We start from the raw sequence: 57,671 nt of genomic DNA, 5'->3' as shown, positions 1-57,671 counted from the left end.
AACCATCACCACCGGGGCGCATGCCGGTTCCAATGTATTCAAACTGCTGGAAGATGTCGAGGTCCACGGTTTCGTCTCATCTTCATACAGCTACAATTTCAACCGGCCCCTGTCGCAGACCAACTGCGGCGTCGCGCCGCTCACCGCCTGCGTCCGCATCTTCGATCAGGACGACAACAGCTTCAAACTGGACAACACCGAGCTGGTGTTTCTGAAGCAGGCCGATGACAAGGGGGACATCGGGTTTCGTTTCGACCTGACCTTCGGTTTCAGCCTGCCGGAAGGCGCCCAGCGCCTGCGCAGTTCGGCGGTCGCCGGGGGCACGCCGGGATTGTCCACCGCGGATGATGACTTCGACCTCCAGCAGTCCTACGTCACCTGGAACGCGCCTATCGGCAAGGGCCTGAAAGTCGATGTGGGCAAGTTCGTCACCCACGTCGGGGCGGAGGTGTTTGATGGATACGACGGTTACAATACGAACTTTTCGCGCACCTTTGTCTTCGGCTGGGGCATTCCCTTCACGCATACGGGCATCCGCGCTTCCTACGACATCAACGAACAGTGGAGCGTCATGTTCATGATCGCCAACAACTGGGAGGAAGCAGGCACCACCGACAACAACTCCGACAAATCCTTCGGCGCGCAGATCGGCTACGCTCCCTTCGAAAACATCAGCATCCTGTTCAACTACGTGGGCGGCAACCAGGGCACACTGGGCACCGATGCCGGCAACGACAACTGGCGTAACATCTTCGATACGGTTATCGACATCGGCATCACCGACCAACTGGCCGTTCAATTGAACGCGGATTATGGTTCCGAAGAAAACTCCGGGCCCGGTGCCGGCACAGCGGCCTGGTGGGGCGTGGCGGGAATCGTGCGCTACGACTTCAACAGATGGTTTTCGCTCAATGTGCGCTCGGCATGGTTTCGCGATCAGGACGGTTTCCGCCTGGGCGCCGTCAACAACAGCCTGCGCGAGTTCACCATCACCCCGGAATTCCGCATCCTGCAAAATATGGTGGTCCGCTTGGAGTACCGGCACGACGAGTCCAACCTGAGCGTGTTCGAAACCCGGACGGGGACGGGAACCCAGCATCAGGATACAGTGGCTTTCAACACCCTGATTCACTTCTGATGCCGGTTTGAGGCGGTCTCTTAGAACATTCTGGCCCCGGGGCAAACCCGGGGCTTTTTTTGTGTGTCATTTCGGACACTGTGAGGGGAGGACGCGGCAAAGGGCTTTGATCTGCCGGAGGGAACGGATAAAATAAATCAAGACCAACGACTCAGGACCCACCACCCGTTGCTGACCGACACGCAGAACTTCATCGTTTACCTCATGTTTCTCAACGGCCTGTTGTTTCTGGGATTGAACTTCATCGCGCACTCGATGGTGTTCCCCGGAGGCAAAGGGTCAAAACGCATGGGGTATATGCTGATCGTCGCGGTCGTGCTGGCGTTGGTGGTGACCCAGCAATACCGCCTGCTGGTGGCGCTGGAGTTCTCCCCCACCCTGGCCCGGCGGATCATCCTCGGCGGGTTTGCCGTGCCGGTCTTCCTTTTGTCTCTGGTGTATTACCGCATCAAGCGATTCCGTTCCGAAAAAAAACAGGATTGACCCATGCAGATCATCGACTACCGCAGTGACACCCTGACCCACCCCACCGACGCCATGCGCCGTGCGGCGGCGGAAGCCGAGGTGGGCGACGACGTGTTCGACGAAGACCCCACCGTGCACCGCCTGCAGGATATGGCGGCGGAAACAACCGGCAAGGAAGCGGCCTTGTTCGTGCCGAGCGGCACCATGGGCAACCTGGTGAGCCTGCTCACACACTGCCAGCGCGGCGACGAAATCATCCTCGGCCGCCGCAGTCACATTTTCATCAACGAAGTGGGCGGTCCCTCGGCCCTGGGGGGCATCCATCCCCATCCCGTAGCGAATCGGGATGACGGCACACTCGACATGCAGGAGGTGGAGGCGGCGATCCGCAAAGAAGACGTGCATTATCCGCCGACGCGCCTGATCTGCCTGGAAAACACACACAACTACTGCGGCGGCTATCCCCTCACCGCCGAATACATGCAGGAAGTGCGGGCTCTGGCGGACCGTCATGGGCTGAAGGTGCACCTCGACGGAGCCCGGCTGTTCAACGCCGCCGTGGCGCTGGGGGTGAAGGCTTCGGATCTCACCCGCGATGCCGATTCGGTCATGTTCAGCCTGTCCAAGGGCCTCTCAGCACCGGTGGGCTCGCTGATCTGCGGTCCTTCCGACTGGATAGGCCGCGCCCGCAAGTGGCGAAAGATGGTCGGTGGCGGCATGCGGCAGGCCGGGGTCATTGCGGCGGCGGGACTGGAGGCCTTGGTCCACCACCCGGAACGTCTGAATGAGGACCACGAAAATGCAAAAAAACTGGCACTGGGCCTGCATGAGACACCGGGCATTCGGATCGACTGCGACCGGGTCCATACCAACATCCTGTTTTTCCAACTCCAGCATCCCGACATGGGATCCGAGGCCCTGCTGAATTATCTGGATGACAGGGGCGTCCGTATTCTTCATATGGGTGCCGGCTGGTTCCGCGCGGTGACCCACAGGCACATCAGCGGAGACATGGTGGCCGCCACCCTCAAAATCATCCGGGAAGCTTTAAAATAGCCCCGTCCTCAGGAAAGCTTTGACAGGGATGCGGGAACTCTCTAAAATTTAACTTTTGCAACGTTGAAAGGTAAGGAAACCGAATGGACGAAATTCTTGTTTTAGAAAAGAAAGCACTCGATGTGGTGAAGAGCCGTTACCTGCTCTGCATCCTGGTGGCCCAGCGCATCCACCAGTTGGAAAAAGGAGCCCAGCCCACCATTGAGGTGAAAGAGGCGGAATACGACAACCCCAAAAGCTACTACGAACTGTCCTTGCGGGAAATCATCGAAGGCAATATGGATCTGGAACAGATCAGCGCCTGATTCGGACCGCCCTCCCCCCTCCTTTTATCCGCAGGCCCTCCAGTTTCTCCAGTACAGTACCGATCTTGCTTTTGAAATTGTAAAGACAATAAAAAAAGGCCCGCCTTTCGGCGGGCCTTTCTGGTTTTGCGTCGTTAAAGGGAATTAATTGGCTTTCCCTTCAGCGTGCATCTGGCGGGTCCGTTTGGTCATCCGCACCAGCCAAAGCTGGAAGCCGAAGAAAACGGCAGCCATGACAGGCGGCAACCAGATGCGCTCTGCGGGCAGAGGCGGCTCGAGAATGGTGTAAGCCCAAGTCGAAATCGCCATATGCTCGTCATGCTCTTTATCCCGACCTGCCCACTGCATGAAAGAGATCGGAATGAACTCCTTGGTCGGAATCTGAACGTCCGTCTTGTTCGGATTCTCGGTGGTCAGGGAGCGTTTGAACATGATTTTCACTCGGCCCTGATGGTACTTGGCGTTGACAATTTCTACACCACCGGGGGTTTCTTTTTCCTTCACATCCTCGAAACCGTTGCCGACCAACTCGACGACGCTGATGTCAAGATCATAGCCATCGGGGTTGGGTGCATTGGTGGTGGAGTAGTTCTTCGGAAGGAACTTGGCCTTCCAGATGTCAACCGGCTTTTTGGAATCGCCGTAGATGAAGTACGGTTTTTCCGCGCCGAAGAGCTCCTCCAGCTTGCCGGGCCACTGAATGGCCACAGCTTCCGGGAACTCAGGATCGTCGCCCAGAAATCGCTGATGGTACTCAACCAGGTAGTACACAGCCTTCTCTTCAGCACTCCACCGCGACATGACCCACAGGTTGTCTACCATCGGGTCGAAGTTGCGCTTACCACGGGTGATCTGACCAGCCAGAGCAATGTAATGCCATTTCTGGTCGCCCTGATAATCCTCCGCGCGTTTCACGATCCGCGGGTCATGCTCCGGAGCCTGCCACATCGGATCGTTGAAATCCGTAGAGACAGGGCCTTCCGTGTACTTGGAGCCAATGAGGAAGTCGTTGACCGGCTTGTTTGTCAGCGCGTCAATTTTCTTCCGCGGGCACAGAGAGTTGACGAAAGCCGCGAGCTTCCAGCGGTCTTCGACTGCGATCTGATCCTTAAAGTTCGGCATCGGGGTACCATTCAAACCCGTGGACACCGTGCGAACGATGTTGAAAGGATCATAGGGATTGCGGCGGCTACCACGGAAGTTCCAGCACTGCGTCCAGTCGGCGGCCACGATCGGGAATCCCCAGTCGTCTTTCATCGTCGGGTTACCGTCACCGCGGCCTTCACCACCGTGACACTCCCAACATTTGTTCTTCTGGAAGATTTCCTTACCGGCATCGATATCTTCCTGCGGAACACCGATGTAGTAAGGCTCCTTCACGTTCCATGGCATGGTGCCGAAGTTCTGAACAGCGAGTTCTTCGAAATCGCCGCTGAAGTCACGGTCCTGAACCAGCGTTTTAACGAACTGGACAACAGACACGATTTCTTCATTACTGAGAACCTCACCCCAGGCCGGCATAGCCGAACCCGGCAAACCATTTTTAACGGTTTTGATCAGGTTTTCATCCAACGGCAACTCACCCGAGTCCGTGGTTCGGATCTTGAAAGTACCCTGGATGAAGTTACGCGGGCGGGTGAACAACCGGTCCGCCGAGGGACCGTCACCGCCACCTTCCACCCCGTGACACCAGACGCACCGCTTGAAATAAACCTTCTTACCGAGTTCCAGCTTATCCTGCTGGACCGGATCCGGCTTGCGGTACTCCTGAGCAAAAAGGATGGAAGGCACGCTCAGTACGGCCAATGCTACTGCCGCCACCAGCCAGCGCCTAACGATCTTTTTGGAATTGCTCATCATGTTTTCCTCGTTCATGAAAGATATTTAAAACTTAGAATTTTCAATTCATTGAATGAACGGTTACTCACCACCCTTAACCGCGGATTCGTCGTCAAACGTACGTGGATGCCATCCGGTGTACCAGTATTCGAACAGGATGACTTTCCAGATTTCCTCGGTGTTGAGGTGTTCCTCCCAAGGCGGCATCGCCGAGGACCACGGAGTGGATTCGTTCGGCAAACCAGGTCCGCCCTTTGCAACACGCCAGAACAGGAACGATTCGCGCAACATGGCGATGGTTCCCGGGTCGACGAAGTTGGCGGGAGTCGGGTTAAAAACATGGGAGAACATTCCCAAGCCGTTCAATTGGTCACCGTGGCAGTAGTGGCAGTTCTGAAAGAATACCGTACCACCTTCGGTCACATACTTCATGTACTCCTGCTTGTCCGCATCCAGGAACGGGAAACTGTCCTTATAGTTATCCTGTTCATCGATACGGTAAGGGTTGGTCAACCCTTCCAACTGATAGGTTTTGCCATGAACCCGGGTGGTGGCAGGCGGTGCCGGATGGACCGTCCGCAACTCTACCGGCTCCTCAAACTTCGGCAGAAGGCCGTCGTAGGTGGCAAAACCAACAAGCAGGGGCAGTGCCGTGAATGCAATCATCCGGGCAATCTTGAAACCTTTGGTCTCAGCCAGGATGGTGTGAACGATGGGCTGACGAAATTCCGTAAACGTTTTCGGATCCTGAGAGATATACAAGAACGTACCGATCGTCCACAGCATCATGTAGGTGATCAACAACGTCCAGGGGATCGGCGGATACAGAATGAATTTGTAAAAGTACAAACCCGAAAGCCAAACGACACAAGCGTTCATAAACATCGGCGGCTTCAGCTTTAAAATGAGGTTGAAGGCCACAAAGTAAAGCATGAGGATGCCGAACCCGGAGTAGCGGTTCTGGATAAACAAATGGAACCAGCCGGACTCCCCGGATTTAAACCAGGGCAACAGGGCGGTATGGAAAACCGCCCAGCCCACGGCGTATAAAACCAAACCTATTACTACGTTTCTAACACCTTGATTCATTGAAATCCTCCAGGGTTAACCTTCAGGTTCCGTGTTGGCAATAAAGTCCACCAACTTATCGAGAGCCTGGACCGACAGTTTCTGACCGAAATCCTGAGGCATGACGCCATCCGGATACGGCTCGCCGGCTTCCTCATTAAAAACGACATACGCACTCGGGTTGAGGATCGACTCTTTAGTGTACTCATGCGGCGTCTTGGCTTTACCCTTATAGTTCGGGTCCTTCAAACGTTTCGGGGTATTGACCTTTTCGTACAGAGGCGGTCCCAGCTCACCCACCGCTCCCGGAATTCCCGGAATCTTGTGGCAGAGCGGGCAACCCAGCGTATTGATGATCTCTTCGATCGGCTCGTTGCCGGTTACAAAGACAGGCCGTTCCTCATCTTCACCGCCACCGGAACTCTCTTCCTTGGCGGCCTGATCTTCCGGAGAAGGCAGGGGAATGGTGACTTTTGCAAAGTCGCCAGGCGTATCCTTGGACTGCATCCAGGCAACAACCGCGTTCAACTCAATGCGACTCAAGCTGATCGGCGGCTTGTGAATGACCGGCATCGGGCTGACCGTATCGCCCGCTTTACCGAATCCTTCAACCACGTAACAGGAGGGACACATCAGAGACTCACGCAGGTAGTCCTCACCGCTAAGCTCATAAGGGCCACTGCGGCGATACTCCTCGGGAATCTCGTCAGGCTTACCCTTGATAATACCGGAAGCCTGATCCTTCTCACCAATCTTAATGGGCGAGTTCAGGTAACGGTCTTCCTTGATCCGCGTGTGACTTCGTTCCTCAACGCCGAACAAGTTCGGGCAACGGCCCATGTGGTCACCCGGATCGAAGGTGTGACACAGCGGGCACTGGCCCTTACCAATGGCTTTCTGGCCGGCCACCTGCTTCGCACCAAAAACAATGACGCGACCCAGCTCAGTAAACTCCTCCATGGTCATCTCGCCGGTAATAACGGCGCCACCCTTGGGCGGAGGATCACTGCGCTGCTGGGGCAACCAGTTGGTGTAACCCGCCAGCAGAATGGAAACGACCGCGAAAAAATAGCCAGCACGAATCAGAGGCTCGGACTGGCTTTCGATATCTTCGCTTTTAAAGAAATATCCCCAAACAAGGAGCAGGAGCAAAACAACCGGCAACTGTCTGAAGAAGAAGAAAAACATCTGGTCACGCTGAACCAGGCTGTACATGTGCACGGTCATCAAAAAGATGACCAACAAAAATGCGCCAAACACCACACCCCACTTCGTTGCATTCACTTCCTCTCTCACCCGGCAAATCCGGATGACGGAATTGAACACATACAGAGCGAAGATGGTGCACATAATTGTGAGAAAAGACCACAAAATATCGTGCTGCTCTGGAAGCATCCCTTTCTCCTCTCCTCGGCTAATACAAGACTAAAAACTTAAGTTAAATTCCCAAACAAGCCGCCGGCCCGAAGGCCGGCGGCCCGTCAATTCATTACTGTTGCTGCTGAGCAGGTACCGGTACCCCTTCGGGAACCTCTGCCGGCTTCTTCTTGGCAGTGAGTCCACCTACCCAGAAAACAACCACGAACTGCACCCATACAAACAGGGCGTTGAACGTGAGGATCTTACCCGCCTCACCAATGGTCAGGGTGTAGGCATCCACCGAGTTGTCACGCAGAACCTCGGTGACGTGCCAGAACAGCCGGACCGCCGAGCGGATATAACCCATGAGGCCCATCAGCCAGGTAAAGGAGATCGCCATCAAGAGAATGGCGTAGGTGCCCACTTTGGACTGGGTACCCCACTCAATCTCACCGAACGACTCCGCATCCTTGAACATGGAGATGTTGATGGCCGTGCCAACGAACAGAGTCGTCAAGGTGGTAGTTACCTGGGGAACGGAAAGACCTACGCGCTGGTTGGCGGGCAGGAAGTAACCATACACACCGAGGAACACGATGTTGATGGCCGCGCCGATGAAAATGGCGGTCAGCCAGCAGTTCCCGATGGTGGCCCAGGGCACCACGATCCTCTTATTGGACCGTTGATACAACAGAAAACACAGAACCGTACAGGTGATCATCAGGTTCACCGCGGTGTTCTTAGCAGACATTACACCGAAGTGTCCGACAACCGGATGCTGCGCGCCACCCATCGCTTTGAGCTCAGCCGGCGTCATAACGATGGTATGGGGGGTCATCCACGCCGTGAAGCAGAGGATCAACAGCAGAACCATGTACTTGCAATACTTCATGTAGCGATGCGATCCCTTAACGCGGGACATGGAGTTATGCAGGTAGGAGTTCGCACCGAAGAACAGCAGACCGATCATTACAGCCTGGATGATGAACAGCCAAGCCATGATGCCGCCCATCAGGGTGATGCCCATCTGCTGACGGAACGCATACACCTCTTTCATCAGCCAGTACCCTGCGAAAGGCAGCGGGATCAGGCCGAAGATGGCGATGAACATGGCGATGTAACATACCCAGTCGTAATGGGCTTTTTCTTCGGGGGTTTTCGCTTTGAGGTAATGATACGCGGCGTATGCACCAACGATACCACCACCGAACACGATGTTACCCAGGATGCGATGCACGCCGACCGGGTTCCACAGGGTGGAGTGGATGGCGTGCCAGATGTTACCCAGAAAACGTCCCTGCTCGTCGATACCGCCCGGCGCCTGCATGAAGGTCGCCCAGCTGTTCGCCAGGTACATCAGGATGGTGCCGACCAGGTTCAACAGAACCGACAGGGAGACGTGAATCCATTTCAGGAACGGATCCTGACTCATCTTGTCCCAGCCATAGTAGTACACATAAAGAACGCCGGATTCCGCCAGGAACATCAGCGCGTAAACGTGCATGACGGGGCGGAAGATACTGGCCATGTACTTGAAGAATCCCGGGAACAGGGTGATGAAGGAGAACAGCAGAATACCACCCAGAATCGCGGTCCAGGAATAAGCGGTCAGAGAGACCTTCATCAAGTCGTGAGCCAACCGGTCATACTTGGCAGACAGGACCGGATCGCTCTCCTTGGTACGAATACCAATGAACTCGATGAGCATACAAAAAATCGGTACCGCCAACACGAAGCTACCGAAATACAGATGCTGCTGGTTGGCGATCCAAATCAGGATGCGGCTGGGAACGAAAGAATAGCTATCGTAGTCGTTCGGTCCCAACTCAGGAGCAGGAGCACCGCTTACCGGACCTTTGAGCGGATTGCCCTCCCAGTCCTTATAAAATACGTCCTGACTCCACTCAACTTCCGGCGCACCTGAGCCTTCTTCACCGGCAGCTTCTTCGTCAGCCAGAACCTCTTTAGCAAACGCCTCCTCAGCAAAAACCTGCTCAGCAAACGCTTCCTTGGCTTGGGCCTGATCAACAAATACCGCGGGAAGAGCAAACAAGGTGAATGCCAGAACCAGTGCCAGGAACAGCACTTTGGAATTTCTAGCCTCTACGTTGAACATCGTCTAACCTCCTTAAGGAAAGATCCGGTATCCTAAAAGAATTACAATTACTTGAATAAAACTTCTATATTCAAAAACTTCTTCAATTTTCCTTATTTAAGAGCACTCCCACCCCCCGCAACAACGACAGAATCCGCCCACTGCCGAGCGGTTGCAGGATGCTTTTCTGAAACCATTTTCACGATCGCTGACCCCCAAGCGCCCCCCTAAGTGCCTGTTTTCAATAACCTTTATATAATAAGGCCTTAGGGTATCCAAGGGCTCTTGGACATAATAAGACGCCGATTTTTAACATGGCTACCGGGGGTTGTCAAGGAAATTCTAGTTTTTTGTTTTTAAGGGTTTCCGGGGATTAAACGGGTCATGAAATCCGGATTTTCACGGCTCGGGAATGGGCCTCCAGGTTCTCCATTTCGGCCAGCGAACAACAGGCCCGAGCCACCTTCCCCAGTTCTTCCTTATTATAGGAAATCAGGCTGGTGCGCTTGATGAAGTCGTACACGCCCAAAGGTGAAGAAAACCGTGCGGTTCCGCTGGTAGGAAGCACGTGGTTGGGGCCGGCCAGGTAGTCGCCGATGGCTTCCGGCGTGTAATGCCCCAGAAACACGGCGCCTGCGTTGTGGATCCGCTTCACCAGCTCGTGCGGATTGTCCACCGCCAGCTCCAGGTGTTCAGGAGCCACGCGGTTGGCCAGGTCCACCGCCTCGTCCAGGGTGCGGGTGACGATCAGTTGGCACTTGTTGTCCAGCGACGCATCGACGATCCCCTTCCGCTCCAACTCCTCCTTCTGCCGGTTGAGCTCATCGCGGGTGGCCTCGGCCAGCGCCTCAGACGGCGTCACCAGGATCGGCACGGCGTCTTCGTCGTGCTCCGCCTGCGACAGCAGGTCGGCGGCGATGAAATCGGCGCGCGCCGTGTCGTCGGCCAAAACCAGAATCTCGCTCGGTCCGGCGATCATGTCGATATCGACCAACCCGAACACCAGCCGCTTGGCGAGGGCCACATAAATGTTGCCCGGACCGACGATTTTATCGACTCGCGGAATGGTGGCGGTGCCCAGCGCCAGGGCGGCGACGGCCTGCGCCCCGCCCACCTTATAGATTTCGTCCACTCCGGCAATGTCCGCCGCCACCAGGCAGTGCGGGCTCACCTCCCCGCGCGGCGTGGGGCTGACCATGATGACGCGCTTCACCCCGGCCACCCGCGCCGGAATCACGTTCATCAGCACGGAAGATGGATACGACGCCTTGCCGCCCGGCACATACACGCCCACGGTTTCCAGCGGGCGAATCATCTGCCCGAGATACACTTCGCCTTCCTTATACTCCCACGAGTGCTGAACCTGCTTCTGGTGGTAACGCTCGATGTTGTCCGCCGCCAGCTTGAGCGCCTCCAGTTCATCCAACTGAACGGCGTCGTAGGCTTGCTGGATTTCTTCCTCCGTTACGCGCAGGTCCTCCACGCTGTAATCGGTCTGGTCGAACTGGTTGGTGAGCGCGACCACCGCATCGTCGCCTTCTTTTTTCACGCGTTCGATGATGCTGCGCACGGCTTCGTCCTGGGTGGAGAAGTCCACGTCGCAACGGTTCACCAGCCGCTCGATTTCTTCCCGGTAGTCGGGTTCGGAATATTTCAATAGCCTCATACGGCAGATTCCCAGTTCAGGTTCAATTGTTGAAGAAAGCGTAAGGTGTCGGCGTGTTCCTCAAGCCCGGTATGCTGAAGGTATTCCAGATGAGTTTTGAGAAACCGCAGATCCTCGGGGCGATCGACATCATACCACACGGGCAGAAGCAACAACGTGGCGCCGGACTGCTTCACCCGCTCCAGGGTGGCGGTCAGAACATGCTCGGACCCCCACTCGACGTCCTCGAACACATCGGTCACTTTGCGGTGCATGCCGATCAGGTAATAGCCGCCGTCGGTGCACGGTCCCAGCGTCATGTCGCGATCGGTGTCCAATGCCTGCCGGATATACGATACGGGCAGGGTCGGGCTGTCGGAACCGATGATCACCACCGTCTCGTAGCCTTCGGCGAAGCGTTGTTCGAACGCATTGCGCATGCGTTCCCCCAAGTGCCCGCCTTCCTGCTCGAACAGACGCACCCGTCCCGACTTCTCCACCGCGTCAAAAAATCCGGACCGGTGCGATGGGTGGATGCCGACAAACCGGTCCACCCCCTCCACCGCGCACACGTTGCGCACGCTGTCCGCGAGAATGTGACGGTACAGGTGGCAGGCGGTGTCGGCGTCCAGCCAGGGTTGCAGACGGGTTTTCACCTTTCCCGCCTGCGGGTCCTTGGCAAACAAAATGAGCGCCTGCCGACTGGAAACTCCCACTTCTTAAGGCCTTTCGGAACTGACAAAAGAATTGACTCCCTCCAGCAATGCCCATAGACTTGGAAACCGTTGAAACGCAACACGAATTGGACGCGCTGATGGAATTTGAAATCGCGGTATTGTACTGGATCAAGCAGAATTTGCAATTTTCAACATTGGATTCCTGGGTTGTCGTCCTGAACGACAAACGGGTCTATCTGCTTCCCGGTCTGGTGACCGCGGGTTCCTTGATTTATTTCAAAAAAGCAAAAGGCCTGTATTATGTATTGACGGCGGCGGTGACGGTCCTGCTCACCGATTTTCTGGTCCACGAGGTGTTGAAACCCATGTTTGCACGGCCCCGGCCCTGCCACGACTTGGAGTTTTTGAAGCCGCTGATCTACTGCTCAAACTCATATTCTTTTCCCTCGTCGCAGGGGGCCAACCTGTTCGCCTTCGCCACCATCACCGCCTGTTATTTCCGCCGCGCCTCAGTGCCGGTGTTTCTGTTTGCACTGGCCGGATGCTTCAGCAAACTGTACCAGGGAGTGCATTATCCCAGCGACGTGCTGGCGGGGATGGTTGTGGGAACGGTCATGGCTTTTTCCATATACAAAATCGCACCGAAAAACTGGAACCTGGCCTCGGAAGTCCTGCCGCTCAACGGACCGGGCTGGAACATCCGGCGCATCCTTCTGGTCCGGTTGAGTTCTCTGGGAGACGTGGTGCACACCCTGCCTGCGCTCCGCGCCCTGCGCCAGACCTTTCCCGACGCGCACATCACCTGGGTGGTGGAAGAAAAGTTTTCGGCCGTTCTCGACGGCAACCCCGACCTGAATGAGGTGTTGGTGGTGCGCACCCGCGAATGGCGGAAAAACCTCACTCCCGCCACGCTTAAAGAGATGCGGTCGTTTTACCGCGAACTGCGCGGACGCAACTTCGACCTTGCCATCGACATCCAGGGCCTCATCAAGACCGGCGTGCTGACCGCGCTTTCCGGCGCACCGCTCCGCGTCGGCTTCGACCGCACCGACTGCCGCGAGCAGTGGAACGCGCTGTTCACCAATATCAAGGTCCCGGCGGTGGGTCGCACCATTCACGTTGTCGATAAAAACCTGTCTATGATCCGCGCGCTCGGCGCACAGGACCTGCCACAGGAGTTTGTGGTGCGGATTCCCGAAGCGGCACAGAACCAGGCACAGGAATTTTTCGACAAACATCCGGACCTGGGCTCACACCCGGTGGTGGTGCTCCATTCCGGCGTCGGCTACAAAACCAAGCAGTGGGAACTGGAACGATTTGCCCGGCTGGGCGACCGTATTTCCAGCGAGCTCGGGGCCAGCATCCTGCTCACCTGGGGCCCGGGAGAAAAGGATAAGGTGGACCGCCTGTCGTCACACATGACCCAGCCGCACTGGGTGGCGCCGCCCAGCAGTCTGCACCAGAGCATGGCACTGTTCGACCGCGCCAGCCTGTTCGTCGGCGGCGACACCGGCACCCTGCATCTGTGCGTGGCGCTGGGGATTCCCACTGTGTCCTTGTTTGGACCCACCGATCCTGTTTATAATGGACCCTACGGCTCGCCGCACCAGGTGATCGTCAAAAAACTGCATTGCAGTTTCTGCTACAAGCGAACGTGCCCCACCCACAACGAATGCATGGACGGCATAACGGTTGACGAAGTCTTCGAAACGGTGCGCACCTGCCTGAACGGCAGTTCCCATCCGGCCCCACCCCGGACCCAGAACAGAATCAAGGTGGACTGAACCCGGAAAACTCATGGCATTTGATAAAGAATTACTCGATTTTCTCGTCTGCCCCCAGTGCAAGGGGGACCTGCAACTGTCCGCGCCGGAAGACGGCCTGCTCTGCGCAACCTGCAAACTGAAATACCCCATCCGCGACGGCATCCCCATCATGCTGTTGAACGAAGCGGAGGACACAGGCAAGACGGACGACATCCAGCCATCGAACTGACAACCCGCAACAGCAATACCAGAATAAGGAATCTCATGGCACACGTGGAAGAAAACAAAATCGGAATCAAAGGACTGGTGTTCGAAGAGCCCCCGGTGTTCGAGCTGGGCTCCCCCGGGCGCAGAGCGTACTCTCTTCCCACCAGCACCATTCCGGAAGTGGAACTGCAAACCCTTCTGCCGCCAGAGGAACTCCGCGACCCCATCGAGCACCTGCCGGAGTTGTCGGAGCTCGACGTGGTGCGCCACTACACGCGCCTGTCGCAGTGGAATTTCAGCATCGACAGCGCGTTCTATCCGCTCGGCTCGTGCACCATGAAGTACAACCCGAAGATCAACGAGGACATGGCGCGGCTTGCGGGATTCGCGCAGAATCATCCCTACACGCCGGAAGCGCTGTCGCAGGGAAGCCTGCGCCTGCTGCACGAACTCCAGGAGTTTCTGCAGGAAGTCAGCGGCATGGACGCGGTCAGCCTGCAACCCGCCGCCGGCGCGCACGGCGAGATGACCGGCATGCTCACCATCCGCGCCTACCACCAGGCGAAAGGCAACCAGCGGAGCAAGGTGCTGATGCCCGACTCGGCGCACGGCACCAATCCCGCCAGTTGCACATTGTGCGGATACGACGTCGTGCACATCCCCTCCAACGCGGAGGGATTGATCGACATCGACAAACTGCGCAAGCTGATGGACGAGGACACCGCCGCCATCATGCTCACCAATCCCAACACGCTGGGCATGTTCGAAAAAGATATTCTGGAAATCACCGAGATCGTGCACGGCAAGGGCGGCCTGGTCTATTGCGACGGTGCCAACCTCAACGCGTTGATGGGGGTCAGCAAGGTGGCGGACATGGGCGTGGACGTGCTCCACTTCAACCTGCACAAAACCTTCTCCACCCCGCACGGCGGAGGCGGACCGGGAGCCGGACCCGTCGGCGTCAAAAAGATTCTCGAACCGTACCTGCCGGTGCCGCGCATCGTGAACAACAATGGCAACTTCGCGCTCGACTACGACCATCCGGAAAGCGTCGGCAAGGTGCGCGCCTTCTACGGCAACTTCGGCATCCTGCTCCGCGCGTATGTCTATATCCGCACACTCGGACCCGACGGCCTGCGCCAGGCGTGCGAGTCGGCGGTGCTGAACGCCAACTACATCAAGGCCCGGCTCAAGGACACGTACTTCCTGCCCTACCCCGGCCCCAGCCTGCACGAGTGCGTGTTCAACGACAAACACCAGCTCAAGCAGAACGTGAAGACGATGGACATCGCCAAGGCGCTCATCGACAAGGGATTCCACCCGCCCACGGTGTACTTCCCGCTGATCGTCAAGGGTGCGCTGATGGTGGAACCGACGGAGACGGAGTCGAAAGAGACGCTCGACCAGTTCATCCAGGCGATGAAAGAGATCGCAAAGCAGGCGGAGAACGATGCGGAAAGTTTCCACGACGCGCCGTACCTGTCCAAGGTGTCGCGCCCCGACGAAGCCCGCGCCGCGCGCCATCCCAAACTGCGTTGGAAACCTGCGTCCTGAAACAGGACCTCCGGCCTTTCCTGCCCCCAACGCGCTCTTCCGTTTTTAATACCCGCCGTCTGCTATATAATGAAATTGCGCATTCACGCCACCCTTTGAGGAGGTGCTCATGAACGACACCACGCATCTGTCGCAGGTGGTCGAAGACGGCACCGCCGTCCTGACCCTCCACCATCCCCCGGTCAACGCCCTCAGCCAATCGGTGCTCGACGAGTTGGCCTGCCGTATCCAGCACATCGCGGGCGACTTCAACATCTGCACCGTCGTCATCCACAGCGCGCTACCCAAATTCTTTTCCGCCGGGGCGAACATCCGCGAACTCGCCGCCATCCGCAATTCGAAAGAAGGACGCGCCTACGCCGAACGCGGCCAGGCGGTCCTGCACCAGATCGAGCATCTGCCGAAACCGGTCATCGCCGCCATCGACGGCGTCTGCCTGGGCGGCGGACTGGAACTGGCGTTGGCCTGTCCCCTGCGCATCGCCACCACCGCCTCGCGGCTGGGACTGCCGGAGGTGAACCTGGGCCTGCTTCCCGGTTTCGGCGGCACGGTGCGCCTGTCGCGCATCCTGGGGGTGACGCAGGCGATGAACATGATTCTCCTGGCGAAGGAAATCGACGGCGCGGAGGCGTCGCGCCTTGGCATCGTGCACCAGGTGGTGAAACCCGGTGCGGCGCTGGAAACGGCGCTCGATCTGGCACGCCAGATGCAATCGAAAAGCAAGGGATCGGTCAACGCCATCCTCGCCACCCTGCTTCCGCGCGACGACGAGTTGGAAAAACACGCGTTCGAAAAAGAAGCGCGCCTGTTCGGTGCGCGTTTCGATACGGAAGATGCGAAGGAAGGCATCCGCGCGTTCCTGGAAAAACGCGTGCCGAAGTTCACCGGGCGGTGAGGCTCAGCCGATCCACCCTTGCACCACCCACACCATCCAGAACGTCACCAGCACCGCTCCCACCAGATTGAGGAAGAAACCGGCCTTCGCCATTTTGGGAATGGTCACCCAGTCGCTTCCGAACACGATGGCGTTGGGCGGCGTCGCCACCGGCATCATGAAGGCGAACGACGCCGACAGCGTGACCGGGATCATGAGCAGGAGAGGATGGTACGGCATGGCCGACGCGGCCCCGGCGATGACGGGCAGGATCATGGTCGCCGTCGCGGTGTTGGAGGTGAACTCGGTGAGAAACGTGATGCCGAGGCACAAAACGAGAACCAGTCCCCAGAGAGAAAGCACGCCGTTGGTCGCCGCGATGCGCTCACCGATCCACAGGTCGAGCCCGGTTTCGCGGAATCCCGCCGCCAGCGCAAAGCCGCCGCCAAACAACAGCAGGATGCCCCACGGCACCCCCTCCTGCACGGTTTTCCAGTCGAGCGCAAAATACTGGCGCCGCTCGTCCAGCATCATGCCGCCGGGGTAGCCGATGGGCGCGATCAGAAGAATCAGCCCCATCGCCATCGCCACCGTCGCATCATGAAGATAAAACGCCCACGGAAACGCTTCCGACCAGCCGGGGATGCGGAGCGCGCCCACTGCGATCGGCTTGCGAAAAATCCACAGGAAAGCGGTGCAGACAAACACCGTGCCGACGAATTTTTCGGCACGGCTCATGGGTCCGAGCGATTCCAGTTCGCGATCGATGACACCCTTCGTGCCACCCTCCACCCGTAGCTGAAAAACCGACACGCCCGCCGCGAACCGGCACAGGTACAACCACACCAGTGGCAGGAACACGATGACCACCGGCAGGGCGTAGCCCATCCAGCCGGTGAAGGTGATGTCCGGCTCCTCGGGAAAGCTGTTCTTGTAGAACCCGGCAAAGACAATATTGGGCGGCGTGCCGATGAGCGTCCCCACCCCGCCGATGCTTGCTGAATACGCAAGCCCCAGCATCAGCACCAGGCCGAACTGTTTTTTGATGACCTCCGGATCGACAGCGCTACCGTCACGCGCTCGCGTTTGCGCCGCGATCTGTTGCACCACCGCCATGCCGACGGGAAGCATCATCATGGTGGTCGCTGTGTTGGAGATCCACATGGAAAGAAACGCCGTCGCCACCATGAAGCCGAGCACAATGCGGCTGGGACTGCCGCCAATGGCACGGATGATGACCAGCGCGATGCGTTTGTGCAGGTTCCAACGCTCCATGGCCAAGGCGATCATGAACCCGCCGAGGAACAGGAAAACGAGGTGGTTGGCGTAGTGCGGGGCAACGTCCTTGCTGGGCAGGATGCCGATCAGGGGATACAGCACGAGGGGAATGAGCGCCGTGGCCGGGATGGGGATGGCCTCGCCAACCCATAAGACGGCCATGAGGATCGTCACCGCCGCCATTTTCTGCGCGTCGGCGGTGAGTCCAGCCAGGGGCGGGCTGACCACAAGCAGGCCGAACAGGAACAGGCCCCCTGCCATCAACGCCAGCTTTTTGCGGATCAGGAATTTTTCCGTAAACATCGCACACCCAGTGTAACAGGGCGTGCGAATCTCTCAAATCGGATATTTAAATGTATAGATTTTGGAGGGGCCCGATCAGGCGTGCTGTTTGAGGATGTGGTCGATGCCCGCGGTGGAGACGATGTGCGTGTCCATGCCGATCTCCTCCGGCGAGAAACCGAGCGCCAGCGCCACCAACTGCGGCAGGTGCAGGATGGGCATCACGTATCCCGCCTCGCGCAGACTGTCGATCTCCGGCTGGTAGGAGTCGAGGCTCAGGTGACACAAGGGACAACCGGTGACGACCACGTCCGCGCCCTGCTGGGCGGCGTCGATGAGCGCGTTGCCCGCCATTTCGTGCGAGGCTTCCTTGTTCATCATGATGATGGGGAAACCGCAACACTTGATGCGCTTGTCGTAGTACACCGGCGTCGCGCCGAGGATTTCGAACAGCTCTTCGAGTTCGGTCGGGTTGTCCGGGTCGTCGTACTCGGACAGTTCCGACGGGCGCAGGACGTAACAGCCGTAAAACGCCGCCGCCTTGAGGCCGGTGAGCGGACGCTTGATCTTCTCGCGCAGGCGCTGCTTGCCTTCCTCGGTGGCAAGGATGTTGGAGAAGTGCTTGATCTGGATCTTGTCGCCCTGGTACTGGTGGCCGCCTTCTTTCAGGATGTAGTTGATGCGGTCCTTGTATTCGCCGCCGTCGTTCAGGTTGCACTCGGATTTTTTCAGGTTGCCCTGGCAGGTGGAGCAGATGGTGATGAGATCCAGTCCCTGCTCTTCCGCGATGGCGAACGTGCGCGCGTTGAGCGCGTCGGTGAGGGTCGGATTCTTTTCCGAGAGCACACCCGCGCCACAGCAGGCGGCGCTTTTCATTTCCACGAAGTCGATACCCAGCGCCTGGGCGGATTTCGTCGTGGCCAGCATCAACTCGCGGGTTGCGCCTTTCGACACGCACCCGGTGAACAGTGCAAACTTCATTCTCCCAACTCCTCGAAGATACGCTTCACGTCTTTCTGGTCATCGATGGAACGATGGATGATCGGCGGCACCTTGCCCTTGAGCACCATGCGCAGGCCGACGGGCAGAAGGTCCATGAGGCCCTTGATGTTGAAGTAGCCGACCGACTCAACGGGCAGAGTGTTCTCATTCAACCGCCCGCTGTGCTTGATCGATTTGGCGAACGACAACGCATGCCGCGCGCCGTTGTTGTTGGTCACGCCTTCGTCCAGCGCCACCTTCATCAATTCTTTAATCCGGTAAAATGGCCGCGCCGGTTTCGGACAGCGCTCGACGCATTCCGCGCAGTGGGTGCAGTCCCAGATGCCGCCCGGCTTGCTGAGTTCCTTGATGCGTTCCTTCCTCGCCTGGTCGCGCGAGTCATCCACGAAGCGCTGGGCCTTGGCCAGCGCCGCCGGACCGAGGAAGTTGTCATCCACCTCCAGCATGTTGCAGTCGGAGTAGCAGTTGCCGCACATGATGCAGGTGCTGGTGTCGTCGAGCAGTTTGAACTGCTCCGGACTCATGCGGTGTTCTTTTTCCGGCGGCTTGCTGCTGTTTTCCAGGTACGGCTTGACCGCGTCGATCTTGTCCCAGAACGGCTTGAAGTCCACCACCAGGTCCTTGATCGGTTTCATGTTGCCGAGCGGTTCGATGGTGATCTTGCCGTCTTTCAAAAGGTGCGCGGCCTGGCGCTGGCAGGCGAGCACGGCACGTCCGTTCGCCTTCATGCCACAGGAGCCGCAGATGGCGCTCCGGCACGACATGCGGTAGGTCAGCGTGCCGTCCATGTTCCACTTGATGTGGTTCATGCAATCCAGCAGGGTCGCCCCTTCCGGGAAATCGTATTCGAATTCCTCATAATACGGTTCGGCCTGTTTTTCCGGATTGAACCGCTTGATGCGAAAAGTAGCCATCAGTACGTTCTTTCCTTCGGTTGAAAACGGGTGATAACGACCGGCTTGGTTTTCAGATCCAGCCCGCCGTTCTGCGAATAAACCAGTGTGTGGTGCAGGTATTTTTCGTCGTCGCGTTTGGGGAAGTCGGTGCGGTAATGGCCGCCGCGGCTTTCTTTCCGGTTCAACGCGGCGGTGGCGATGATCTCCGCCATCATCAACATGTTGCCCAGTTCGATGATCTCATACAACTCGGAATTGAAGACCTTGCCCTTGTCGGTGACTTTTCCCTTTTTGAACCGCACCTGCAGGGCCCGCATGGACTCGACGCATTCCTTCAGGTTTTCTTCACTGCGGAACACACCGCACAGGCGCATCATGGTCTGTTTCATTTCATTCCGGACATCATTGTAGCTTTCCGTGCCTTCACGTTGGAAGATTTCCTCAATGGATTTCAACACCCGGGCTTTTTCCTGCCCTTCGTTGACTTTGTCAAACGCCGCCCCACGGCCGTATTCCAGCGCCGCGCGACCCGCACGTTCTCCAAAGACGGTGGCATCCAGAAGGGAATTGGTGCCGAGCCGGTTGGCCCCATGAACGGAGACGCAGGCGCACTCGCCCGCGGCGAAGAACCCTTCCACTGGCGTGCTGTCGCCATCGCGCACCACCTGTCCGTGGATGTTCGTCGGGATGCCGCCCATCGAGTAATGCGCCGACGGCTGGATCGGCAACGGATCCTTCACGCAATCGACGCCGATGAAATCAATGCCCAACTGCCGGATCTGCGGCAGGCGTTCCATGATGCGTTTTTCGCCGAGGTGCCGCAGGTCGAGGTGGATGAAATCCTCGCCGTTGACGCCGCGACCCTCGTCGATTTCGCTCTGCTCGGCGCGCGCCACGATATCGCGCGGCGCCAGTTCCATGCGTGACGGCGCATATTTTTCCATGAAGCGCTCGCCCTTGCCGTTGAGCAGGAATCCCCCCTCTCCCCGTGCTGCTTCCGAAAACAGAATGCCCTGCCGCCACAATCCGGACGGATGAAACTGCACGAACTCCGGATCTTCCAGAGGCAGTCCCGCGCGGATGGCGGCGATGGCCCCGTCCGCCGTGCTGGCGAAGGCGTTGGTGGTGATCTGAAACACACGGCCGTAACCGCCGGTGGCCATGATGACCGCTTTGGCCTGGATCACTTCCACCTCGCCCGTGCGGATGTCGCTGACCACCACGCCCTGGCAACGGTTGTCCTGGATGATCAGCTCATGGAAGTACCACTCGGAATAAATCTTGATCGACTTGCTGTTTTTGAGAACCTGTTCGTGCAGGGCGTGCAGGATGGCGTGGCCGGTGCGGTCGGCAGAGAAACAGGCGCGCGGTTTGGAGTGCCCGCCGAAACTGCGCTGGGCGATGCGCCCGTCTTCCATCCGGCTGAACACGCAACCGAAATGCTCCAGTTCATAGATCACGCGGGAAGCGGACTTGCAATACTCCTCCACCGCATCCTGGTCGTTCAGGTAATCACCGCCTTTGACGGTGTCGAACATGTGCTCTTCCCAGGAATCATCCTCGGAGTTGGCCAGTGCGGCGGCAATGCCCCCCTGCGCCGCACCACTGTGGGAGCGCGAAGGATAGACCTTGCTGAGAATGCCGACATCCAGTTCCTTGCACACTTCCAGGGCGGCACGCATGCCTGCCAGTCCCGCCCCCACTATCAATACGTCGTGCTTAATCAATCGCCACCTGCTTGGTTTGAAAAAGAGTTAACTGGTTGATTTATCTAGAATTCATAGCGCTGTCCGGCCTTAAAACGGGCCCGGCGGGGGTGCCCCCGGCGAAGTATTCCATTGGCGAGATGTGTCGCAACCTGTCAGGGAAGCCGTTAAAATAGAAGGGGCATTGAACCACCAACCCGAAGGGGTTGTCAAGAAAAATGAGGTAATGGTTTGCAAACCCCAATAGGTGGTATATACTAGCGCAACTTGTAAAAAATCAATACCTCGTGCCGAAGTCCGCAATCTGCGGAACATCCAGAAATCGATCCTGTGCGGGCCGCCTAACCGGCCTCCTCCACTGGTGAACCGGAAGACAAACTACCACTATGGAACAAGTTGAATTTGAAAGCCTCCTCCTGCCTGAGGAGGTCATGCAGGGAATCCGCAGTGCGGGGTTCAAACACTGCACTCCCATCCAGGCCAAAACCCTTCCCCACGCCCTCGAGGGCAAAGACGTCGCCGGACAGGCGCAGACCGGCACCGGCAAAACCGCCGCGTTTCTGATCGCGCTGTTCACCAAACTGTTGCGGACGCCGAAGCCCGAACAGAAAGGCAACACCTGGGTCGCGCCGCGGGGACTCGTCATCGCGCCGACGCGCGAACTCGCCATCCAGATCGAACGCGACGCCAAGGAGCTGGGCCAGCACACCGGTTTCCGCACCGTTTGCATCTACGGTGGAGTGGATTATGACAAACAGAGGGAAGAGATCAGAAAGGGCGTGGACCTGCTCATCGTCACTCCGGGCCGCCTGATCGATTTTTACAAGCAGAAATTCTTCAGCCTGAAATCCGTCGAGGTGCTGGTCATCGACGAAGCCGACCGCATGTTCGACATGGGTTTCATCAAGGACCTGCGCTACATCCTGCGCAACATCTCGCCTTACAACAAACGCCAGTCGATGCTGTTCTCGGCGACACTCAACCACCGCGTCATGGAACTGTGCTACGAGCACATGAATGACCCCATCCCCGTGCGCATCGAGCCGGAAAAGCTGGTGGTGGACGAGGTGGATCAGAAAATGTACCACGTCGGCTCGCACGAGAAGTTCAGCCTGCTCCTCGGCCTGCTCAAGCAGGAACAGGGCGACAAGGTGATCATCTTCACCAATACCAAGGCGGAGGCGGAAAACCTCGAGTTGCGCCTGCAACACAATGGCTACAACGCCGCACAGATTTCCGGCGATCTGCCGCAGAAAAAACGCATCAAGACGCTGGAGCGGTTCACCGAAGGTGAGCTCGATATCCTGATTGCGACCGACGTCGCGTCGCGCGGACTGCACATCGACGACATCACGCACGTCATCAACTACGACCTGCCGCAGGACCCGGAGGACTACATCCATCGCATCGGACGCACGGCGCGAGCGGGCAAACGCGGCGACGCCATCAGCCTCGCCTGCGAGGAATACGTGGACAACCTGGTGCGCATTGAAGAGACATTGACCACGAAAATTCCCGTCGAGTGGCCGGAAGAGGAACTGTTCGAGGAAGAGCGTCCGGGCACCCCGCCCCGGCGCAAGCCGAGACCGTTCGGGCAGAGACGCCCCGGCGGCGGCTCCGGTCCGGCCCGCAACGGCCGCCCTCCGCGCGGTTCGGGAGGAGGACGCGGCGGCAGTGGTGGTGGAGGTGGTGGTGGCAACCGGTCACGCGGCCGCAGACCATCCGGCCCCCGGCGCCGAAGCGGTCCCAAACCCTCCAGCTCCTCGACCAGCTGAGTCATTCCTTTTTTCCTCACCACTCCCACGTTCAAATTCAGTTCGGATCCGATTCCTGCATAGAGCACTTAAACCCTCCCCTCCTTCTCAAGGAGGGGATCAAGAGGAAGTCACCAATGACTGCTCCTCAGTTCTCTTATGGGAAACGAAAGAATGGCTGTCCTCACCTGCCGGAAGAAAATATTTTCGAGATCAGAGAAATGAAAACCCCCGGCACGCAACCGATGTCGAGGAACAGGGGGGCGAGGTACAGTTTGTGAAGAATGGGGACAGGGAGTGTGAGGAATCCGATCAAGCCGAAGATGCCGCCGAGGAAGGGAACGCCGGAGCCGACTTTTTCTTTACGGATCACGCCTTTATAAAACACCGCCGCATTGACCACTGCGAACAGCAGGAACAATCCTATAAGCAACCCGCCACCGATCCACGGTTTCCATTCGTCCATACCCAGAACTCCTGGTAACGGTTTCCCTTAACGGTTCACTTCCCCTTCAACAGTTTTTCAAACGCGGCTTCATCCAGCACGGCGACGCCGAGTTTTTTCGCCTTGTCGAGTTTACTTCCCGGGTCCGCACCCGCCACCACGTAATCGGTTTTCTGCGACACGCTGGACGTCACCCGCCCGCCGGCCTTGTGGATGAGCGCCTTCGCCTCCTCGCGCGTGTGGTTCTCCAGCGTCCCCGTCAGCACGAACTGCTTGCCGGAAAGCGCACCGTCGCCTGCCACCTCCGCGCGCTCTTCTTCCATCACCACGCCCATATCTTTTAAGTGCGCGATCTCTTTTTTGTTTTTGTCCTCGTCGAAAAACTGGCGCAGGCTCTCGGCGATCTTCGGGCCGATCTCGTCGATCGACTCCAAATCTTCAAAGCTCGCCTTCTCCAGCGCGTCCATGGTGTGAAACGTGTTGGCCAGCACCTGCGCCACGCGCTGGCCGACGAAGCGGATGCCCAGCGCATGGATGAGGCGGCTCAGGCCCGCCCGCCTGCTCTTTTCGATGGCGTCGATCAGGTTCTGCGCCGACTTCTCGGCGAAGCGTTCGAGGTTCTTCACTTCCTCGTGTTCGAGCGTGTAGAGATCGGACACCGTCTTCACCCGGCCGGAGTTGACCAGTTGTTCCACCACCGCCGTGCCCAGGTGATCGATGTCCATCGCGTCGCGCGACGCGAAGTGCAACAGGTGTTCCTTCAACTGCGCCGGGCACGAGGCGTTGACGCACCGCCACGCCGCCTCGCCTTCCTGCCGCACGATCGGCGTATCGCATTCGGGACAGGTTTTGGGCATGGTGTATGGCTTGCCGCGTTTCGATCCTTCCGGCGTCACCACGCGCACGACTTTCGGGATGATCTCCCCGGCCTTGACGATGATCACGTCGTCGCCGACACGCACGTCGAGGCGCTTGATCTCGTCTTCGTTATGAAGCGTGGCGCGTTTTACCGTGGTGCCCGCCACCAGCACCGGCTCCAGCTCCGCCACCGGCGTGATGGCCCCCGTCCGCCCCACCTGCACATTGATGGCGTTCACTTTCGTCTGCGCTTCCTCCGCCTCGTACTTGTACGCCACCGCCCAGCGCGGGTGCTTGGCGGTATAGCCCAGTTTGTTCTGCGACTTGATGCGGTTGACCTTGATGACCAGCCCGTCCACGTCGTAATCCAGGGTCCGGCGTTTTTCCTGCCAGCGGTCGATGAGTTTCCGCACCGCGTCGAAATTTTTGCACAGTTCGGTGTGCGGGTTGATGCGAAAGCCGAGTTGCTTGAGAGTCTGCAACGCTTCGTAATGCGTGTCGAACGCCGGGCCTTCGAGGTGCCCGACGCTGTACACCCAGATGCGGAGCGGCCGCTCGGCGGTGATGGACGGATCGAGCAGGCGCACGGACCCGGCGGCGGCGTTGCGCGGATTGGCAAACGGCGTCTCGCCGCGTTCCTCGCGCGCGGAATTGAGTTTTTTAAAACCGGTATGATCCATGTATACCTCGCCGCGCACTTCGAGGTATTTGTGTTTCAGCTTGGACGTATCGAGGGTGAGCGGCACCGAGCGGAGGGTTTTGAGGTTGGCGGTGACGTCCTCGCCCACCTTGCCGTCGCCGCGCGTCGCGCCCTGCACGAAGCGGCCGTTGTCGTAGGCGAGGGTCACGCCCAGGCCGTCGATCTTGAGTTCCACCACGTACTCGACCTCTTCCGTGCCCAGCGTTTTGCACACGCGTTGATGAAAGTCCTCGACCTCCTCGACGTTGTACGTGTTGTCGAGGCTCATCATCGGCACCTTGTGCTCGACGGGATCGAACTTCTCCGACGCCTTGCCGCCGACCCGTTGCGTCGGCGAGTCCGGCGTCACCAGTTCCGGGTGTTTTGCCTCCAGCTCTTTCAGCCGGTCAAGCAGGCGGTCGTATTCGCGGTCGCTGATCTCCGGTTGGTCGAGCACATAGTACAAATGGTCGTGGTGGTGGATTTCGCGGCGGAGCTGTTCGATTTCTTTTTCGATCTTGGAAGCCATCGGAGGCGTGCGGGATTGGGTTGGATTTGCGAACTCAGGGAAGCTCCAGGTTCAGGGTGACATAATACCCGGACTGGCCGCGTTGCACGAGCAGTAATACGGAAGAATGTTTGCGCGCCTCGATGAGCGCCTCGTTGAAACTCGCCTGATCCGTCACCACCACCTGGTTGACCTGCCGGATGACATCGCCGGGACGGATGCCGATCTGGTACGTCTCGCTGTTGCGCCGTACGCTGACGATCACCACGCCCTGCGACGTGGCCAGGCGGAAGCGCTGGCGCAGGTCCGGCGTGATGCCGCGCACCTCAATGCCCAGTCCCTCCTTGGCGAACTGCAACGCGGCGCTGTCCGGTATCCTCACCACATCCAGGCGCAGTCGGGCGTCACGTCCGGCGCGGCGGTAGGTGACCTCCATGCTGTCGCCGACGGTGTACGATGTCAGCTTGCGTTTGAAGTCGGCCTTGTCCAGCAGTTCGTGGCCATCGATGGCGGTAAGCACGTCGCCGGGTTTCAATCCCACGCGGCTCGCGGGGCTGTTCTCGAACACCTGCGTGACCAGCGCACCGCGGGTGTGTTCCATCGCAAACTGGCGCGCCAGCATCGGGGTCAGGTCCTGCACGGCGACGCCGATCCAGCCGCGGAACACCTCGCCGAACTCGATGAGGTCCTCGACGATGCGTCGTGCGGTATCAATGGGAATGGCGAAGCCGATGCCCTGCGCGTCCTGAAAGATGGCGGTGTTGATGCCGATCAGCTCGCCGTTGATATTGAGCAGGGGCCCGCCGCTGTTGCCGGGATTGATCGACGCGTCCACCTGGATGAAGTCGTTGTAGATTTCCCGTTCACCGGCATGGATGGTGCGGTCGAGTGCGCTGATGATGCCGGAGGTGACGGTGTGCTTGAGGCCGAACGGGTTGCCGATGGCGATGACCGTCTCGCCGATCATGAGGTCGTGCGAGCGACCCATCTTCACGTACGGCAGGGGCTGGTCGGAGTCGATCTTGATCACCGCGAGATCGGACTTGAGGTCCGCGCCGATCAGCTTCGCGTCAAACTCGCGGTTGTCGATGAGCGTCACCTGGATGCGCACGGCCTTGGCGATGACGTGTTCGTTGGTCAGGATGTAGCCGTCCGGGTGGATGAGCACGCCGGAACCGAGACTGCGGCGCTGTGATCCCTGCGAGTTGAACTGGCGGAAGAAAGGATCGAGCAGGCCGTTTCCGAAAAAATCACGGAAGGGATTTTTGACTTGAGGAGGAGCTTCTTCGGTGAAAATGTTGACGACGGCGGGTCCGACCTGCTGGACCGCCTCGACCACCGGAGTGCGGCGGGGAAAAGGCTCCGCATGCGAAACTGAAGTCCTGACCGATCCACCAGCCAGCACGATCGCACCCAGCAGGCAAACGGCACGAACCCATCCGTTTATCATCATGATTCGTCAGGCGAGAAAAACCATACGGAGCGGGAGGGGCCCCTGCCCCGCCGCTCCGTATGTGATTGTGGAAAGTGAGATCCGCTGGATCAGTTCAGCTTCACCGCGATGTAGATCGTGGTGCCGCCGCGTTTGACCAGCATCAGCGCCGTGTCTCCGGATTTCAAACCGCGGACCGCCGCCTGATAGTCCTGGGTGTTGGCCACCGGCTTGCGGTTGACCTCGGTGATGATATCGCCGCGGCGCAGGCCCGCCTCGCCGCCGGACTCGCCCGGCGTGACGTCGGACACCAGAACGCCATCGGTCGATTCCAGTTCCATGCTCTGCATCAACTCGGGCGTGATGTCCTGCGTCTGGATGCCGAGCGGATCCAAAGCCGCCAACTTGGTCTCTTCATCTTTCAGGACCTCGATGGTGACGGAGATGTTCATTTCCTTGCCATCGCGGATGACTTTCACGTTGACCGCTTCACCCGGAGGCGTAGCGGCGACGATCTTCGGCAGGCTTTCCATCGTTTCCACTTTTTCCTTGCCGAACTGAATGATCACGTCTCCACGCTTGATGCCCGCCTGGTCCGCCGGGCCGCCGGGAATGACATCGCCCACCAGCGCGCCTTCAAACGAACTCAGGTTAAAGGAGTCCTTGAGCTCCGGCGTGATTTTCTGAATCATCACGCCCAGCCAGCCGCGGGTGACGGCGCCCTTTTCCTTGAGGTCGGGCAAAATGGCTTTCACCATGTTGATGGGGATGGCGAAACCGATGCCCACGTTGCCGCCCGTGCTACCGGAAATGATGGCGGTGTTCATGCCGATCACCTGGCCCTTGATGTTGAGCAGAGGCCCGCCGCTGTTGCCGGGATTGATGGATGCGTCGGTCTGGATGAATTCGTCATAAGGGCCGGAGCCGATGGCGCGGTCTTTCGCGCTGACCACGCCCACGGTCACCGTGTGGCTGAGGCCGAAGGGATTGCCGATCGCCATCACCCACTCGCCGACTTCCAGTTTGTCGGAGTCGCCGAATTCGAGGTGGGGGAACTTGACCTTGTCTTTGCCATCCAGAACCAGCTTGATGAGCGCGATGTCGGTTTTGGGATCACTGCCCACCAGGGTGGCTTCGTATTCCTTTTCGATGGCGCCGCCATCGTCGATATTGACCAGAATCTCATCCGCACCCTGCACTACGTGGTAGTTGGTGAGGACCAGGCCTTCGGGACTGATGATGAAACCCGAGCCCATGCCCCGGCGCGGTTGCGGGTCCTGCTGACCGAAGAAGCGGTCATAAAAATCCTGGAACGGCTCGCGCGGCTCACCGCGAAACTGAGGTCCCCGAGGCGTCCGCGAACTCATCTGCGCCTTCCCCCGGATGCTGATGTTGACCACAGCCGGATTTTTTTCCTTGGCGATTTCCACGAATATGTTGCTTCCCAGCGGCATGTTCTGACTGCTGAGGGCATAGGCGGGGTTCACCAGGCTGACGCCTGCCATCGGACCGGTGAAAGTCGCGGAAAACGTCCACAGAAATACCAGGAAGCTGACGGCGGAAACTCTTTTCAACTGATTAAGCATTGGGAATCCTCGTTATAAAACCGTGTGGGCAATGGTTTGGAAAGCCGGGCGGGTTAGGCGCGCCCGTGCCCCATTGTCGGATAAAAGCGTGATCAAAACCTGCGGTCAACAATCCTTGGTACGTTCTCAGGGGGGCACATCGACCGCAACATTCAACCCAGATGAATGCGGGAATCCGGAAAAACCTGTTTCAGGATTGGTCAAAAATCATCGACTTGCACTAAATTATATAATGTCCATTTCTGCATTTACAACTCAAAATCCGGCGGTTTTATCCTATTGATTCAATTACATATTGACTCATGACGGCGGATCAAAGATAATCAAAAACGACTATCGGCGGGGCATCTCCGGGGGATGTCCCGACAGACCCGCAACCTGATAGCCAACCGTTTTGAAATCGGGGCGGCCTCCCCTTGCATCCGCAACGCACGAGAGGCGCCCATCCTTGCCCCAACCATGACGAGACAGGAACTCCCCACGGTGAACACGCCATGAGTCTGTTCCTCACCGCCATCGGACTGATGATGATTTTTGAAGGCATCCCCTATTTCTGTTTTCCGGACCAAGTCAAAGCCCTGGCAGAAAAAATTCCATCCATCGAAAACGGTGTGCTTCGGGGATTGGGGTTCGTCATCATCATCCTGGGACTGGTCGTCGTTTATTTTGGGAGGTTAATGTATTCCAATGACTGAATCGATCCAACGCACCGTTGCCGCCGCTCTCATTTTCGCCCTGTTTGGTTTCTCCGGTTGCGCGGACACTCCGAAAAAAACCGGCGACTCCGCACCGGAACAATCTCCGCCCCCTTCGGTGGCCATGCAGTTTCCCAATGTCCCGCTTCCGAAAGGCATCGAGCTGGACCGGGGCAAAACGTTTATCTACGAATCGGGAAGCGGCAACATCAAGGTGGGACGGCTGGTATTCTCCGTCTGGAACAAGGCCGAGGACGTGGTCGATTATTTCCGCACGGAGATGGTCCAGAACGGTTGGACCCCTTTGCAGATCGTGGAGCACGACACGCGCACCATGCTCTACCAGCGTAAGGGGCAGGTCTGCACCGTCAGCGTGACGCCATCTCACCTTGGCAAGACGCACATCGAAATCCAAATCGGCCCGAAATAAACATCCCGGCATCCCGGCGGGTGCGGTTACATTCATGAGGCGGTCCCGCGCCCGATTCGTTTTCTGCGGAGGGGTTCCGGGACCTTGAGGCAACCGGTCCATGTCTCGTCAGGATTCCAACAGCCGACAACGCATTCTCAACTTTCCCGTTCATCCGGAATACACCTTCGACAACTTCATCGTCTCCCGGGAGTCCGAGTTTGCGTGGACCACGGCGCGGCAGTTTGCCCTGCCGGAAGCCATTCCTGCCCAGAGCCTGTTCATCGCCGGTGCCACGGGCCTCGGCAAAACCCACCTGCTGATGGCCACCGGCAATCTCGCCTCGGAAACGCAGTCGGCCCTCTATGTACACTGCGACGATTTCCTCACCACCGTCGCCGCGGGGGAAGAATCCGCCGCAACGGCACTGGCTCCACTGGAATCGGTTGACCTGTTGCTGATGGACGACATGGACCGCATCGCCGGACATCCGGCGGCGCAGGAAAGACTGTACCTGATTTACAACACACTGCGCGAACGCGGCAAACGCATCGTCTTTGCCGGGCGCACGCCGCCCAACCGCCTGCCCGATACGGAACGCTATCTGAGTTCGCGCTTCCAGTGGGGCGTGACGGCCGAACTCGGTCCCATCGACGATGCCACCACGGCGCGGCTGGTGCCCAAACTCGCACAGGATATGGGGCTGGAGATTCCAGACAAGATCACGCACTATCTGCTCACACGCCTGCCACGCGACTTTTCGTCGATCAAGAACGCCGTCACCCGCATCAACGCCGAATCCCTGGCGCGCCAACAAAAGGTCACCCTGCCCCTGGTGAAAGCGGCGCTGGGCCTGGAGGACGCGTGAGATGACCGCCCCCTCCGTAGAAAACATCGCCAGCCTGCTCGACAACCTGGCCGCGACCATCCCCAACCGCGACGCGATGGTGATGCCGCGCGCCAACAGTTGCCGCAGAATCACCTTCCACCAACTGCAACGGGAAACGCACCGGCTGGCCGACGGATTGCGCCGCACCGGATTCGTCCACGGAGACCGGGTGCTGGTGATGGTGCCGTTCGGCATCGAATTCGTCACGCTCACCTTCGCGCTGTTCCGCATTGGCGCGGTGCCGGTACTGATCGATCCCGGCCTCGACCGCAAGCAGGTGCTGACCGGCATCGAAAATGTCGCGCCGACCGGGTTCATCGGCGTGCCCAAGGCGCACCTCGCCCGCCTGACTTACAGAAAACGTTTCCGCTCCGTGGAGCGTCTGGTCACCGTGGGCCGACGCTGGTTCTGGGGAGGCTTCACGCTCCGCTCCGTGCGAGCGTTCGGACGGCGCGATCCCGTTCCCGTCGCGACCCAGCCGGACGACGCGGCGGCGATCCTGTTCACCAGCGGCAGTACGGGGCCGCCCAAGGGCGTGCTCTACACGCACCGCATGTTTGCCCTGCAGGTGGACAAAATCAAACAACTCTATGGGATCTCGGTCGGCGAAGTGGACCTGCCGACGTTCCCGTTATTCGGCCTGTTCGGTGTGGGCCTCGGCATGACCTGCATTCTGCCGGACATGGACCCCACCCGCCCGGCAAAGGTGAACCCGGAAAACATCCTCGGCCCCATAAAACAATTCAACATCACCAGCAGTTTCGGCTCGCCCGCGCTGTGGGACACGGTGACGCGGTATTGCATCGAACACGGCAAGAAACTGGATTCGCTGAAGCGCGTCCTGATTGCGGGGGCGCCGGTGCCGGGTTCCCTGCTGGAACGCTTTGACCGTATTTTAAATCATGATGCGAAAGTGCATACACCCTACGGTGCGACGGAAGCCCTGCCGGTGTGTTCGATCGAGCGCCGCGAAGTGGTGGACGAAACCTGGCCGCGCACGCAGGAAGGCGCGGGCACCTGCGTCGGCAAGCCGGTGGAAGGAGTGGAGCTGAAAATCCTCAATATCACCGACGATCCCATTCCAGAATGGAACGCCTCGCTGGAAGCACCCGCCGGCTGTATCGGCGAGATCGCAGTCACGGGGCCCTGGGTCACACGTGAGTATGTGGCGCTGGACAAGGCCAACCGCCAATCAAAAATCAAGGACGGCGACCGCACCTGGCACCGCATGGGCGATGTCGGCTATCTGGATGAACAGGGACGTTTGTGGTTCTGCGGCAGGAAGAGTCACCGTGTGCTGACGAATGAAGGGCCCCTGTTCACCATCGTGTGCGAAGCCGTGTTCAACCGCCACCCGCAGGTGAAGCGTTCGGCGCTGGTGGGTGTGGGTGAGGGAGGTCAGCAGGTTCCGGTCATCATCGTCGAACTTCATGATCCGGAATCCGCAAAAGACCCGACGGTGAAGACCCGTCTGCTTGCGGAACTTCTGGCGCTGGGCGCGGGCCACGCGGCGACGAAGTCCATCGGCGCGGTGCTGTTTCATCCCGCATTTCCCGTGGACATCCGTCACAACGCCAAGATCCGTCGTGAAGCGCTGGCGCAATGGGCGGCGGCCAGGCTGATGGGTTGAAATAAGGTCAGGAGCGGATTTCGTTGAGGTGGCCGAGGACCATGTCCAGCAATTTCTGATCGAACAGTTTGCCGACAAGGCCTTTCCGCACTTTCTCTCCGACTTCAAAAAACTTCTGCCGCTCGGCATCCAAGGGCATGGGCACCACCTTCAGCCCGTTTTTCTTCATCACCTCAATGGCCTTATCGTTGTCCTTCTGCACCTGCTGAACCAGCTTTTTCAGATGTCTGGCACTGATCTCCCGCACCGCTTTCTGATGCGGGACGGACAGTTTGCGAAACTGGCGTTTGGACATGAGTACCCCACCGGTGGCATTGGCCATGCTCAGTTCCGACATGTAACCCACTTTCGTATACCACTGCAAGGCCAGCGCGCCCACAGGCGAACTGTAAATAGTGTCCAGCATACCGGTCTGCAACGAAAGCAGGACATCGGTGACGGACATGGGAAGCGGCGTGACGTCCAGGTGCTTGTAGGTTTCCTGCACCAGCGGATCGCCTTCCCACATCCAGGCTTTTTTATCGTGCAGGTCGCCGACCTGTTCGATCGGTTTCTGCGAAAAGAAATGAACCCAGCCGACCGGCACCCAGCCAAGCAGAATGTAGCCTTCCTTCTCGAACTGTTCGGAGAAATAATCCGTCATGCGGTCATAGACGTGTTCGATTTCCCTGTCGTTCTCAAACAGAAACGGCAAGTCAAGCACGCGCACCTCCGGCAGGATTTCTCCCAGCCCCACGCCGGTGAAGCCCGCGGCGTGCACCTGGCCGATGCGCATCTTGCGGATGACGTCGATTTCGTCACCCGACACGCCGCCCGGATAAAACTTGAAGGCCACCTCGCCGTTCGTCGCCTTCTCCACTTCCGCCGCCAGTTCATTCATGCGGTTCATCCACGACGACCCTTCCGGCGCCAGCGTGGATAATTTGATGAAGGTCTGGGCGTGAACCGGCGTGGCCTCTACGGTCCACATCACCAGCGCAAACAACAGGGACGCCAGAATGCCGCAGGCGACGCACAGAAACCGCGTACGTTTCGTGCGGGGCGCTGGGGAGTTTGCATTGCCGTCGTTTCGATTAGAAAAGAACATCCACATCCTCCAGAAGTTGTTTCGCTTTCAGACGCGCCACTTCGTTGGCGAGACGCTGGTCGGGGGGCGCGCCCTCCGGTGCCTCGACCACTTCATTCAAAAGTTTAGTGAACAGTTCCTTGTCCTGCGTCTGCACCGCCAGCGTTTTGGCGTACATCACCTGAATGATGAGATATTTGCGCTCCGTTAATTCAAGCGCGCGCTCAAAATGTTGCCGCGCCTGCTCCGGCCTGCCGCCCAGCATGGGCGAACGCGCGCCGTAAAATCCACCGAAAAACAAATGCGGTCCAGCGTGATAGTATGTCTCGTCCCACTCCAGCACCTGACGCATGGCCGCTTCCACCTTCGGGAATGCCACGAGGGCTTCCATGTCTGTCAGGTTGAACATCAGCCACGCCCCCCAGCACTGGCCCGTCCAGAACAGGCCGGAGAGCTGTTCCCGGTCCAGTCCCTGCAACGCCGCCTTGAACTCGTCCGGCGGCAGTTGCGTCAGGTTTTCCGGCGCACCGCTCAGGACGAGCGACCGCACGGCGTGGTCGCGTCCGCGCAGATACAGGTTGGAAGCACGGCGGTTGTCCTTACCCTCGATAAAGCTGAAGGCGTAACCGCAGAAACCTTCCGCCAGTTTGCGATGATACGAGGCGTTTTCGGGATCGGCCTTCACCAGCCCTTCCAGCATCTTGAGACTGGCGGGAATGGCGCTTTCAGCCAACTTGGGGTCGGGCTCTTCGTTGAGGGCCGCTGCCTGTCCTTCAAACAGAGGGGACGCCATGCGGAGAACCATCTGGCGCGGGGTGCAGGCCTGGAGAAGAAACAGAATGATCGCCAATGCGAGTAATCGGTATGCCATAGTCCTGAGATGATAGCAAAACGCACCCGCCGCAACAACACACCAGCTTTGTTTTGACATGAATCCGCCATATTGCTATGTTTTAAATTTATTAGGGAAAAGCCCGTGGGTCCAGTTCCCAAAATGGGTCGCGCCCGTTTGGCCCAACCTTACAGCCTGGTGCCTTCAAACCGTTTCTCAGGGGTTTTGCCATGAGCAAAGACGAAGAAGAAAAGGAAAAAAGCAGTTTCAGTTTCCAGGATCGCCGGTCCTCCCACCTGTCGGAACAAGATAACCAGCAACAGGAACAGGAAATCAAGAAAGAGCAGGAGAAACAGGCTCAAAAGCATGCCGAGCAGGAGGACACGCACGCACACGGTCAGGCGGGGCAAATGGAAATCAACTTTTCCACTTTCGTGCTGTCACTCACCTCGTCCGCTTTCTATTACCTGGGCGACATCCCCGATCCCATGACCGGCCAGGTGCAGGAAAACCTGCCCGCGGTCCAGCAGACCATCGATATCCTCACCATGCTCAAGGCGAAAACGCAGAACAACCTCGACCACGAGGAACAGAAACTGCTGGAGCAGTTGATCTACGAGCTTCAGATGAAATACATCGCCAAGCAGAAAAAAGGCTAGGCGTCCTCTCCCGTTTTTCATGACCCACTTCACCGGTTGCCCCGCTTCGGTCCCGAATGGTATCTTGAAGGCATAACGCAACCACGGGGACCGCACGATGACCACCCAGTTCGCCGACCACAATGGCATTTATCTTTACGGCATGACCGACCCGGAAGACCTGCGCCGTTACATCCAGCAGAAGTACGCCGAGGCGGAAATCCAGTACGCTTACGAACACCTGCTGGAAGGCGCGAAAGCGCTGGCGAAGCAGGAAAAGATTCCACCCATCCAGGCGCTGTGGAAGATCCTCGATCGCGCTTATGAAGAAAAAGCGCCGCCTCTCACCTGTCAGAAAGGATGCGCCCACTGCTGTCACACCGGCGTCATGATCACCGAGCTGGAATGGGAAGAGATGGTGAACGCCGCGCGAAGAAAAGGCATCGACCTTAACGACGTCATCGAGCGCGCCGGGAAAAGCATACACAAGGTGGAGAAGACGCTGGAGTCTGGCATCGACCCGGACAAGGTGGACTGGTACACCATGGTCATCAACCAGCCCTGCCCGTTTCTGGAAGAGGACCAGAGTTGCGCCATTCACGAGAACCGGCCGCTGGACTGCCGCACCATGGTGGCGTTCCGCGAGGTGTGCGATTCCAAGAAACTGGAACACGCGCAACGCGGCGCGGTGATAGAGGAAGCCGTCGCGCCGACGGTCATCGCACGCCTGCAATACGAGCAGACGCCGAAGTTCAAGCGCCGCAAGTTCACCGGGTCGCAGAAACTGCGCCTCATCCAGCACTGGCTTCTCGTATGGAAACAGAAGCAGAAGAAAAAGAAAAAAAAGTAACCGTCGATTGACCACCCCGCAACCGGAGGCCGCATCATGCCCCGCGCCGCCACATTGATTTCACCCCGAACGATCGAATTGCAGGACCGTCCGCAGGCCACGGCCGGTGAAGGAGAAGTGGTGATCGGCGTCGAGCATGCAGGCGTCTGCGGCACGGACCTCGCGCTCTTTTCCGGCGATTATCCGGTCCCCCTGCCCCTGGTGTGTGGTCACGAATTCGTCGGCACCGTCACCGCCACCGGCGACAACGTGGACCCGGCGTGGAAGGGACAACGCGTCACTGCCGAGATCAACAACACCTGCACCGCTTACGGATCGCCCACGCCCTGCCGCGCCTGTCAGCGCAACATGCCCAGCCACTGCCAGAGGCGTACCGTCACCGGCATCATCTCCAGGGACGGCGCCTTCGCCGATGAAGTGGTGGTGCCCGCAGGAACGCTTCACGCCATTCCGGACGGCGTCGACCCCGTCGCCGCGACCCTCATTGAACCTTTGGCGGCGGCACTGCAGACCTTTGTCATGACGCCGCCCAATAAAAACGACGTGGTGGTGGTATTGGGACCCGGCCGCCTCGGCATCCTCATCGTGTTCGTCGCCTCGGTGGTGCACAACCTGGAGGTGGTCGCCGTCTCGCGAAGCCGGGACAAACGCGACCGCGCGCTCCAGTTCGGCGCGTCGCTCGCCTGCCCGCCGGAAAACGCCCGCGATGTGATCCACAGCATGACGGACGGGCTGGGCGCGGACATCGTGGTCGACGCCACCGGCCGGCCGGAAGGCTTCGCGCAGGCGCTGGGACTGGTCCGGCCGCAGGGCACCATCTCCGCAAAAACCACCTGCGGCCTGCCCGCCGAAGGGCTGGACATGACCAAGCTGGTGGTCGATGAGCTGTGCGTGCAGGGTTCGCGTTGCGGTCCCTTCGCGCCCGCCGTCGAAATCCTCGCCCGACACCAGGATCGGCTCCGGTCGCTCATCACTTCTTTACAACCGCTCGCCAACGCTCAAGCCGCCATCGAGTCCGCCTTCTCCGAAAACAAGGTCGTGCTCAGCATGCAGAAATAAAAAAACGATCTGTAAGTTTTCGGCCCGGCGCCCTACCAACTGCCAAAGTCGGGTTTCAGGCGGAACAGCTTTATGAAATCCTATGTTCACCTGCAATACAGGGAGGCGTCATGGAAAAAGTCACCACCAAAGCACAGGAACTCCTCGACGAAGCGGAAAAAGGATTCGGCTTCGTGCCCAATGTTTTAAAAGAACTGGCAGTCAGCCCGGAGACATTGGACCTGTACCTGAGCGGCACGAAGATCATGAACGACACCGTGCTCGACGAGCGCGAGAAGCAAATGGTCATTCTTGCGGTGTCTACTTACAACGGTTGCGGTTACTGCAAGGCGGCGCACGGCATGGTGGCGAAAAAAGCGGGAGCGAGCCACGGAGACATCGAGGCGGTCAAAAACAAAACGCCGCTCAAAAACGAGCGCGACCAGCATCTGGTGGACGCCACGTTCCACACGCTGGAGAAAAAAGGCCGGCTGAGTGCCGACGACCTGAAAGAGTTCGAGGACTGGGGCATCGACCGCCGCCAGGTGTTCGAGATCGTCGGCATCATCGCGCTCAAAACCATCACCAACTACGCCAACCACATCGCCCACACCGACCTCGACGACGTGTTCAAACAGGGATGAAGGACGCCGGGGATCACGTCCCCGGTTCGCCGTACCCGCCCCCGCCGGGAGTGAGCAGGCGCAGGCGGTCGCCGGGTTGGACGCGGACTTCATTCTTGCCGCCGAGGTTATCTTCCCTGCCGTCTTTGCGGAGGAGCAGGTTGATCCCGCGTTCGGCAGAGCCACCGCCGTTCAATCCAAACGGCGCGTGCACGCGGCGTTCGCACAGCAAAGTCACCTGCAATGGTTCTAAAAACTCGAGCTCGCGGACGAGTCCGTCGCCTCCCCGGTACTGCCCCGCCCCGCCCGATTGTTTGCGGATGGAGAACTCGCGAAGCAGTACGGGATAGCGTTTCTCCAGCACCTCGGGATCGGTGATGCGCGTGTTGGTCATGTGCGTGTGCACGCCGGAGCGGCCGTGCCAGCCCAGTCCCGCCCCCGCACCGCCGCCGACGGTCTCGTAATAACCGAAGCGTTCACTGCCGAAGGTGAGATTGTTCATGCACCCCTGCGAGGCCGCCGCCGCACCGAACGCTTTCAGCACCACGTCCACCACACGTTGCGAGGTCAGCACATTGCCCGCCGCCACCGCCGCGTGTTTGGAGGGATTCAGGATCGATCCCTCCGGGATGACGAATCGCACCGGGTTGAGGCATCCCTGGTTGAGCGGGATATCGCGGCGCACCAGACAACGCAGGCAGTAGAGCACCGCCGAGTAGGTCACCGCCAGCGGCGCATTGCAGTTGCCCGCCACCTCCTTCCCCGTACCAGTGAAATCGAACACCGCACCGCCGTCTTCGTCCAGCCGGATCCGTAAGGCAATCGGCGTGCCGTCGTCCATCCGGTCTTCCGCCGCCAGCGGCCGTCCGCCATGTTTCCGGTACAACTCTTTCAACACGTCGCGCACCGCCATCTCCGCGCTCTGCTGGATGTAGCCCATGTACGCATGCACCACGTCCAGCGAGTATTCTTTCATTAGCGAACGGAGGAGATCGATGCCCCGCCGATTGGCGGCGATTTGCGCTTTGAGGTCGGACACATTGTCCGCCAGCGCGCGCGTGCCGGAAAGCGCGCCGGGGTTTTCATAACCCGGGATGTCCGGCGGCGTGGTGAGCAATGCCTTGAGCGCCTCTTCCTGAAACACGCCGTCTTTCACCAGGTGAAACGATTCGACCGCCGCGCCTTCTTCCTCGATGCGCGTGGAGAAGGCGGGCATCGACCCCGGCGTACTGCCGCCGATGTCGGCATGGTGCCCGCGGCTGGCGACAAAAAACACGGCGCGTCCGTCTTCGAATACGGGAGTGATGACCGTCATGTCCGGCAGGTGCGTGCCGCCCGCCCGTGGATGGTTCGACAGAAACACGTCGCCGTCCTGCATGGCGTCGCCGTGGAGGCGGATCTGCGCGCGCACCGCCTCGCCCATCGACCCCAGGTGCACCGGCTGGTGCGGCGCGTTGGCGACGAGCCCGCCCTGCGGATCGAACACCGCGCAGGAAAAGTCCTGCCGCTCCTTGATGTTGGTGGACACCGCCGTGCGTTGCAGGGTGTGCCCCATCTGCTCGGCGATCGACATGAAGCGGTTGCTGAACAAGGCAAGCTGGACCGGATCCCAGCGCGTGTCCGTTTTCGTATCCGAGGCGGCTCCGACCTCGATTTCCACATCGCCGGTGACCGTGATGCGCGCCGTGCAGTCCGGTTCCACCAGAAGGGTGGACGTGTCGTTGAGCAGGATCGCCGGACCCGCAATCTCCTCTTCCGCCCCCATCCCATCCAGCCGGAACACCGGCGTCTTTTGCCAGCCGTCTTTGAAGTAACAATCCGTATGAGCGGCAGGTGAAGTGAGCGCTTCTTTGGAAGCGAGCGGCGGCACGTCCGGACGGGACGTTTTGCCGATGCCGCGCACACGCAGACCGTCGATGAGAATAGCGCGCCCTTCCAGCTCAAACCCGTACTCGCGCCGGTACAGCGCGCGGAACGGGGCGGCGAAGTCGTCGCCTGAAGGACGCCAAACCATAACGGCATGGTCCGTCCCCTCATAGCGCAGACTCAGAAATTCCTGCACCTCGATGGAGGCGCGATCGAATCCTTCCGCCTGCAAGGCATCTTCGGCCTGTTCGCGCAACGCCGCGAGGCGCGGTTCCCACTTGAGCCTGCTATCCGAACCCCATACCCACGACGCCGGTTCTTCTTTTTCCACCACTACGTCGGCGAGTGCCAGTCCGTAAGCCGAGAGGATGCCCGCGAAGCGGTGGACGAGGATGCGGCGGATGCCGAGCGAGCGCGCGATGGCGCAGGCGTGCTGTCCCCCGGCGCCGCCGAAACAGGCGAGCACATGGGTGCGTACGTCGTGGCCGCGGGCGATGGAGAGTTCGCGGATGGGCCGCGCCATGGTTTCGTTCGCCACCTCGACAAAGCCCAGCGCGATGGCTTCCAGACTCAACGGCGGCTCGCCGCGTTGTTTTTGTTCGACGTTGATGTCTTGAGCCAGTGATTCGAAGGCGCGGCGCGTGGCGTCCGTGTCGAGCGGTTCGTTATGTTCGGGACCGAAGATGCGAGGGAAAAACTCCGGCACCAGCCTGCCCAGAAACAGGTTGGCGTCGGTGAGCGACAGGTGGCCGCCTTTTCTGTAGCAGACCGGCCCCGGATGCGCGCCAGAAGATTCCGGCCCCACCGCCAGCATGCCGTTCTGGAAGAACAGGCGTGAGCCGCCGCCCGCCGCCACCGTGCGGATATCCAACTGCGGCGCCATCAGGTGCACGCCCGCGATCTCCGTTTCCTGCACCCAGTCGTAGTGGCCGTCGAAGCGCGACACGTCGGTGGAGGTGCCGCCCATGTCGAAACCGATGAGCGGTTGCGGTTGGTTGGGATCGAACCCCGTCGCCGCGTAGCCCACCACGCCGCCGGCGGGTCCGCTTAAAATCGCGTTCGAGCCTTTGAACTGGTCGGCACCGACGAGCCCCCCGTCCGACTGCATGAACAGCAGATCCGCCCTGGGGTTCTGAAAGCGTGCGCGGAAGCCTTCGAGGTAACGCCGGATGTGCGGTGTGAGCGCCGCGTCCACCACCGTGGTCTGGCCGCGTTCCACCAGCTTGATGCGCGGCATGGTGGCCGACGACACCGACACGTGGCCAAAGCCGATCTCGCGCGCCAACTGCTCGATTTGTTTTTCGTGCGCGTCGTAGGCGTAGGCGTGGAGCAGGACCACGGCAAGGCTTTCGATGCCCTCGTCCTTGAGGCGTCGCAGATCGGAACGAACCTGATCCCAGTCGGGTGCCATCAGCACCTCCACCGCGTCGCCGGAAGGACACAGGACGGCGTGGGGAGTGCGGTCGATCTCTTCCGGTTTGAGCAGGCGCAGGCGTTCGTCGATTTCAAGCACTGCGGAGTAAAGTGGTTGCGGCGTGGGAATGGCGAGTTCGAACAGGTTTGGCCGGTTCTGCTTGCCAATGGCCAGCGCATCGGCAAACCCCTTCGTGATGACCAGCGCCGTCCTCGCGCCCTTACGTTCCAAAAGCGCGTTGGTCGCCACTGTCGTGCCCATGCGCACCCACTCGACGGCGGACGCATCGAACCCTTCCCTCGGCAGGGGCGTGCCCAGCACCTCCTCCAGCACCCGGCGGATGCCCTCGACCGGCGCATCGGCATAGTGGTCCGGGTCCTCCGACAACAGTTTGGCCACGCGGTATCCCGGCTCGCCGGGGACTTCTGCGTACACGTCGGTGAAGGTGCCGCCGCGGTCTATGGAAAATCGGAAACGGTTTGGGTCGGCCATCGGCGCTCCTCCCGGTCAATGCCTAACCCGCCAGGCGCAGAGGAAGAGCGGGCCGTACCGCATGACCTGGAATCACTCCGCCAGCAGGTCGAAGGTTTTTCCCTCGCGGGCGAGGAAGCAGTTCAGGGGGGATTCGCCGCCAATCGCGGCCAGGTACTTGCGGGTTTTGTCGAGGATGTTGACCAGCTTGAAATCGCTGTAAGTGGGTTCGTGGTGATAGAACGCAAGGTTGCGCACGCTCGCCTCCAGAGCGATGTCCACGCCGATGAACGTCGAGCTGTGCCCCCAGTCCTCTTTCTCCACACCCTCAATGAAGGTGTACTGCGAGTCGAAGACCAACAGGTCCGCATCCCGGAAAAAATCGATGGTGGGTTTGAGACTATCCGGCGACAGTTTTTTGTATTCCGCATCGGTGGCGTACACCACGGACTTCCCCCGGTACTCCACGCGGTAGGAAAAACTCATTCCCGGGTGATCCATTTCCTTCCAAGTGACGGTGATCGGGTCCGCCTCATCACCCAGCACGACGCTTTGCTTTCCGTCAAGGGTGAGCACTTCGACATCGGCGGTGAAGGAACTGAACGCCACCGGAAAGTAGCGTGGGTCCTGCTGGTTCATGAGCCGTTCCCCGATGTCCTTGTGCACGCCGTAGAACCGGATGCGGTTGCCCTTGGTGAACAGCGGCAGAAAGAACGGCAGACCCATGATGTGGTCCCAGTGCGTGTGCGACAGGAAGATGTTCACCTCGCCCCTGCCTTTTTGAAACTCACGTTCCATCAAATCCAGGCCGAGGACCCGCAGGCCGGTGCCGCAATCGAACACCAGGTTCTTGCCGCCCACTTCCAGTTGCACGCAGGCCGAGTTGCCGCCGTAACAGCCGCGGACGTGTTCAGGAAGCGTGTCCACGAAATTCCGGCGGCTGGCTTCATCCTGCAAATCTTCCGGCCTGGCCATCTCCAGGGCCTTCAGGATTTTTTCCTCGATATGGTGACTCAACAACGGGGAAGGCAATGATCCGCGAACACCCCGGAAGGTGACTTGAAATTGGTCTGCTGACATGGTGCGTTACTTGGAAAACCGTTTCCGAAATCAGGGTTGGATTGAACGCCGTGCCCCAGACCGCAGGGTCCGCCGCGTACCTTTGATGTCGCCCCGGCTGGAACGAGCTTTTAATTATAAAGGATTGGATTCATTTATAAAGCACTTCCTGCGCCATATGCAGACTGTCGCGGGTTTTGTCGATCATCTCATCCAGCAGGTTGGGGGTCAATCCATAAGCCTGAAGGAAAGCACGGTCCAAGTCCTCCTTGTAGGCGGATATCCCGTGGTCCATTCCGTGATGGTTGGCGATGCTGTTGGCCATGATGACGCTCAGGAGAGTGGGAAACTTTCTTCCTTTTTCCGATAGGTGGAGGAAATGCTTTTCCACGGCAAGGGTGACGTTGGAGGGAATCGGCCACCATTTCCTTATGAACTCCGCGCCCAGTTCCGGATGGGCGATGCCGAATCGCTTTTGTTCCAGTAAGTGCAAAGGCTTGTTGATGCCGCGCACCTCCTTGAGGAAGGCGTCGTATTCCTTCGGCACCACAAAGCTGAAGACCATGATCCCGATGTCGTGCATCAGGCCGGAAAGGTAACACGGGTCGGGATCGCAATTCAGCTTCTTTAAATTCTCCCCCAGCAGGCGCGACAAAATAGCCACCGCCAGGGAATGTTGCCAGAATTTCTTTTGACTGATAACGCTTTTCCCCTGGAACAGCTTGGGCAACTCCAGCGTGTAGGCCAGGTCGAGGATCATCTTCAGGCCGAGCCGGATGATGGCGTCGGGAAGCCGGTCCACCTTGAAACTGGTCCCGCCAAAAATCACGCTGTTGGAAAGCTGGATCAACCGCCCGGACAGAATGGGCTCGGTTTCAATGAGGATGGCGATGTCGCTGATCTGGCTTTTCGGACTGCCAATTTTAGCCTCCAGCCGGTGCAGGATATCCGGCAAGGGAGGGATATTCTTCTTCTCCTGGATGGTTTCCAGAATTTGTTCCCGCATGTGAAGAAATATTCAAAAAATTGTTGATATGCAATCAGTTAGCCAACCAATGTGGCAGCAAAAGGGGGTTCCGCCTAATGATTGTCACTGGTTTCTCCAAACCTGTCAATGATTTATGGGAATACAGATCGGGTGCCGAACACACCAGATTGGGGTTGACCCGCCCCTCCCAAACCCATACAATCGAAGGGGTTTTTCCCATAACCAATTGACTTTGAATAAGTTACAAAAAAGTGCTCAAGCACGCACCCGGCTCCTTCCCCAACGGTTGCCGGGTTTCGCCCGGTTCCCGGCTCAAGCCAACGCTTTTATTGACAGGATCACCCTATGCCAATCCGACGACACACGCATTTCACAAACAAGCTGGTCCTTTTGTTGATGGTGGTGGGAGCCTCCGCCTGCACACACAACCTGACCCCGGCGCTCGGCTCTGGAGGGGAACGGGGTGGCCTGACCCCGGCCCTGGAACGGACAGAATTCACCAGCTCAAGTGTAAAGCAAATCAAATCAACTATTTCTGAAGAGACTAGCCTGGACGAAACCATGCCTTACGATGTGGACGGCAAGGTGTATCAGCCGCTGGACCGCGCCGACGGGTTTTCGCAGGAAGGAACCGCCTCCTGGTACGGAGACCCGTTTCACGGCCAGGCAACATCCAATAAAGAAGTGTATAATATGCATTCCCTGACAGCGGCGCACAAAACCCTGCCGTTTCATTCCCGCGTCCGCGTGACCAATCTGGAAAATGGAAAGGAAGTGACCGTCCGCATCAACGACCGCGGGCCCTTCGTGGGCGACCGCATCATCGACCTCAGCTACAAGGCCGCGCAAATGCTGGGCATGGCAGAGCAAGGCACGGCACGGGTGCGGCTGACGGTGCTGGAATCGGGGACGGCCGAGGGCCCCAAAGTCACGCTGGCCAGCGGGCCGGGCCGGGTTTTTTACAGCATTCAACTGGGGCTGTTTGAAAACCGGCAATCGGCGGAACGGCTCTCCCGCCAGTACGGCGGCGAAGTGCGGCCCGTGGACCGCAACGGCCGGCCCTGGTACCAGGTGCTCGTCGGGGAAGCTCCCGAATACGAGGACGCCATCCGCCTGCGGGAAAAACTCCGTGGACAAGGACAGGAAGATGCTTTTATTATAAGGAACTGGCGGCCCGCCCCGGCCACACTCAATAACTGACTCCCCTGACTTATCAATGGGTTTATATTCATGCGATTGCCGATCATTGACAAACTCGAAAAAGCTTTAATGGACAGCAAACGGGAATTGGAAGTGGACATTCCCAAAGCCCTCAAAGTCGCCACCGACATGGGCGACCTCAGCGAAAACGCCGAATACAAAGCCGCCAAGGAGCGGCAGATGTTTCTCGAATCCCGCGTCTCGCAATTGCAGAAGCGCATCAGCGACATCGTGTCCATCGACATCAACCGCATTCCCAAGGACCGCTCCGGACTGGGAAGCATGATGCTCTTGAAGGACCTCGACTCCGGTGAAGAAAAAACCTTCAACCTGGTGTTTCCGGAGGAAGTGGATCCGGAAAAGGGCAAAATTTCCCTCGCCTCGCCGCTCGGCAAGGCCCTGCTGGGAAAGATGGAAGGCGACGACGTGGAGTTGAACTTTAATGGCAAGCAACTGGAATTCGAAGTGCTCCAGGTGACCACCATTCACGACACCATCAACAATTCGGGTCATTGACCCCCTGAACTCAAAACATGGCCAAAAATTATTTACCTTTCGAGAAGGTTCAGGCGCACCCGTATTTTCTGGACATTGCGGAATGGCCGGACTGGCGCCAGGCGTTCGGCAACGACAAGCCTCTCAAACTGGAAATCGGGTTTGGCAACGGCAATTTTCTCATCGACATGGCCGTACGCGAACCGAACAGCAACTTTGTGGCGATGGACTTTTACCACAAAGGCATCCGCAAAGTGATCACGCGCCTCGACCGCCTGCAGATTTCCAACGTGCGGCTGGCATACGGCGACGCCAAGGAACGCATACCCGGTATTTTCCGGGACGGCGAGCTGGATGAAATCTACATCAACTTCCCGGACCCGTGGCCGAAGAAACGGCACCACAAGCGGCGTCTGCTGAAGCCGCCATTCATCGCCACCCTGTCGCGCAAACTGAAAATGGAAGGATCGCTGAGGCTGGCAACGGATCACGAGGATTACTTTCAGGAGATGATCGAATTCCTCAACGCCGAGGCATCTCTGCAAAACCGTCACCCGGACAAAGGTTACGCCACGTCGCGGGAGGACACGCCCCGCACCAAATATGAACGGAATTTTTTGAACGCGGGCAAACCGATTTATTATATGGACTTCATCAAATGTGCCGAGGTCGCGGAGCCCGAACCCGCTTCCGCCGCTCTGGCGCCCTGATTTTCAATTTCGCTGAATTGCAAAACGGAGAAGACTGTTGGCTAATAAAGAACGTGTGTTGATCGTCGATGACGAAAAAAATATAGTCGGTTCCCTGCAGGAAATCCTCGCCGACGAGGGTTATGAAATCGCAACCGCCGACGACGGGCTGGACGCGCTGGAGATCGTGCAGAACGATCCGCCGGACCTCATTCTGCTCGACATCTGGATTCCGGGCATGGACGGCATCGAGGTCCTGCGCACGCTGAAGACGTATTACCCGGAGATCGAAGTGCTGGTCATGTCCGGCCACGGCACCATCGACACCGCCGTCAATGCCACCAAGCTGGGCGCGTTCGACTTCATCGAGAAACCGTTTTCTCTGAACCAGATCGTGCAGTCGGTGGGCAAGGCACTGGCACAGAAGACATCGAAAAACGGTATCAACGGACACGCCCCACAGAAACACGAACTGCCGCACTGTTTCCAGATGATGGTGGACGTGAAGAAAACCATCAAACAACATGCCCGTTCCAGCCGTCCGGTACTGATCCAGGGCGAGGCGGGAACCGGCAAGGAGTTCATCGCGCAGGCGATCCACCAGCAAAGCCGGAAGAACAACATGCCGTTTGTGAAACTGAACTGCGGCCTGCGCCCCACCAACCAGATCAAGTCCGAACTGTTTGCGCAGGAAAACAGCGGCAAGACCAAGGGCCGCAAGCGGCTTCCGTCGCGGTCGCATCCGTCGCGCCGCCGCGTGGTGTACATGAAGAACATCGATGCCCTGGCCGCACCGGTACAGGAGCGGCTGGCTGAATGCCTGAATCCGGAGGCCCCGGCGGAAGTCTCCGCGTACCTCCTGCCGTCGCGTATTTTCGCTTCCACCAACCGCGACCTGGAAGACATGGTGGAAAAGGGAGAGTTCAACGCCGATCTGTACGACATACTGAAAGAAAACACCGTATACATCCCGCCGCTCAAGGAACACGCGGCGATGATCCCCTCGCTCGTCACCCGTTTCTTTGCAGAGCAAGCGGAACGCGGCGAGCTTCCCGCGCACCATGTGTCTCCGGAAGCGATGGACGTGCTGAGCCGCTACGACTGGCCGGAGAACCTGAAAGAAATGCGCCTGGTGTTGGAACAATTGAGCCGCAAGGTGCACCCGGAAGACGAGATCACCGTCAACCATCTGCCACCCGCCATCCGGCGCATGCAGACCGCCCCGGCGGCGGCCACCGCCAATTGCAACGGCAAGGGCCACCTCAGGCAGAAAACCCTGAAACGCAGTGTGGTGCTGTGCGGAAGTGGGTTGCACTCCGGCATCAAGACCGGGCTCATCATGCAACCCCTGCCCCCGGGAAGCGGCATCATCTTCGGCGACATCTCCAGCGGTGCCACCATCCCGGCCCGGCTGGAGAACGTGCAATCCACGGAATACGCCACCTGCCTGCGCCGCGGAACAACGTCGGTGTCCACCATCGAGCACATCATGGCGGTCCTGCACATGTACCGCATCAACAACCTGCTCATCAAGATCGGCGACGAAGCGCCGGTGATGGACGGCTCGGCCAAAGACTTCTGCCAGTTGGTCGAGGATGGGGAGTTTGAGGACCAGGAAGATTATTACGAAGAGCTGGTGATCAAGGAAAAACTCAGCTTCGGTGACGATCCCAACAAGGCGCACATCAGCATCGAGCCTTACGACGGGTTCAAGGTGTCCTACCATATGGAGTACCCGGAACCGATCGGCGTGATGGATCACACGTTCGACTTCACCGGTTCGGACCAGTTCAAAAAGGAAATCGCTCCGGCGCGCACCTTCGGGTTCATGAAGGACGTGGCCATGCTGATGAAGATGGGCTTCGCCGCGGGTGGCAACCTGGACAACTTCATCCTGCTTGACGAAAAGAAGGTCCTCAACACCGAACTGCGTTACGAAAACGAATTCGCCCGCCACAAGATTCTGGATATCCTCGGCGATTTCTACCTGCTGGGCAAACCGGTGCGGGGTTACATCAAGGCGCATAAATCCGGGCACACGCAGAACATCGGTCTGCTCAAACAGATCCAGGCGGCCTACTGCGGGGTCGGCGCAGGCCGTTGATTCCTCTTTTCCGCTGGTGGTAATCTGTTGGCAGTCAAACCGTATTCACCGGCGATCCGCCAACTCCTTGTCGAAACTTCATGAGCCCGAACGCATTCAAACTGGGAGTCCTCGCCTCCGGGCGCGGCACCAACCTGCAAGCCATCATCGACCATATTGAAAGCGGACGCCTGATCGCTGAAATCGCCATCATCCTGAGCGACAAGCCGGATGCGCAAGCCCTGGAGCGCGGCAGGAAGCACGGCATCGAAACACAATTTGTCGATCCCAAGGCCTTCGCCGGTAAGCAGGCGTACAATGCGGAACTGGTGAGAATCCTTCAAAGCAAGGCGGTCGATCTCGTCTGCCTCGCCGGGTACATGCGCATCGTGCGCGAACCGTTTTTCGAGACGTTTCCGAACCGCATTATCAACATCCACCCGTCGCTCCTGCCCGCGTTCCCCGGACTCGACGTGCAACAGAAGGCCATCGATTACGGCGTCAAGTTTTCCGGATGCACGGTGCACTACGTGAATGAAGAAGTGGACGGCGGCCCCATCATCCTGCAGGCGGTGGTGCCAGTGGAAGACGGCGACACGGCGGAAACGCTGTCCGCGCGCATTCTGGAACAGGAACACGTCATTTATCCCAAAGCCATCCAACAGATCGTGGACAACCAACTGCGCATCGAAAACCGCCGGGTGGTCCACGCAAAGAGCCCCGAAAGGCAATCATGAAACGCATCGTTCAAAGCATCGCAGGCATCGCCCTGTTTTTTCTTCTCGCCACCCCTCTGATGGCGGAGTCGAAGCAGGACATCATCGCCGCCATCCAGAAAAAGTACGACGCGACGCAATCTTTCCAGGCGCGCTTCGTGCAGAAATCCTACCTTAAAGTGATGGACCAGACGCAGGAAGCGCGGGGAGAGGTGTTCATCAAAAAGCCGGGCAAGATGAAATGGACCTACAACGCGCCGGACCCGCAGGTGCTCATCAGCAACAACAAACTGTTGTGGCTGTACCTGCCGGAAGAGTCGCAGGTGACGCGCATGAAGGTGGACAGCATCTACTCCTCGAACACCCCCGCCCTGTTCCTGTCCGGCGAGGGCAAGCTCACCGAATCATTCAATGTAGGCGAAATTCAACGTGAAGACGGCAACCTCGTGGTGGAACTGATTCCCAAAACCGAAGAACAGGGTTTGGACCGCCTGCTCCTTGTGGCCAACCAGAATAATTTTCAAATCGTCGGATCGAGTGTGTATGATAAATTGGGGAATCGGACACAAATGATGTTTACAGATATTGAAAATAACCCCGGCATTTCCGATTCCCAGTTTCAGTTCGAGGTGCCTCCGGGCGTGGAACTGATCGATCTTGCCGCACAACCCTGAAACGTCCACCATGTTTGACGCCGCCGCCATTACCCTGGATTCCGTCGCCGCTTTCGGCGTCGACATGCTCGTGTTCCTCCTGGGCCTCGCCGCCCTCATATTCGTGCACGAACTCGGTCATTTCCTGATCGCGCGCCGGTGCGGTGTCATCGTCGAAAAATTCTCGCTCGGCTTCGGGCCGAAGATCGTCGGTTTCAAGCAGGGCGGCACGGAATACCTCATCGCCGCCATCCCGCTGGGCGGCTACGTGAAGATGAAGGGCGAAGACCCCGGCGAGGAGCTGGCGGACACCACGGGTTCGTTCTCCCACGCCAACGTGTACCACCGCATTGCCATCGCCTTCGGCGGCCCCCTGTTCAACATCCTGTTCGCCATCCTCATTTACGTGATCGTGTACATGAACGGCGTGCCCGCCTTGAGCACCACCGTCGGCATGGTGCGCGACGACTCCCCGGCGCTGGCGGCGGGCATCGAGACCGGCGACCGCATCGTCGAGGTCAACGGACAGGAAATCCGGTTCTGGGATCAACTGTTGGAAATCGTCCACGACGCGCCGGGCGAGCCCATGCAGTTCGTGGTGGAAAAAAACGGCGAATCCCTCGTCGAAAAAACCATCACCCCGGTTTCGGAAGAGATTGTCAACCTGTGGGGCGAAAAGGAAACCGTCGGCCTCATCGGCATCACGCCGCTGGTGCGGCGCATCGCGGATGTGGAGGAAGGATCGGCCGCGGATAAAGCCGGCATCCAGAAAGGCGACGTCCTGCTGGAGATCAACAACACGCCCATTCGCGGCTGGCAGGACCTCAAGACCGCCGCCATGGATCATCCGGGCAAGGAACTGGATGTCACCGTGCTCCGTGAAGACGGCATGACTTACGATCTCAAGCTGACGCCGAAACCGGAGAAGATGAAGGATGAAACCGGCAAGGACATCACCATAGGTCAGTTGGGTGTCGCCCTGCAGGGCGAAATGGAAGTCGAGCAGTACGGGCTCATGGGTTCCATCTGGCGGTCGGTCGAGGAGACGTGGAAGCTCACCTACCTCATCGCCGTCAGCGTGAAGAAGATGATCTTCGGCTCGGTGTCGGCGGAGAACATCGGCGGGCCCATCATGATCTTCCAGTTTTACGGCCAGCAGGCGGAACAGGGATTCAACCAGATCATCCGGCTCACCGCGCTTCTCAGCATCAACCTCGGCCTCATCAACCTGTTCCCGATCCCCATTCTCGACGGCGGCCACATCCTGTTTTTCCTGATCGAGATCATCAAGGGCAAACCGGTCAGCGAGCGGAGCCGCGAGCGCGCGGCGCAGGTGGGGCTGTTCATGATCCTCTTCCTCATGATCTTCGCGTTCTACAACGACATCATGCGCATCATGAAATGACTCTAAACCCGGTGCGCCCATGCCGCCAGCCGAACCCGACGATGCTCTCACGCGACAGCGCCTGGACGACCTGCACGCCGTCACGCAGAAACTGAATATCGAAATCCAGGTCACGCGGCTCGATGATACCGAATACCCCGTAGCCAGCGGCCACTGCAAAGTCCACGGCCGGGACCTGATTGTGCTGGACAAAACGCTGAGTCCGGTTCAACATATTGAAATCATTCTGAACGTGTTGAAATCGTTCGATCTGGAAACCATTTACGTTCCAGGCTGGATCCGCGAAAAGCTGGGCGGCCCGGATCAGGAATTCCCATCGCCATGACCCTTTTGAACAAAACCCTGCCGGAAGAACGGCGCGGCAAGCTGAAACACATGCTCGCACAGGGCCAACTGGTCCGCGCCATCGAAGCCCACAATGGACTGAGCGGCATCATCGCCGACAACGCCCGCATCGAAGGACAGGACGTGGACGGCAACCAGGTGATCCGCGAATTCGACGCCATCTGGGAAAGCAGTCTCACCGACTCCGCTTCCAAGGGCCATCCGGATATCGAGGTCATCAGCTTCGACTCGCGCCTGCACACCATCCAGGAAATCCTCGCCGTCACCAAAAAACCGATGATCGTGGACGGCGACACCGGCGGCGACCCCAACATGTTCGAATACACCGTATCGAAGCTGGAACGCGCGGGCGTCTCCGCCGTCATCATCGAGGACAAGGTGTTCCCGAAACGCAACAGCCTGGAGGCAGGCACCACGCAGACCCTGCAGGAGCCGCAGGCGTTCGCCTACAAGATCAAGCGCGGCAAGGCGGTGCAGATGACCGACGACTTCATGATCATCGCCCGGCTGGAAAGCCTAATCGCGGGACTGGGCCTCGACGACGCCCTCGACCGCGCCCGTGCCTATCTCGAAGCCGGGGCCGACGGCATCATGATCCATTCCAAATCGAAAGACCCGTCGGAGATTCTCGAATTCGCAAAACGTTACCGCAGCCTATTGGCCGAGTTGGAGATGGACAAACCGCTCATCTGCGTGCCGACCACGTACAACAACATCGTCGAGGACGAACTCAAGAAGTCCGGTTTTCACATCGTCATCTACGCCAATCACCTGTTGCGCACGGCGTACAAGTCGATGCTCGAAACCGCGCGCACCATTCTGCTCAACCAGCGTTCGTTCGAAGCCGATCCCATGTGCGCGCCTTTGCGCGATATTTTCGATGCGGTGGGCTTCCTCGACGTGAAAGAAAAAGACCGCCTCGACGAGTCCAACAAGAACACGCCGGTCATCATTCCGGCGGCGGGCCGCGCCCCGGATCTGGAGCCGGTCATCGGCGACACGCCGAAAGCGATGGTCGACATCGCCGGCAAAACCCTGCTCGCCCGCCAGATCAAATCGCTCAACATCAACCGCCTCACCGACATCACCGTAGTCACCGGTTACGGCAAAGACAAGATGCAGGCGGAGGGCGTGAGCTTCGTTGAAGCGCCGGACTACGAAAAGAACACGGAACTCGACAGCATCCTCGCCGCCGAGAGTAAGATGTCCAACGGCTTCATCATGCTGTACTCCGACATTCTGGTCGAGTACGGCGTGTTCGCCAAACTGCTGGCCTCGCGCGAAGACATCGTGCTGGTGGTGGACAACTCCATCCAGTACCTCGACCAGGTGGACGGCAAGGCGACCGATTACGTCATCAGCCGCAATAAGAGAAACCCCAGCAGGCGCGCCATCAACTTCGATTACCAGAACACCATCGGCAAGATCGGCAAGAAGATCGACCCCGCGCTGGCAACGCACGAGTTCATCGGCCTGGCCAAGTTCACCAAAACCGGCGCCGAGCAGTTTCTCGAAACCTATCACGACGTGCGGCAGAACCTGCGGGGCCAGATCCAGGAGGCGGAAGACGTCTCCAAGTTCCGCCTCACCGACCTCGTGCAGGAGATGATCGACCGCGGCTTCAACGTGCATTACCTGGAGATCCACAAAGGCTGGCTGGAAATTCATTTCCCGCAGGACATCGAACTGGCCAACGAGCTGTTCGTCTCCACCGCCTCCGATGCGCCGCAGATTCCCACCTCTTGACTTATTCGGCAGGTTGCTTATCATCCCTCAACCGGTTTTGCCGGTCTGAAACCAACCGACGAGAACACGCATGCGCTATTCGCAGTTACTGATCCCCACTCTTAAAGAAGCTCCGTCCGACGCGGAAGTCATCAGCCACAAACTGATGGTGCGCGCCGGGATGATCCGCCAGCTTGCCAGCGGCATCTATTCCATCCTGCCGCTCGGCCTGCGCGTTTTGCGCAAGGTGGAACAGATCATCCGCGAAGAGATGAACGCCATCGGCGGGCAGGAAGTGTTTCTGCCCAGCATCCAGCCGGCGGAGTTGTGGCAGGAAAGCGGCCGCTGGGATTTTTACGGCAAGGAACTGCTCCGCATCATCGACCGCCACGACCGCAAATTCTGCTACGGCCCGACGCACGAGGAAGTCATCACCGACATCGTGCGCCGCGAGGTGCGCTCCTACCGCCAGCTTCCCTTGGTGCTGTACCAGATCCAGACCAAATTCCGCGACGAGGTGCGGCCGCGTTTCGGCGTCATGCGCGGACGCGAGTTCACCATGAAAGACGCCTACAGCTTTCATGCCGACGAGCAGGACGTGCAGAAAACCTATGAAGACATGAAGACCGCGTATAACAACGTGTTCAAGCGGTGCGGGCTCGATTTCAAAATGGTGGAAGCCGACAGCGGCACCATCGGCGGCAGTTTCTCGCACGAGTTCATGGTGCTGGCGTCCTCCGGCGAAGACGCCGTGGTGTTCTGCGATGCCTGCGGCTACGCCTCGAACCTGGAAAAGGCCGCCGCCCGCCCGCCCGCAAACGGCGCAGGGACCGACGGCACGGAAACGCTCGCCGAGGTCTCGACGCCCGGACAAAAAACCATCGAAGCGGTGACGGCATTCCTCAAAGTACCACCGCAGAAGCTGGTGAAGACGCTCATCCTCGAAAACGAGAAGGGCCTCGTTGCCGGACTGGTGCGCGGCGACCGCCAGCTCAACCCGATCAAACTGAAGAACCTGATTGACTGCGAATGGCTGCACCCGGCGAGCGAAGAGTTGATCAAGGAAAAAACCGGACTGCCCGTGGGCTACGTCGGGCCGGTCAACCTGCCGATTCCGGTGTACGCCGATCATGAGGTGGCGGCCATGCAGGATTTCGTCACCGGTGCGAACAAACCCGACGCGCACTTCACCGGCGTGCAGTTCGGCCGCGACCTCAAGGTCGAACAGGTCGGCGACCTACGCACGGTGGAGGAAGGCGACGCCTGTCCGCACTGCGACGGCGGGACGTACCAGATCCGGCGCGGCATCGAGGTGGGGCACATTTTCATCCTTGGCACCAAGTACAGCACGGCGATGAAAGCCGGGTTCCTCGACGAGAACGGCAAGGAGAAAACGCTGGTCATGGGGTGCTACGGCATCGGCGTCGGGCGCACCGCCGCGGCGGCCATCGAGCAGAACCACGACGACAAGGGCATCATCTGGCCCGCGCCCCTGGCTCCGTTCCAGGTGGTGGTCCTGCCCACCAATTATTCCGACGAGAAGGTGAAAGAAGCCGCCGACACCGCCTACCGCCGCCTCACCGAGTTGGGTGTGGAGGTGTTGCTGGACGACCGTGCGGACCGGCTGGGCGTCAAGTTCAAGGACGCCGAATTGATCGGCTTCCCCCTGCAACTGGTGATCGGCCCCAAAAACCTGGAACAGGGTGAGGTCGAACTCAAAACCCGCCGGACCGGCGATTCGGCGAACCACCCCTTCCCCGCCATCCTGGAAAAAATTCCGGCGCTCCTTTCGGACCTCTGATTTTCCGTCCCGCCCTTCCATTTCATGAATTTATCTTGCAAGCCCCGCCGAATTTCGGTTAAAATTTACACAAATTGAGCGGTCTGCATTGATGGCGGGCTTCCAGCCCGCTTTTTTTGTATCAGATCATTCGGGCCGCACGTCAATTTTCCGGACCAATGAGTCTGGAATTTTGACAAACCATGCGAACTGGCAACATCGCGGCAACCGGCCACACCATGTCCAAAGGCTCAATACCACAAGCAGTTGAAGCGCTAGTGGAGCCCGTCGTCCAAGCTCAAGGCTTGGAGTTGGTGGACGTCGAGTACAAGCGGGAGGGGCGCAGCTGGGTTCTCCGTATTTACATCGACAAACCCGGCGGTGTGGGCGTGGAGGACTGCAAGAAGGTCAGCCGCATGGTGGAAGACATGATTGAGGTGGACGATATCGTCCGCACGCATTACATCCTGGAAGTGTCGTCGCCGGGTCTGGACCGGCCGCTGAAAAAAGAAAAAGATTTTCGGCGCTACTTGGGCAAGAAGGTCCAGATCACCACCTATGCCCCTATCGGCGACCGCAGAAACTTCAAGGGTACTCTGACAAACTTTGTGGACGGCGACGTGCATGTGGATGTGCAAGGGCAGGCCTTTGCCATTCCACTCAAAAACATCGCCTCCGCCCGTTTGGAAATTGAATTCAAATTATGACCGCTGAAGTCATTCACATCATCGACCAGTTGTGCCGTGAAAAAGGCATCGACCGCGAAGTGCTGATCAATGCGCTCAAGAGTGCGGTGGAGGCCGCCGTCCGCAAAAAACTGCCGGACATCGAAACCCTGCAAAGCCGGTTCAACGAAGAAACCGGCGAGGTGGAGATTTTGACCGAGCGCACGGTCGTCCCCCGCGTCAGCGATCCCGAAACGCAGATCACGAAAAAGCAGGCGCAGAAGCTGTACCCCGACGCGGAAAACGGGGATGTGGTGCTGGTGAAACGGGAGCTCGAAGACCTGGGCCGCATCGCCGCGCAACTGGCGAAGCAGGTCATCCTGCAGAAGGTGCGGGAAGCGGAAATCGAAATCCTGTACAACGAATTCATCGACAAGAAAGACGACCTCATCAACGGCATCGTGCAACGCTTCGAGCACGGCGACATCATCGTCGATCTCGGCAAGGCCGAGGGCATCCTTCCGCGCCGCGAGCAGGTGTTCCGCGAATCGTTCAACCGCGGCGACCGCGTGCGCGCTTATGTGTTGGACGTGCGCAAGACGGCGAAGAACACGCTGGTGATCCTGTCGCGCACCCACGTCGGGCTCATCAAGCGCCTGTTCGAGCTGGAAGTGCCGGAGATCAGCGAAGGCATGGTGGAGATCATGGGCATCGTGCGCGAGCCCAACGGCAGGACCAAGATCGCCGTGCGCACCAATGACCGGGATATCGACGCCGTCGGCGCCTGCGTCGGCATGCGCGGTCTGCGTGTGCAGTCCATCGTGCAGGAGTTGCGCGGCGAGAAGATCGACATCGTTGAGTACTCCGATGACCCGGAGATCTTCATCCGCAACGCACTCAGCCCGGCAAAGATTTCGCGCATCCTGATGAACAAGGACGCAAAGCAAATGACCATCATCGTCGCCGACGACCAGATGTCGCTCGCCATTGGAAAGAAGGGGCAGAACGTGCGCCTGGCCGCCAAGCTGGTGAAATGGAAGATCGACATCAAGGGAGAGTCCGAAGCCGGCGGCCTGCTGGAAGCACCCAGCCTGTTCCAGAAATCCACGTCCCCGAAAGAGGACTTTTTCGAGATTCTCAAGAACACGAAGGGTTTCGGCGAGAAAATCGTCTCCATCCTGTTCAATGACAACATCATCTCCTTTGACGAAGTGGTCAAACGCGGCACCGCCGGCATGCAGGAGTTGCCCGGCATCGGCCCCAAGAAGGCCGAGTCGCTGGTGGAATTCGCGGAGGAGCAGATCGCCAAGCGCCCGGCCGCCGAGGAACCGGCACCGGCTCCCGCTCCCGCTGTGGTCAACACGGTGGAAGAAAACGACAATCTGGTGTACACCTCTCCCAGTCTCAAGAAGCCCGCTTCGAAAGCGGGGATTCTGGACTCTTTGACGGAATCCACTGGGACCGAGGAAGAAACGATCGACGAAGTCGGCGAAACCGTGGCACCCCCCGTGACGGAGGAACCCCACGCCGAAACCGCCGCGGAGGAAACAACCGAAGAAGAGGAATCGTCCGAAACGGGTTCCCCAGAGAGCGAAGAGGAAGAGCAGGAACTCGGGCTGGAAGCCCTAGCAGGCGTCTCCCCCTCCATCATCGATGCCCTGTCTGACAACGGGTTCCAGACCATTGCCGAATTGTCCGTCACCGCGGTGGAAGAGTTGACAGCCATCGAAGGCATCGACGAAGATGCCGCCCAGGCCATCATCACCCAGGCCAAACTGCTCATGGAGAAGTACGAAAACGTTTGAGGGGATGATTATGAGGACCTAAAATAACATCCACAGTTCAGGAGGTTGCCTTTGGCTAAAATCAGGATTAACAAATTGGCGTTGGAACTCAACGTCCAGAATGACCAGATCATCGACGAGCTCAAGAAAAAAGACTGCCCGGTCAAGAACCACATGAGCTCCATCGATGAGGACATGGCCAATTACATACGGGATCTTTTTACCGAAAAACCGGCTGACGGTGCGGGTAAAAAGAAAGGCGCGACCGCCAAAGCCAAGGCCACCAAAAAAGCCACGACCAAAGCCGTCACCAAGAAAAAAGCCGCGACAAAAACCGCCACCAAAGCCGCTACAAAACCCGCAGAAAAAAAGGAAGACGACGGCAAAAAAACCGCCAAACCCAAAGCCTCCCAAAAGACCGAAGGCAAGGAAGCCGCGAAACCCAAGGCCGACGTCAAACCCGCGGCCAAGAAAGAGGAAAAGGAAGCCGAAACCCCGGCCCGGGAAGCGGCGCACAAAAAGGGACGAGGGGAAAAACCGTCCGCCAAACCGAAAAAGAAAGACGCCACACCTCACGGCCGCGAAAAGAAACCGTCCGAGCAGGAAGATGTCGATGAAGATGGTCAACGCGGTGGGCGCAAGCTGGGTCTCAAGATTGTAAAGAAAGAGGATCAGGACAAGGAAACTCCCCAAAAACCGACCCGCGCCAAGGGCAGGCCACAACCCGCACAGAAAAAAGGCGGCCGCAGAGATGACCGCCATGGCGGGAAACGTCCGGCGGTGGCGCAGGCGGCCCCCTCCGCCGCGCCTGCTGTGGTCGCGGAAGAGGGATTTGAAGTCGTACGGCTTCTGGACAACACCCCCCTGCGCGATCTGGCGGCGAAGCTCAAGTGCACGCCCAACGACCTCATCAAGGACCTGATGGGCCTGGGCGTCATGGCCACCATCAACCAGAGCCTCGATTTCGATATTTCCTTCAAGCTCGCCGACCAGCGCGGGTTCGAAGTGGAACGCATCACCCCGGAGTCCGAAGTGGGCTTCGAGGACGAGGAAGAGCCGGATAACGAGAAGGACCGCGTGCCGCGTCCGCCGATCGTCACCATCATGGGACACGTCGACCACGGCAAGACGTCCCTGCTGGACGCCATCCGCAAGACCAACGTCACCGAATCGGAAAAAGGCGGCATCA

49 protein-coding genes (2 of these 49 running past the window's edge) are annotated in these 57,671 nt (G+C 58.8%); 30 read left to right on the top strand and 19 right to left on the bottom strand.

What is annotated here, in order from left to right:
* The 4 genes from J2S31_RS05960 to J2S31_RS05945 form a co-directional block, all read left to right on the top strand.
* A protein-coding gene (locus tag J2S31_RS05960) for a porin (RefSeq protein ID WP_237098151.1) crosses the window boundary here: on the top strand, positions 1-1,138 show its 3' portion. 50 nt of this gene lie to the left of the window's left edge; the window shows 1,138 of its 1,188 coding nt (coding positions 51-1,188); its start codon lies beyond the left edge, outside the window; the stop codon is at positions 1,136-1,138.
* 168 nt (positions 1,139-1,306) lie between these two features.
* Positions 1,307-1,621 (top strand): hypothetical protein, encoded by a 315-nt coding sequence (locus tag J2S31_RS05955; RefSeq protein ID WP_237098150.1) that lies wholly within the window; start codon positions 1,307-1,309, stop codon positions 1,619-1,621.
* A gap of 3 nt (positions 1,622-1,624) precedes the next feature.
* The gene (ltaE, locus tag J2S31_RS05950; protein ID WP_237098149.1) at positions 1,625-2,659 is read left to right on the top strand and encodes a low-specificity L-threonine aldolase; all 1,035 of its coding nucleotides are present in this window, start codon (positions 1,625-1,627) and stop codon (positions 2,657-2,659) included.
* An 83-nt stretch (positions 2,660-2,742) separates the two neighbouring features.
* Positions 2,743-2,964, top strand: coding sequence for a DNA-directed RNA polymerase subunit omega (locus J2S31_RS05945; protein WP_237098148.1), 222 nt, complete (start codon positions 2,743-2,745; stop codon positions 2,962-2,964).
* A gap of 144 nt (positions 2,965-3,108) precedes the next feature.
* Here the strand turns inward: J2S31_RS05945 and J2S31_RS05940 are convergent, their stop codons facing one another.
* From J2S31_RS05940 to J2S31_RS05915, 6 genes are all read right to left on the bottom strand, one after another.
* The gene (locus J2S31_RS05940; RefSeq protein ID WP_237098147.1) at positions 3,109-4,839 is read right to left on the bottom strand and encodes a c-type cytochrome; all 1,731 of its coding nucleotides are present in this window, start codon (positions 4,837-4,839) and stop codon (positions 3,109-3,111) included.
* A gap of 45 nt (positions 4,840-4,884) precedes the next feature.
* On the bottom strand, positions 4,885-5,892 hold the full coding sequence (locus J2S31_RS05935) for a c-type cytochrome (protein ID WP_237098146.1): 1,008 nt from the start codon (positions 5,890-5,892) through the stop codon (positions 4,885-4,887).
* Between the two features lie 15 nt (positions 5,893-5,907).
* The gene (locus J2S31_RS05930; protein ID WP_237098145.1) at positions 5,908-7,266 is read right to left on the bottom strand and encodes a cytochrome C; all 1,359 of its coding nucleotides are present in this window, start codon (positions 7,264-7,266) and stop codon (positions 5,908-5,910) included.
* Positions 7,267-7,360: 94 nt separating this feature from the next.
* Positions 7,361-9,055: a cytochrome ubiquinol oxidase subunit I gene (locus J2S31_RS05925; protein WP_237098144.1), complete on the bottom strand. Its 1,695-nt coding sequence runs from the start codon at positions 9,053-9,055 to the stop codon at positions 7,361-7,363.
* Positions 9,056-9,707: 652 nt separating this feature from the next.
* The gene (gene hisD / locus J2S31_RS05920) at positions 9,708-10,991 is read right to left on the bottom strand and encodes a histidinol dehydrogenase (protein ID WP_237098143.1); all 1,284 of its coding nucleotides are present in this window, start codon (positions 10,989-10,991) and stop codon (positions 9,708-9,710) included.
* Complete coding sequence (locus J2S31_RS05915) at positions 10,988-11,686, bottom strand: TIGR04282 family arsenosugar biosynthesis glycosyltransferase (protein ID WP_237098142.1); 699 nt, start codon at positions 11,684-11,686, stop codon at positions 10,988-10,990. The genes hisD and J2S31_RS05915 overlap by 4 nt, the downstream gene beginning before the upstream one ends.
* A 47-nt stretch (positions 11,687-11,733) precedes the next feature.
* On the opposite strand from J2S31_RS05915, the gene waaC reads away from it, so the two are divergent.
* From waaC to J2S31_RS05895, 4 genes are all read left to right on the top strand, one after another.
* Positions 11,734-13,431, top strand: a complete 1,698-nt coding sequence (waaC, locus tag J2S31_RS05910) for a lipopolysaccharide heptosyltransferase I (protein ID WP_237098141.1) — start codon at positions 11,734-11,736, stop codon at positions 13,429-13,431.
* A 13-nt stretch (positions 13,432-13,444) separates the two neighbouring features.
* Positions 13,445-13,642, top strand: coding sequence for a Trm112 family protein (locus J2S31_RS05905; RefSeq protein ID WP_237098140.1), 198 nt, complete (start codon positions 13,445-13,447; stop codon positions 13,640-13,642).
* Positions 13,643-13,677: 35 nt separating this feature from the next.
* On the top strand, positions 13,678-15,174 hold the full coding sequence (gene gcvPB / locus J2S31_RS05900) for an aminomethyl-transferring glycine dehydrogenase subunit GcvPB (RefSeq protein ID WP_237098139.1): 1,497 nt from the start codon (positions 13,678-13,680) through the stop codon (positions 15,172-15,174).
* Between the two features lie 109 nt (positions 15,175-15,283).
* Positions 15,284-16,069 (top strand): enoyl-CoA hydratase-related protein, encoded by a 786-nt coding sequence (locus tag J2S31_RS05895; RefSeq protein ID WP_237098138.1) that lies wholly within the window; start codon positions 15,284-15,286, stop codon positions 16,067-16,069.
* Between the two features lie 3 nt (positions 16,070-16,072).
* Here J2S31_RS05895 and J2S31_RS05890 read toward each other — a convergent pair whose 3' ends face one another.
* The 4 genes from J2S31_RS05890 to sdhA form a co-directional block, all read right to left on the bottom strand.
* The gene (locus tag J2S31_RS05890; RefSeq protein ID WP_237098137.1) at positions 16,073-17,629 is read right to left on the bottom strand and encodes an SLC13 family permease; all 1,557 of its coding nucleotides are present in this window, start codon (positions 17,627-17,629) and stop codon (positions 16,073-16,075) included.
* Between the two features lie 75 nt (positions 17,630-17,704).
* Positions 17,705-18,589, bottom strand: a complete 885-nt coding sequence (locus J2S31_RS05885) for a CoB--CoM heterodisulfide reductase iron-sulfur subunit B family protein (protein WP_237098136.1) — start codon at positions 18,587-18,589, stop codon at positions 17,705-17,707.
* Positions 18,586-19,524, bottom strand: a complete 939-nt coding sequence (locus J2S31_RS05880; protein ID WP_237098135.1) for a succinate dehydrogenase/fumarate reductase iron-sulfur subunit — start codon at positions 19,522-19,524, stop codon at positions 18,586-18,588. The genes J2S31_RS05885 and J2S31_RS05880 overlap by 4 nt, the downstream gene beginning before the upstream one ends.
* The gene (gene sdhA / locus J2S31_RS05875) at positions 19,524-21,233 is read right to left on the bottom strand and encodes a succinate dehydrogenase flavoprotein subunit (protein WP_237098134.1); all 1,710 of its coding nucleotides are present in this window, start codon (positions 21,231-21,233) and stop codon (positions 19,524-19,526) included. The genes J2S31_RS05880 and sdhA overlap by 1 nt, the downstream gene beginning before the upstream one ends.
* A gap of 365 nt (positions 21,234-21,598) precedes the next feature.
* On the opposite strand from sdhA, the gene J2S31_RS05870 reads away from it, so the two are divergent.
* Positions 21,599-22,987, top strand: coding sequence for a DEAD/DEAH box helicase (locus J2S31_RS05870; protein WP_237098133.1), 1,389 nt, complete (start codon positions 21,599-21,601; stop codon positions 22,985-22,987).
* A 163-nt stretch (positions 22,988-23,150) separates the two neighbouring features.
* Here J2S31_RS05870 and J2S31_RS05865 read toward each other — a convergent pair whose 3' ends face one another.
* From J2S31_RS05865 to J2S31_RS05850, 4 genes are all read right to left on the bottom strand, one after another.
* Complete coding sequence (locus J2S31_RS05865) at positions 23,151-23,432, bottom strand: hypothetical protein (RefSeq protein WP_237098132.1); 282 nt, start codon at positions 23,430-23,432, stop codon at positions 23,151-23,153.
* Between the two features lie 35 nt (positions 23,433-23,467).
* Entirely contained in the window at positions 23,468-25,477 is a 2,010-nt protein-coding gene (gene ligA / locus J2S31_RS05860; protein WP_237098131.1) for an NAD-dependent DNA ligase LigA, read from the bottom strand.
* Between the two features lie 34 nt (positions 25,478-25,511).
* A complete protein-coding gene (locus J2S31_RS05855; protein ID WP_237098130.1) occupies positions 25,512-26,909 on the bottom strand; it encodes a Do family serine endopeptidase in 1,398 nt (465 codons plus the stop codon).
* Positions 26,910-26,998: 89 nt separating this feature from the next.
* Positions 26,999-28,474 (bottom strand): DegQ family serine endoprotease, encoded by a 1,476-nt coding sequence (locus J2S31_RS05850; RefSeq protein WP_237098129.1) that lies wholly within the window; start codon positions 28,472-28,474, stop codon positions 26,999-27,001.
* Between the two features lie 494 nt (positions 28,475-28,968).
* On the opposite strand from J2S31_RS05850, the gene J2S31_RS05845 reads away from it, so the two are divergent.
* From J2S31_RS05845 to J2S31_RS05830, 4 genes are all read left to right on the top strand, one after another.
* Positions 28,969-29,169 carry a DUF2065 domain-containing protein gene (locus tag J2S31_RS05845; protein ID WP_237098128.1) on the top strand — a complete coding sequence of 67 codons (201 nt, stop codon included), beginning with the start codon at positions 28,969-28,971 and terminating at the stop codon, positions 29,167-29,169.
* Complete coding sequence (locus J2S31_RS05840) at positions 29,162-29,599, top strand: hypothetical protein (RefSeq protein ID WP_237098127.1); 438 nt, start codon at positions 29,162-29,164, stop codon at positions 29,597-29,599. The genes J2S31_RS05845 and J2S31_RS05840 overlap by 8 nt, the downstream gene beginning before the upstream one ends.
* Before the next feature lie 100 nt (positions 29,600-29,699).
* On the top strand, positions 29,700-30,446 hold the full coding sequence (locus tag J2S31_RS05835; RefSeq protein ID WP_237098126.1) for a DnaA/Hda family protein: 747 nt from the start codon (positions 29,700-29,702) through the stop codon (positions 30,444-30,446).
* Position 30,447: 1 nt separating this feature from the next.
* Entirely contained in the window at positions 30,448-32,097 is a 1,650-nt protein-coding gene (locus tag J2S31_RS05830; protein WP_237098125.1) for a fatty acid CoA ligase family protein, read from the top strand.
* A 7-nt stretch (positions 32,098-32,104) separates the two neighbouring features.
* Here J2S31_RS05830 and J2S31_RS05825 read toward each other — a convergent pair whose 3' ends face one another.
* Together J2S31_RS05825 and J2S31_RS05820 are read right to left on the bottom strand one after the other, a co-directional pair.
* The gene (locus J2S31_RS05825) at positions 32,105-33,184 is read right to left on the bottom strand and encodes a TRAP transporter substrate-binding protein (protein ID WP_237098124.1); all 1,080 of its coding nucleotides are present in this window, start codon (positions 33,182-33,184) and stop codon (positions 32,105-32,107) included.
* Positions 33,171-34,034 carry a TRAP transporter TatT component family protein gene (locus J2S31_RS05820; protein ID WP_237098123.1) on the bottom strand — a complete coding sequence of 288 codons (864 nt, stop codon included), beginning with the start codon at positions 34,032-34,034 and terminating at the stop codon, positions 33,171-33,173. Before J2S31_RS05820 ends, J2S31_RS05825 begins: the two co-directional genes overlap by 14 nt.
* A gap of 191 nt (positions 34,035-34,225) precedes the next feature.
* Here J2S31_RS05820 and J2S31_RS05815 point away from each other — a divergent pair, with 191 nt between their 5' ends.
* The 4 genes from J2S31_RS05815 (at position 34,226) to J2S31_RS05800 (ending at position 37,165) form a co-directional block, all read left to right on the top strand.
* Positions 34,226-34,654, top strand: a complete 429-nt coding sequence (locus tag J2S31_RS05815; protein ID WP_237098122.1) for a DUF1844 domain-containing protein — start codon at positions 34,226-34,228, stop codon at positions 34,652-34,654.
* Positions 34,655-34,751: 97 nt separating this feature from the next.
* Complete coding sequence (locus J2S31_RS05810; protein WP_237098121.1) at positions 34,752-35,483, top strand: YkgJ family cysteine cluster protein; 732 nt, start codon at positions 34,752-34,754, stop codon at positions 35,481-35,483.
* A gap of 36 nt (positions 35,484-35,519) precedes the next feature.
* Positions 35,520-36,542 (top strand): alcohol dehydrogenase catalytic domain-containing protein, encoded by a 1,023-nt coding sequence (locus J2S31_RS05805; RefSeq protein WP_237098120.1) that lies wholly within the window; start codon positions 35,520-35,522, stop codon positions 36,540-36,542.
* Between the two features lie 110 nt (positions 36,543-36,652).
* Positions 36,653-37,165, top strand: coding sequence for a carboxymuconolactone decarboxylase family protein (locus J2S31_RS05800; RefSeq protein ID WP_237098119.1), 513 nt, complete (start codon positions 36,653-36,655; stop codon positions 37,163-37,165).
* A 13-nt stretch (positions 37,166-37,178) separates the two neighbouring features.
* Here the strand turns inward: J2S31_RS05800 and J2S31_RS05795 are convergent, their stop codons facing one another.
* The 3 genes from J2S31_RS05795 to J2S31_RS05785 all read right to left on the bottom strand — a co-directional run bounded on the left by J2S31_RS05795 (position 37,179) and on the right by J2S31_RS05785 (position 42,960).
* Entirely contained in the window at positions 37,179-40,916 is a 3,738-nt protein-coding gene (locus J2S31_RS05795; RefSeq protein ID WP_237098118.1) for a hydantoinase B/oxoprolinase family protein, read from the bottom strand.
* Between the two features lie 72 nt (positions 40,917-40,988).
* On the bottom strand, positions 40,989-41,927 hold the full coding sequence (locus J2S31_RS05790) for an MBL fold metallo-hydrolase (RefSeq protein WP_237098117.1): 939 nt from the start codon (positions 41,925-41,927) through the stop codon (positions 40,989-40,991).
* A 178-nt stretch (positions 41,928-42,105) separates the two neighbouring features.
* Entirely contained in the window at positions 42,106-42,960 is an 855-nt protein-coding gene (locus J2S31_RS05785) for an HDOD domain-containing protein (RefSeq protein WP_237098116.1), read from the bottom strand.
* A gap of 327 nt (positions 42,961-43,287) precedes the next feature.
* On the opposite strand from J2S31_RS05785, the gene J2S31_RS14575 reads away from it, so the two are divergent.
* The 13 genes from J2S31_RS14575 to infB all read left to right on the top strand — a co-directional run.
* The gene (locus J2S31_RS14575) at positions 43,288-44,142 is read left to right on the top strand and encodes a septal ring lytic transglycosylase RlpA family protein (protein ID WP_272908606.1); all 855 of its coding nucleotides are present in this window, start codon (positions 43,288-43,290) and stop codon (positions 44,140-44,142) included.
* A 30-nt stretch (positions 44,143-44,172) separates the two neighbouring features.
* Positions 44,173-44,658, top strand: a complete 486-nt coding sequence (locus tag J2S31_RS05770; RefSeq protein ID WP_237098115.1) for a GreA/GreB family elongation factor — start codon at positions 44,173-44,175, stop codon at positions 44,656-44,658.
* Between the two features lie 17 nt (positions 44,659-44,675).
* Positions 44,676-45,347, top strand: a complete 672-nt coding sequence (trmB, locus tag J2S31_RS05765; RefSeq protein WP_237098114.1) for a tRNA (guanosine(46)-N7)-methyltransferase TrmB — start codon at positions 44,676-44,678, stop codon at positions 45,345-45,347.
* Positions 45,348-45,384: 37 nt separating this feature from the next.
* Positions 45,385-47,430 carry a UDP-3-O-acyl-N-acetylglucosamine deacetylase gene (gene lpxC / locus J2S31_RS05760; RefSeq protein WP_237098113.1) on the top strand — a complete coding sequence of 682 codons (2,046 nt, stop codon included), beginning with the start codon at positions 45,385-45,387 and terminating at the stop codon, positions 47,428-47,430.
* Between the two features lie 80 nt (positions 47,431-47,510).
* Complete coding sequence (purN, locus tag J2S31_RS05755) at positions 47,511-48,146, top strand: phosphoribosylglycinamide formyltransferase (protein ID WP_237098112.1); 636 nt, start codon at positions 47,511-47,513, stop codon at positions 48,144-48,146.
* Entirely contained in the window at positions 48,143-48,799 is a 657-nt protein-coding gene (gene lolA / locus J2S31_RS05750) for an outer membrane lipoprotein chaperone LolA (protein WP_237098111.1), read from the top strand. The genes purN and lolA overlap by 4 nt, the downstream gene beginning before the upstream one ends.
* A 10-nt stretch (positions 48,800-48,809) precedes the next feature.
* Complete coding sequence (gene rseP / locus J2S31_RS05745; protein ID WP_237098110.1) at positions 48,810-50,183, top strand: RIP metalloprotease RseP; 1,374 nt, start codon at positions 48,810-48,812, stop codon at positions 50,181-50,183.
* A gap of 19 nt (positions 50,184-50,202) precedes the next feature.
* Positions 50,203-50,508 carry a hypothetical protein gene (locus J2S31_RS05740; protein WP_237098109.1) on the top strand — a complete coding sequence of 102 codons (306 nt, stop codon included), beginning with the start codon at positions 50,203-50,205 and terminating at the stop codon, positions 50,506-50,508.
* Positions 50,505-52,274 (top strand): phosphoenolpyruvate mutase, encoded by a 1,770-nt coding sequence (gene aepX / locus J2S31_RS05735; RefSeq protein ID WP_237098108.1) that lies wholly within the window; start codon positions 50,505-50,507, stop codon positions 52,272-52,274. The genes J2S31_RS05740 and aepX overlap by 4 nt, the downstream gene beginning before the upstream one ends.
* A gap of 70 nt (positions 52,275-52,344) precedes the next feature.
* A complete protein-coding gene (locus J2S31_RS05730) occupies positions 52,345-54,054 on the top strand; it encodes a proline--tRNA ligase (RefSeq protein WP_237098107.1) in 1,710 nt (569 codons plus the stop codon).
* A gap of 182 nt (positions 54,055-54,236) precedes the next feature.
* The gene (rimP, locus tag J2S31_RS05725; protein ID WP_237098106.1) at positions 54,237-54,740 is read left to right on the top strand and encodes a ribosome maturation factor RimP; all 504 of its coding nucleotides are present in this window, start codon (positions 54,237-54,239) and stop codon (positions 54,738-54,740) included.
* Positions 54,737-56,503, top strand: coding sequence for a transcription termination factor NusA (nusA, locus tag J2S31_RS05720; RefSeq protein ID WP_237098105.1), 1,767 nt, complete (start codon positions 54,737-54,739; stop codon positions 56,501-56,503). The genes rimP and nusA overlap by 4 nt, the downstream gene beginning before the upstream one ends.
* Before the next feature lie 45 nt (positions 56,504-56,548).
* Positions 56,549-57,671: the 5' portion of a translation initiation factor IF-2 gene (gene infB / locus J2S31_RS05715; RefSeq protein ID WP_336886593.1), read on the top strand. Its footprint extends 1,391 nt past the window's final position; the window shows 1,123 of its 2,514 coding nt (coding positions 1-1,123); it begins with the start codon at positions 56,549-56,551; its stop codon lies beyond the right edge, outside the window.

The organism is Nitrospina gracilis Nb-211, assembly GCF_021845525.1.
Classification (GTDB): Bacteria; Nitrospinota; Nitrospinia; order Nitrospinales; family Nitrospinaceae; genus Nitrospina; species Nitrospina gracilis_A.
The sequence above is the reverse complement of the archived record's forward strand: the minus strand, read 5'-3'. Positions and strand labels throughout refer to the sequence as shown.

What these genes read in the sequence shown, in the direction of transcription:
- J2S31_RS05825 (WP_237098124.1), bottom strand. Translation starts at nt 33,184, where the DNA reads ATGTTCTTTTCTAATCGAAACGACGGCAATGCAAACTCCCCAGCGCCC.
- J2S31_RS05845 (WP_237098128.1), top strand. Translation starts at nt 28,969, where the DNA reads ATGAGTCTGTTCCTCACCGCCATCGGACTGATGATGATTTTTGAAGGC.
- J2S31_RS05730 (WP_237098107.1), top strand. Translation starts at nt 52,345, where the DNA reads ATGCGCTATTCGCAGTTACTGATCCCCACTCTTAAAGAAGCTCCGTCC.
- ltaE (WP_237098149.1), top strand. Translation starts at nt 1,625, where the DNA reads ATGCAGATCATCGACTACCGCAGTGACACCCTGACCCACCCCACCGAC.
- J2S31_RS05830 (WP_237098125.1), top strand. Translation starts at nt 30,448, where the DNA reads ATGACCGCCCCCTCCGTAGAAAACATCGCCAGCCTGCTCGACAACCTG.
- J2S31_RS05810 (WP_237098121.1), top strand. Translation starts at nt 34,752, where the DNA reads ATGACCACCCAGTTCGCCGACCACAATGGCATTTATCTTTACGGCATG.
- J2S31_RS05800 (WP_237098119.1), top strand. Translation starts at nt 36,653, where the DNA reads ATGGAAAAAGTCACCACCAAAGCACAGGAACTCCTCGACGAAGCGGAA.
- J2S31_RS05880 (WP_237098135.1), bottom strand. Translation starts at nt 19,524, where the DNA reads ATGGCTACTTTTCGCATCAAGCGGTTCAATCCGGAAAAACAGGCCGAA.
- J2S31_RS05850 (WP_237098129.1), bottom strand. Translation starts at nt 28,474, where the DNA reads ATGCTTAATCAGTTGAAAAGAGTTTCCGCCGTCAGCTTCCTGGTATTT.
- trmB (WP_237098114.1), top strand. Translation starts at nt 44,676, where the DNA reads ATGGCCAAAAATTATTTACCTTTCGAGAAGGTTCAGGCGCACCCGTAT.
- J2S31_RS05795 (WP_237098118.1), bottom strand. Translation starts at nt 40,916, where the DNA reads ATGGCCGACCCAAACCGTTTCCGATTTTCCATAGACCGCGGCGGCACC.
- lolA (WP_237098111.1), top strand. Translation starts at nt 48,143, where the DNA reads ATGAAACGCATCGTTCAAAGCATCGCAGGCATCGCCCTGTTTTTTCTT.
- J2S31_RS05740 (WP_237098109.1), top strand. Translation starts at nt 50,203, where the DNA reads ATGCCGCCAGCCGAACCCGACGATGCTCTCACGCGACAGCGCCTGGAC.
- J2S31_RS05870 (WP_237098133.1), top strand. Translation starts at nt 21,599, where the DNA reads ATGGAACAAGTTGAATTTGAAAGCCTCCTCCTGCCTGAGGAGGTCATG.
- J2S31_RS05905 (WP_237098140.1), top strand. Translation starts at nt 13,445, where the DNA reads ATGGCATTTGATAAAGAATTACTCGATTTTCTCGTCTGCCCCCAGTGC.
- rseP (WP_237098110.1), top strand. Translation starts at nt 48,810, where the DNA reads ATGTTTGACGCCGCCGCCATTACCCTGGATTCCGTCGCCGCTTTCGGC.
- J2S31_RS05835 (WP_237098126.1), top strand. Translation starts at nt 29,700, where the DNA reads ATGTCTCGTCAGGATTCCAACAGCCGACAACGCATTCTCAACTTTCCC.
- nusA (WP_237098105.1), top strand. Translation starts at nt 54,737, where the DNA reads ATGACCGCTGAAGTCATTCACATCATCGACCAGTTGTGCCGTGAAAAA.
- purN (WP_237098112.1), top strand. Translation starts at nt 47,511, where the DNA reads ATGAGCCCGAACGCATTCAAACTGGGAGTCCTCGCCTCCGGGCGCGGC.
- waaC (WP_237098141.1), top strand. Translation starts at nt 11,734, where the DNA reads ATGCCCATAGACTTGGAAACCGTTGAAACGCAACACGAATTGGACGCG.
- J2S31_RS05855 (WP_237098130.1), bottom strand. Translation starts at nt 26,909, where the DNA reads ATGATGATAAACGGATGGGTTCGTGCCGTTTGCCTGCTGGGTGCGATC.
- J2S31_RS05805 (WP_237098120.1), top strand. Translation starts at nt 35,520, where the DNA reads ATGCCCCGCGCCGCCACATTGATTTCACCCCGAACGATCGAATTGCAG.
- J2S31_RS05840 (WP_237098127.1), top strand. Translation starts at nt 29,162, where the DNA reads ATGACTGAATCGATCCAACGCACCGTTGCCGCCGCTCTCATTTTCGCC.
- J2S31_RS05935 (WP_237098146.1), bottom strand. Translation starts at nt 5,892, where the DNA reads ATGAATCAAGGTGTTAGAAACGTAGTAATAGGTTTGGTTTTATACGCC.
- rimP (WP_237098106.1), top strand. Translation starts at nt 54,237, where the DNA reads ATGCGAACTGGCAACATCGCGGCAACCGGCCACACCATGTCCAAAGGC.
- J2S31_RS14575 (WP_272908606.1), top strand. Translation starts at nt 43,288, where the DNA reads ATGCCAATCCGACGACACACGCATTTCACAAACAAGCTGGTCCTTTTG.
- J2S31_RS05885 (WP_237098136.1), bottom strand. Translation starts at nt 18,589, where the DNA reads ATGAAGTTTGCACTGTTCACCGGGTGCGTGTCGAAAGGCGCAACCCGC.
- J2S31_RS05930 (WP_237098145.1), bottom strand. Translation starts at nt 7,266, where the DNA reads ATGCTTCCAGAGCAGCACGATATTTTGTGGTCTTTTCTCACAATTATG.
- J2S31_RS05895 (WP_237098138.1), top strand. Translation starts at nt 15,284, where the DNA reads ATGAACGACACCACGCATCTGTCGCAGGTGGTCGAAGACGGCACCGCC.
- hisD (WP_237098143.1), bottom strand. Translation starts at nt 10,991, where the DNA reads ATGAGGCTATTGAAATATTCCGAACCCGACTACCGGGAAGAAATCGAG.
- J2S31_RS05770 (WP_237098115.1), top strand. Translation starts at nt 44,173, where the DNA reads ATGCGATTGCCGATCATTGACAAACTCGAAAAAGCTTTAATGGACAGC.
- J2S31_RS05815 (WP_237098122.1), top strand. Translation starts at nt 34,226, where the DNA reads ATGAGCAAAGACGAAGAAGAAAAGGAAAAAAGCAGTTTCAGTTTCCAG.
- J2S31_RS05865 (WP_237098132.1), bottom strand. Translation starts at nt 23,432, where the DNA reads ATGGACGAATGGAAACCGTGGATCGGTGGCGGGTTGCTTATAGGATTG.
- J2S31_RS05890 (WP_237098137.1), bottom strand. Translation starts at nt 17,629, where the DNA reads ATGTTTACGGAAAAATTCCTGATCCGCAAAAAGCTGGCGTTGATGGCA.
- gcvPB (WP_237098139.1), top strand. Translation starts at nt 13,678, where the DNA reads ATGGCACACGTGGAAGAAAACAAAATCGGAATCAAAGGACTGGTGTTC.
- J2S31_RS05940 (WP_237098147.1), bottom strand. Translation starts at nt 4,839, where the DNA reads ATGAACGAGGAAAACATGATGAGCAATTCCAAAAAGATCGTTAGGCGC.
- aepX (WP_237098108.1), top strand. Translation starts at nt 50,505, where the DNA reads ATGACCCTTTTGAACAAAACCCTGCCGGAAGAACGGCGCGGCAAGCTG.
- J2S31_RS05945 (WP_237098148.1), top strand. Translation starts at nt 2,743, where the DNA reads ATGGACGAAATTCTTGTTTTAGAAAAGAAAGCACTCGATGTGGTGAAG.
- ligA (WP_237098131.1), bottom strand. Translation starts at nt 25,477, where the DNA reads ATGGCTTCCAAGATCGAAAAAGAAATCGAACAGCTCCGCCGCGAAATC.
- J2S31_RS05785 (WP_237098116.1), bottom strand. Translation starts at nt 42,960, where the DNA reads ATGCGGGAACAAATTCTGGAAACCATCCAGGAGAAGAAGAATATCCCT.
- J2S31_RS05820 (WP_237098123.1), bottom strand. Translation starts at nt 34,034, where the DNA reads ATGGCATACCGATTACTCGCATTGGCGATCATTCTGTTTCTTCTCCAG.